Source organism: Pseudomonas sp. FME51 (genome assembly GCF_014897305.1).
In genome coordinates this window covers 57672-114526 of the sequence record NZ_JABUYN010000011.1, presented here as the reverse complement: position 1 = coordinate 114526, position 56855 = coordinate 57672, and the positions used below count along the sequence as shown (strand labels likewise).

The 56855-nt window shown below is 60.1% G+C and carries 54 protein-coding genes, 1 tRNA gene, 1 pseudogene and 1 riboswitch (2 of these 57 cut by a window edge); of the genes and pseudogenes, 14 read left to right on the top strand and 42 right to left on the bottom strand.

All coding sequences use genetic code 11. From position 1 onward, the window contains the following. The 10 genes from INT39_RS17705 to INT39_RS17660 form a co-directional block, all read right to left on the bottom strand. A protein-coding gene (locus INT39_RS17705) for an efflux RND transporter permease subunit (protein WP_193075329.1) crosses the window boundary here: on the bottom strand, positions 1 to 1513 show its 5' portion. The gene continues 866 nt to the left of window position 1, outside the view; the window shows 1513 of its 2379 coding nt (coding positions 1-1513); the start codon lies at positions 1511 to 1513; the stop codon falls past the left edge of the window. A 26-nt stretch (positions 1514 to 1539) separates the two neighbouring features. Continuing rightward, a complete protein-coding gene (locus tag INT39_RS17700; RefSeq protein WP_193075328.1) occupies positions 1540 to 1764 on the bottom strand; it encodes a hypothetical protein in 225 nt (74 codons plus the stop codon). A 192-nt stretch (positions 1765 to 1956) separates the two neighbouring features. Beyond that, positions 1957 to 4608: an aminopeptidase N gene (gene pepN, locus INT39_RS17695; RefSeq protein WP_193075326.1), complete on the bottom strand. Its 2652-nt coding sequence runs from the start codon at positions 4606 to 4608 to the stop codon at positions 1957 to 1959. Between the two features lie 10 nt (positions 4609 to 4618). Continuing rightward, positions 4619 to 5452 (bottom strand): DUF2797 domain-containing protein, encoded by an 834-nt coding sequence (locus INT39_RS17690; protein ID WP_193075325.1) that lies wholly within the window; start codon positions 5450 to 5452, stop codon positions 4619 to 4621. Then, on the bottom strand, positions 5452 to 5724 hold the full coding sequence (locus tag INT39_RS17685; protein WP_193075323.1) for a YeaC family protein: 273 nt from the start codon (positions 5722 to 5724) through the stop codon (positions 5452 to 5454). Before INT39_RS17685 ends, INT39_RS17690 begins: the two co-directional genes overlap by 1 nt. A gap of 49 nt (positions 5725 to 5773) precedes the next feature. Continuing rightward, positions 5774 to 6616, bottom strand: a complete 843-nt coding sequence (locus tag INT39_RS17680) for a rhomboid family intramembrane serine protease (RefSeq protein WP_193075322.1) — start codon at positions 6614 to 6616, stop codon at positions 5774 to 5776. After that, the gene (locus tag INT39_RS17675; RefSeq protein ID WP_193075321.1) at positions 6613 to 7569 is read right to left on the bottom strand and encodes a metallophosphoesterase; all 957 of its coding nucleotides are present in this window, start codon (positions 7567 to 7569) and stop codon (positions 6613 to 6615) included. The genes INT39_RS17680 and INT39_RS17675 overlap by 4 nt, the downstream gene beginning before the upstream one ends. Before the next feature lie 2 nt (positions 7570 to 7571). Then, positions 7572 to 8456, bottom strand: coding sequence for an NAD(+) kinase (locus tag INT39_RS17670; RefSeq protein ID WP_193075320.1), 885 nt, complete (start codon positions 8454 to 8456; stop codon positions 7572 to 7574). Between the two features lie 117 nt (positions 8457 to 8573). Beyond that, a complete protein-coding gene (locus tag INT39_RS17665) occupies positions 8574 to 9428 on the bottom strand; it encodes a hypothetical protein (protein WP_193075319.1) in 855 nt (284 codons plus the stop codon). Between the two features lie 115 nt (positions 9429 to 9543). Beyond that, on the bottom strand, positions 9544 to 11574 hold the full coding sequence (locus INT39_RS17660; protein WP_193075318.1) for an NADPH-dependent 2,4-dienoyl-CoA reductase: 2031 nt from the start codon (positions 11572 to 11574) through the stop codon (positions 9544 to 9546). A 156-nt stretch (positions 11575 to 11730) separates the two neighbouring features. On the opposite strand from INT39_RS17660, the gene INT39_RS17655 reads away from it, so the two are divergent. Beyond that, entirely contained in the window at positions 11731 to 12747 is a 1017-nt protein-coding gene (locus INT39_RS17655) for an AraC family transcriptional regulator (protein ID WP_193075317.1), read from the top strand. Positions 12748 to 13010: 263 nt separating this feature from the next. Here INT39_RS17655 and INT39_RS17650 read toward each other — a convergent pair whose 3' ends face one another. The 13 genes from INT39_RS17650 to INT39_RS17590 form a co-directional block, all read right to left on the bottom strand. Next, positions 13011 to 13736 (bottom strand): adenosylcobinamide-GDP ribazoletransferase, encoded by a 726-nt coding sequence (locus INT39_RS17650; RefSeq protein WP_193075316.1) that lies wholly within the window; start codon positions 13734 to 13736, stop codon positions 13011 to 13013. Continuing rightward, entirely contained in the window at positions 13724 to 14299 is a 576-nt protein-coding gene (gene cobC, locus INT39_RS17645; RefSeq protein WP_193075315.1) for an alpha-ribazole phosphatase family protein, read from the bottom strand. Before cobC ends, INT39_RS17650 begins: the two co-directional genes overlap by 13 nt. Beyond that, entirely contained in the window at positions 14293 to 15354 is a 1062-nt protein-coding gene (cobT, locus tag INT39_RS17640) for a nicotinate-nucleotide--dimethylbenzimidazole phosphoribosyltransferase (protein WP_193075314.1), read from the bottom strand. The genes cobC and cobT overlap by 7 nt, the downstream gene beginning before the upstream one ends. Then, the gene (cobU, locus tag INT39_RS17635; protein WP_193075313.1) at positions 15351 to 15911 is read right to left on the bottom strand and encodes a bifunctional adenosylcobinamide kinase/adenosylcobinamide-phosphate guanylyltransferase; all 561 of its coding nucleotides are present in this window, start codon (positions 15909 to 15911) and stop codon (positions 15351 to 15353) included. Before cobU ends, cobT begins: the two co-directional genes overlap by 4 nt. Then, positions 15908 to 17365 (bottom strand): cobyric acid synthase, encoded by a 1458-nt coding sequence (locus tag INT39_RS17630; protein WP_193075312.1) that lies wholly within the window; start codon positions 17363 to 17365, stop codon positions 15908 to 15910. Before INT39_RS17630 ends, cobU begins: the two co-directional genes overlap by 4 nt. Next, positions 17362 to 18384, bottom strand: a complete 1023-nt coding sequence (cobD, locus tag INT39_RS17625; RefSeq protein WP_193075311.1) for a threonine-phosphate decarboxylase CobD — start codon at positions 18382 to 18384, stop codon at positions 17362 to 17364. The genes INT39_RS17630 and cobD overlap by 4 nt, the downstream gene beginning before the upstream one ends. Further along, positions 18377 to 19291, bottom strand: coding sequence for an adenosylcobinamide-phosphate synthase CbiB (cbiB, locus tag INT39_RS17620; RefSeq protein WP_193075310.1), 915 nt, complete (start codon positions 19289 to 19291; stop codon positions 18377 to 18379). The genes cobD and cbiB overlap by 8 nt, the downstream gene beginning before the upstream one ends. Before the next feature lie 19 nt (positions 19292 to 19310). After that, positions 19311 to 19958, bottom strand: coding sequence for a 5,6-dimethylbenzimidazole synthase (gene bluB, locus INT39_RS17615; RefSeq protein ID WP_193075309.1), 648 nt, complete (start codon positions 19956 to 19958; stop codon positions 19311 to 19313). Next, positions 19955 to 21244, bottom strand: coding sequence for a cobyrinate a,c-diamide synthase (locus tag INT39_RS17610; RefSeq protein ID WP_413468944.1), 1290 nt, complete (start codon positions 21242 to 21244; stop codon positions 19955 to 19957). Before INT39_RS17610 ends, bluB begins: the two co-directional genes overlap by 4 nt. After that, a complete protein-coding gene (cobO, locus tag INT39_RS17605; protein WP_193075308.1) occupies positions 21244 to 21855 on the bottom strand; it encodes a cob(I)yrinic acid a,c-diamide adenosyltransferase in 612 nt (203 codons plus the stop codon). The genes INT39_RS17610 and cobO overlap by 1 nt, the downstream gene beginning before the upstream one ends. After that, positions 21852 to 22427 carry a hypothetical protein gene (locus INT39_RS17600; protein ID WP_193075307.1) on the bottom strand — a complete coding sequence of 192 codons (576 nt, stop codon included), beginning with the start codon at positions 22425 to 22427 and terminating at the stop codon, positions 21852 to 21854. The genes cobO and INT39_RS17600 overlap by 4 nt, the downstream gene beginning before the upstream one ends. Positions 22428 to 22459: 32 nt before the next feature. Further along, on the bottom strand, positions 22460 to 24274 hold the full coding sequence (btuB, locus tag INT39_RS17595) for a TonB-dependent vitamin B12 receptor (RefSeq protein WP_193075306.1): 1815 nt from the start codon (positions 24272 to 24274) through the stop codon (positions 22460 to 22462). A gap of 118 nt (positions 24275 to 24392) precedes the next feature. Further along, positions 24393 to 24634: riboswitch (cobalamin riboswitch) on the bottom strand. Between the two features lie 95 nt (positions 24635 to 24729). Further along, a complete protein-coding gene (locus tag INT39_RS17590) occupies positions 24730 to 27087 on the bottom strand; it encodes a membrane-bound PQQ-dependent dehydrogenase, glucose/quinate/shikimate family (protein WP_319021384.1) in 2358 nt (785 codons plus the stop codon). A gap of 151 nt (positions 27088 to 27238) precedes the next feature. Here INT39_RS17590 and INT39_RS17585 point away from each other — a divergent pair, with 151 nt between their 5' ends. Together INT39_RS17585 and INT39_RS17580 are read left to right on the top strand one after the other, a co-directional pair. After that, complete coding sequence (locus tag INT39_RS17585) at positions 27239 to 27484, top strand: heavy-metal-associated domain-containing protein (protein ID WP_193075305.1); 246 nt, start codon at positions 27239 to 27241, stop codon at positions 27482 to 27484. Between the two features lie 29 nt (positions 27485 to 27513). Continuing rightward, positions 27514 to 27960 carry a DUF411 domain-containing protein gene (locus INT39_RS17580; protein ID WP_193075304.1) on the top strand — a complete coding sequence of 149 codons (447 nt, stop codon included), beginning with the start codon at positions 27514 to 27516 and terminating at the stop codon, positions 27958 to 27960. Between the two features lie 106 nt (positions 27961 to 28066). Here INT39_RS17580 and INT39_RS17575 read toward each other — a convergent pair. The 3 genes from INT39_RS17575 to INT39_RS17565 form a co-directional block, all read right to left on the bottom strand. Continuing rightward, a tRNA-Asp gene (locus INT39_RS17575) sits at positions 28067 to 28143 on the bottom strand. A gap of 64 nt (positions 28144 to 28207) precedes the next feature. Beyond that, positions 28208 to 28393: a hypothetical protein gene (locus INT39_RS17570; protein WP_193075303.1), complete on the bottom strand. Its 186-nt coding sequence runs from the start codon at positions 28391 to 28393 to the stop codon at positions 28208 to 28210. Further along, positions 28393 to 28746, bottom strand: coding sequence for a helix-turn-helix domain-containing protein (locus INT39_RS17565; protein ID WP_193075302.1), 354 nt, complete (start codon positions 28744 to 28746; stop codon positions 28393 to 28395). Before INT39_RS17565 ends, INT39_RS17570 begins: the two co-directional genes overlap by 1 nt. 257 nt (positions 28747 to 29003) lie before the next feature. On the opposite strand from INT39_RS17565, the gene INT39_RS17560 reads away from it, so the two are divergent. The 3 genes from INT39_RS17560 to chrA are packed head-to-tail and all read left to right on the top strand — an operon-like array spanning position 29004 to position 30984. Further along, entirely contained in the window at positions 29004 to 29180 is a 177-nt protein-coding gene (locus INT39_RS17560) for a DUF2897 family protein (RefSeq protein WP_193075301.1), read from the top strand. A 53-nt stretch (positions 29181 to 29233) separates the two neighbouring features. Next, the gene (locus INT39_RS17555) at positions 29234 to 29764 is read left to right on the top strand and encodes a DUF2058 domain-containing protein (protein ID WP_193075300.1); all 531 of its coding nucleotides are present in this window, start codon (positions 29234 to 29236) and stop codon (positions 29762 to 29764) included. Positions 29765 to 29793: 29 nt separating this feature from the next. Beyond that, on the top strand, positions 29794 to 30984 hold the full coding sequence (chrA, locus tag INT39_RS17550; RefSeq protein WP_193075299.1) for a chromate efflux transporter: 1191 nt from the start codon (positions 29794 to 29796) through the stop codon (positions 30982 to 30984). A gap of 16 nt (positions 30985 to 31000) precedes the next feature. Here the strand turns inward: chrA and INT39_RS17545 are convergent, their stop codons facing one another. Then, positions 31001 to 31702, bottom strand: a complete 702-nt coding sequence (locus INT39_RS17545; RefSeq protein ID WP_226944871.1) for an ATP-dependent zinc protease — start codon at positions 31700 to 31702, stop codon at positions 31001 to 31003. 298 nt (positions 31703 to 32000) lie between these two features. Between INT39_RS17545 and INT39_RS23045 the strand changes: the two are divergent. The 3 genes and pseudogenes from INT39_RS23045 to INT39_RS17535 all read left to right on the top strand — a co-directional run. Further along, a pseudogene (locus tag INT39_RS23045) lies at positions 32001 to 32789 on the top strand (cache domain-containing protein); the annotation flags it as partial. Between the two features lie 48 nt (positions 32790 to 32837). After that, the gene (locus INT39_RS23040; protein ID WP_413468945.1) at positions 32838 to 33647 is read left to right on the top strand and encodes a methyl-accepting chemotaxis protein; all 810 of its coding nucleotides are present in this window, start codon (positions 32838 to 32840) and stop codon (positions 33645 to 33647) included. A gap of 134 nt (positions 33648 to 33781) precedes the next feature. Next, complete coding sequence (locus tag INT39_RS17535) at positions 33782 to 35104, top strand: Na+/H+ antiporter family protein (protein ID WP_193075297.1); 1323 nt, start codon at positions 33782 to 33784, stop codon at positions 35102 to 35104. Between the two features lie 34 nt (positions 35105 to 35138). Here INT39_RS17535 and INT39_RS17530 read toward each other — a convergent pair whose 3' ends face one another. Genes INT39_RS17530 through INT39_RS17510 form a run of 5 tightly spaced genes read right to left on the bottom strand, consistent with a single transcriptional unit; the run spans position 35139 to position 38040 of the window. Further along, a complete protein-coding gene (locus INT39_RS17530; protein ID WP_193075296.1) occupies positions 35139 to 35402 on the bottom strand; it encodes a hypothetical protein in 264 nt (87 codons plus the stop codon). Between the two features lie 32 nt (positions 35403 to 35434). Further along, entirely contained in the window at positions 35435 to 36742 is a 1308-nt protein-coding gene (locus INT39_RS22860) for a sensor histidine kinase (RefSeq protein WP_193075295.1), read from the bottom strand. Continuing rightward, positions 36739 to 37410: a response regulator transcription factor gene (locus tag INT39_RS17520; RefSeq protein WP_193075294.1), complete on the bottom strand. Its 672-nt coding sequence runs from the start codon at positions 37408 to 37410 to the stop codon at positions 36739 to 36741. Before INT39_RS17520 ends, INT39_RS22860 begins: the two co-directional genes overlap by 4 nt. Further along, a complete protein-coding gene (locus INT39_RS17515; protein ID WP_226944870.1) occupies positions 37410 to 37739 on the bottom strand; it encodes a PepSY domain-containing protein in 330 nt (109 codons plus the stop codon). Before INT39_RS17515 ends, INT39_RS17520 begins: the two co-directional genes overlap by 1 nt. Further along, on the bottom strand, positions 37732 to 38040 hold the full coding sequence (locus INT39_RS17510; protein ID WP_090272424.1) for a PepSY domain-containing protein: 309 nt from the start codon (positions 38038 to 38040) through the stop codon (positions 37732 to 37734). The genes INT39_RS17515 and INT39_RS17510 overlap by 8 nt, the downstream gene beginning before the upstream one ends. 103 nt (positions 38041 to 38143) lie before the next feature. Between INT39_RS17510 and INT39_RS17505 the strand changes: the two genes are divergently transcribed. Continuing rightward, positions 38144 to 39223 carry a patatin-like phospholipase family protein gene (locus INT39_RS17505; RefSeq protein WP_193075293.1) on the top strand — a complete coding sequence of 360 codons (1080 nt, stop codon included), beginning with the start codon at positions 38144 to 38146 and terminating at the stop codon, positions 39221 to 39223. A gap of 131 nt (positions 39224 to 39354) precedes the next feature. Here INT39_RS17505 and INT39_RS17500 read toward each other — a convergent pair whose 3' ends face one another. The 5 genes from INT39_RS17500 to INT39_RS17480 form a co-directional block, all read right to left on the bottom strand. Further along, on the bottom strand, positions 39355 to 39570 hold the full coding sequence (locus tag INT39_RS17500; RefSeq protein WP_193075292.1) for a hypothetical protein: 216 nt from the start codon (positions 39568 to 39570) through the stop codon (positions 39355 to 39357). A gap of 6 nt (positions 39571 to 39576) precedes the next feature. Beyond that, positions 39577 to 40080: a C40 family peptidase gene (locus INT39_RS17495; RefSeq protein ID WP_193075291.1), complete on the bottom strand. Its 504-nt coding sequence runs from the start codon at positions 40078 to 40080 to the stop codon at positions 39577 to 39579. A 91-nt stretch (positions 40081 to 40171) separates the two neighbouring features. After that, positions 40172 to 40846 carry a DNA-3-methyladenine glycosylase I gene (locus INT39_RS17490; RefSeq protein ID WP_193075290.1) on the bottom strand — a complete coding sequence of 225 codons (675 nt, stop codon included), beginning with the start codon at positions 40844 to 40846 and terminating at the stop codon, positions 40172 to 40174. Between the two features lie 12 nt (positions 40847 to 40858). Then, positions 40859 to 41683, bottom strand: a complete 825-nt coding sequence (gene ttcA, locus INT39_RS17485; RefSeq protein WP_193075289.1) for a tRNA 2-thiocytidine(32) synthetase TtcA — start codon at positions 41681 to 41683, stop codon at positions 40859 to 40861. A 441-nt stretch (positions 41684 to 42124) separates the two neighbouring features. Next, positions 42125 to 42724, bottom strand: a complete 600-nt coding sequence (locus tag INT39_RS17480; RefSeq protein WP_193075288.1) for a Yip1 family protein — start codon at positions 42722 to 42724, stop codon at positions 42125 to 42127. Between the two features lie 352 nt (positions 42725 to 43076). Between INT39_RS17480 and INT39_RS17475 the strand changes: the two genes are divergently transcribed. Beyond that, positions 43077 to 44981: a choice-of-anchor I family protein gene (locus tag INT39_RS17475; RefSeq protein ID WP_193075287.1), complete on the top strand. Its 1905-nt coding sequence runs from the start codon at positions 43077 to 43079 to the stop codon at positions 44979 to 44981. Between the two features lie 6 nt (positions 44982 to 44987). Here INT39_RS17475 and INT39_RS17470 read toward each other — a convergent pair whose 3' ends face one another. Further along, positions 44988 to 46268: an MFS transporter gene (locus INT39_RS17470; protein ID WP_193075286.1), complete on the bottom strand. Its 1281-nt coding sequence runs from the start codon at positions 46266 to 46268 to the stop codon at positions 44988 to 44990. Between the two features lie 136 nt (positions 46269 to 46404). Between INT39_RS17470 and INT39_RS17465 the strand changes: the two genes are divergently transcribed. Continuing rightward, positions 46405 to 46872: a flavodoxin family protein gene (locus tag INT39_RS17465; RefSeq protein WP_193075285.1), complete on the top strand. Its 468-nt coding sequence runs from the start codon at positions 46405 to 46407 to the stop codon at positions 46870 to 46872. A gap of 687 nt (positions 46873 to 47559) precedes the next feature. Then, the gene (locus INT39_RS17460; RefSeq protein ID WP_193075284.1) at positions 47560 to 48051 is read left to right on the top strand and encodes a SprT family zinc-dependent metalloprotease; all 492 of its coding nucleotides are present in this window, start codon (positions 47560 to 47562) and stop codon (positions 48049 to 48051) included. Positions 48052 to 48054: 3 nt separating this feature from the next. Here the strand turns inward: INT39_RS17460 and INT39_RS17455 are convergent, their stop codons facing one another. Continuing rightward, positions 48055 to 48837, bottom strand: a complete 783-nt coding sequence (locus tag INT39_RS17455) for a methyltransferase domain-containing protein (protein ID WP_193075283.1) — start codon at positions 48835 to 48837, stop codon at positions 48055 to 48057. A gap of 266 nt (positions 48838 to 49103) precedes the next feature. Between INT39_RS17455 and INT39_RS17450 the strand changes: the two genes are divergently transcribed. Then, positions 49104 to 50936, top strand: a complete 1833-nt coding sequence (locus INT39_RS17450; protein ID WP_193075282.1) for an ABC transporter ATP-binding protein — start codon at positions 49104 to 49106, stop codon at positions 50934 to 50936. Positions 50937 to 51172: 236 nt separating this feature from the next. Here INT39_RS17450 and acnA read toward each other — a convergent pair whose 3' ends face one another. From acnA to INT39_RS17435, 3 genes are all read right to left on the bottom strand, one after another. After that, entirely contained in the window at positions 51173 to 53911 is a 2739-nt protein-coding gene (gene acnA / locus INT39_RS17445) for an aconitate hydratase AcnA (RefSeq protein ID WP_193075281.1), read from the bottom strand. Between the two features lie 243 nt (positions 53912 to 54154). Beyond that, on the bottom strand, positions 54155 to 55525 hold the full coding sequence (locus INT39_RS17440; RefSeq protein WP_193075280.1) for a DUF1329 domain-containing protein: 1371 nt from the start codon (positions 55523 to 55525) through the stop codon (positions 54155 to 54157). Between the two features lie 25 nt (positions 55526 to 55550). Beyond that, positions 55551 to 56855, bottom strand: partial view of a DUF1302 domain-containing protein gene (locus INT39_RS17435; RefSeq protein ID WP_193075279.1) — the 3' portion only. It continues 537 nt past the right edge of the window; only the last 1305 of its 1842 coding nucleotides appear in the window; its start codon lies off the right edge, out of view; it ends in the stop codon at positions 55551 to 55553.

The window sequence follows — 56855 nt, the reverse complement described above, 5'->3', positions numbered from 1 at the left end:
GCTGATCGATGGCTTCCATCGTTTCGTAGGATGAACACATCTCCATCGGGGTTTCCACCATCACCACCAGAATGTCCGAACTGGTGGAGTAGTTGCTGATGATGAAATCGTTATCCAGGTTGTAGCGCGAATCCGCGCGCAGCTCCGGCGCGCCCGGGTCCAGGTCGCCGATTTGCAGATTGGCCTTCTGGTAAAGAAAACTGCCGACACCGGCAATCAGCGCTACAACCACAATCACCGGCGCCAACCGCGGGTGCGCAACGTTCGACAACACACGCCAGAAGCCATGCTCACGCACCGCATCACGCTTACTGCGCTCTATTGCGCGCTTGCTGATGCCCATGTAGGAAATGGCCACCGGCAACATGATCAGGTTGGTGAAGACAATTACCGCAACGCCAAGCGAGGCGCCAATGGCCAGCTCATGGATAACGCCGATATCCAGAATCAGCAGCGCAATAAAGCCGACCGCATCAGCCAGAATCGCAATCATGCCCGGCAGGAACAATTGCCGGAAAGTGCGGCGCGCCGCCATCAATGCGTTGTCGGCACCACCGGACTGCAGGGCAATCCCATTGATCTTCTGCACGCCATGGGAAATACCGATGGCAAAAATGAGGAACGGCACCAGCATTGAATAGGGATCAAGCCCGAAACCGACCAGATGGATCAGACCCAGCTGCCAGATCACTGCAATCAAGGTAGTGACCAGTACCGAGATGGTGCTGCGGATACACCAGGTAAACCAGTACAGGAGCACGAAGGTGATGGCCACCGCCACCGCGAAGAACAGCGTCACCGCCATCAGACCATCAATCAGATCACCGACCTTCTTGGCGAAACCAATGATGTGAATCTGAATGTTCGGGTTTTCACCCTGAAACTCGTTACGGATCTTCTTTTCCAGCATGTCCGAGAACTGACCGTAATCCAGGCGAATGAGCTCGGACTGGTTTTCCGGGTTGGGATAGTATTCCTGCAGCGGGACTTCAATGATGCTGGACTTGAAGTTATTCGCCACCAGGCGACCTATTTCACCGGATTTGAGCACGTTGACCCGCAGCTCATTGAGATCATCCTCGGTCTCATAGGCTGGCTGGCTGGCTACCGGCCCACCGTCGAAACCATACTCGGTGACCTCGGTCCAGCGCACGTTAGGCGTCCACAATGAGCGCAGGCCCGCTCGGTTCACACCCGGCAGAAAGAAGACTTCATCATTGATTCGCTTCAGCGTCTCCATGTATTCGCTGGAGAAGATGTCGCCTTCCTTGATGGAAACCGCGATACGGATGGAGTTACCCAGGGTGGCAAGATCATCCTGATGCTCGATCATATTGACGATGTAGGGATGTTCGAGCGGAATCATCTTCTCAAAACTGGTATCGGGCCTGACCTTGCTGGCCTGATAACCGAGAAAGAGGGTCACCAGTGCGAACAGTACTACGACCGTCAACCGGTGATTGAAAACCAGACGCTCCATGAAGGTAGCTTCTTCCTGATCATTCTGAGACATCCAGATACTCCTGGGCGTTGTAATTGTTATTTATTGAGCAGGGAAACGGCATAGGAAAAAACGCCCGACCAACCGGTGGCAAGCTGGATCAGACAGGCACAGAAACACAGGAACGCCGCATACAGCGCAGCACTCAGCCTATGGATACAGAATGAATAAATACTCGAAGGGAAACCAGCCCCACTGGAGTGATATCTATCACTGTCGCGGAACAGCGCGGCGCAAACCTGATCCATCAGGAAATGACGCATTCAAGACCCCTTGTTGTTATTGGTCACCCAGGATCGTCGGGTGATTTATATTAGGGCGAATCAGGTGCATCACCAATGCCTGATCAGTAATCTTTTGTAATCAGCACAGCATAATCAACAAAACAGGATTTTGTCTTATTCTGCCACACGGTGGACCGCCAGGCGACGGCTCATCGTGCAGCAGAATCGGCATCATGCCAACGACTTGCTCACCACCTCATATACATCGGTGGACAGATCTTCGCAGGCGAGAATGCGCGCCAACTCGGCCTTCATCAAGCCTTGGCGCGATTCGTCGAACTTACGCCAGCGCGTCAGCGGCGTGAGCATCCGCGAAGCAATCTGCGGATTGAGACGGTTCAGCTCAATGATCTGGTCCGCCACGAAGCGGTAACCTTCCCCATCGGCACGATGAAAGTTGGCCAGGTTCTGATTGGCAAAGGCACCGATCACCGCCCGCACCTTGTTCGGGTTGCGGATATTGAATGCTGGATGCGCCATCAATGCATGCACCCGCTCCAGGCCACCCGGCAACGGACTGCCAGCCTGAATACCGAACCACTGATCCATGACCAGCGGATAATCGCTCCAGCGCTGGGCGAAGTCTTCCAGAGCAGCCTGCTTCTGCTGCTCATGGGGCGAATTGACCAGCGCCACCAACGCCGCCTGACGGTCGGTCATGTTGCCGGCTTCGACAAACTGCTGCACACAGGCAGAGAGCGACTCCGGCGACTCAGTCAGCATCAGATAGCCGAGCAGTGTGTTGCGCAGACTGCGCCGCGCCATGGACGCAGCATCAGCGCTGTAGCTGCCGCCGCCATCGCCCAGCTGGCGGAATCGCGACCACATGACATCGGCCAACGCCGTCGCCAGCTCCCTGCGCACCCATTCGCGCACGTGATGGATGGCGTCCACATCAGCCACCTCAGCCAGCTCGATAAGATAGGCCTCGGATGGCAGGCGCAGTATCTCGGCTACCATCGCCGAATCCAACGCAGTATCTTCCAGAACCGCACGGTGCACATCCAGCAGACGCTGATCCAGCATCAACGGGCGACCGGCCTGATGAATCTCGATCAACCCCTGCAGCACGTCCACCGCCAACGACTGTGCGGCTTCCCAACGGTTGAAACCATCCGGATCGTGCATCGCCAGGAATACCCGATCATCCCGCGAGTAGGGGTAGATCAGTTTCACTGGCGCCGAAAAATCGCGCAGCAGCGACGGCAGCGGCTCCTCGGTCAGGTTTTCAAAAACGAACAGCTGCTCAGCCTCAGTCACCGCCAATACGGTTTCAGTGCCTCTGCCCTGCTCTTCACCGGCCAGCTGCAGCGGCATTTCCCGACCCTCGGCATCCAGAAGTGCCATGCGCAGCGGAATCACGAAGGGCTGTTTTTCCGACTGTCCGGGGGTTGTCGGGCAGCTCTGCCGGCACAGCAGATGGAAGGTAGAGGTCGCGGCATCATAGCGGCTGTCGACCTGCAGCACCGGCGTACCGGCCTGACTGTACCAACGTTTGAACTGGCTGAAGTCCACGCCATTGGCATCTTCCAGCGCAGCGATAAAGTCATCGCAGGTCACTGCCTGGCCGTCGTGGCGATCGAAATACAGATCCGTACCCTTGCGAAAGCCTTCAGCGCCCAGCAGAGTGTGCAGCATGCGCACCACTTCGGCACCCTTCTCATAGATAGTCAGGGTGTAGAAGTTGGAGATTTCGATGAAGGAGTCAGGCCGCACCGGGTGCGCCATGGGGCCAGCGTCTTCGGCAAACTGGTTGGCACGCAGGAAGGTCACATCTTCAATACGTTTGACCGTGCGTGAATTCATGTCGGCGCTGAACTCGGCATCCCGGAATACCGTCAAGCCCTCCTTCAACGACAGCTGAAACCAATCGCGGCAGGTGACGCGGTTGCCGGACCAGTTGTGAAAATACTCGTGCGCCACCACCGCTTCCACTCGCTGGAAGGCCATGTCAGTGGCGGTATTCGGATGGGCCAGCACACAGCTGGAGTTGAAGATATTCAACCCCTTGTTTTCCATGGCGCCCATATTGAAGTCGTTCACCGCGACGATCATGAAGATGTCCAGATCGTATTCACGGCCATAGACTTCCTCATCCCAGCGCATGGAACGCTTGAGGCTGTCCATGGCATGCGCACATTGCTCGCGGTTCTCGGGCTCGACGTAGATACGCAGCTCGACTTCCCGGCCACTCATGGTGGTGAAACTGTCATCGATGCGGTACAGATCGCCGGCCACCAGCGCGAACAGGTAGGCCGGTTTGGGGAAGGGGTCTTCCCAGGTAGCCCAGTGCCGGCCGCCTTCGTGCTCGCCGCTGGCAATCAGGTTGCCATTGGACAAGAGCACCGGGTAGGCCCCGCGCTCCGCCATCACCGTGGTGGTGAAACGGCTCATGACATCCGGGCGGTCCAGGTAGTAGGTGATCTTGCGAAAGCCTTCGGCTTCGCACTGAGTGCAAAACATGCCGCCGGACTTGTACAGCCCCTCCAGCGCGGTATTGTTCTGCGGCTCGATACGCGTGGTGATCGCCAGCTCGAATTCGCGCGCCAGCGGCTGCAGGGTCAGACTGTTGTCATCCACCTGATAGGCGTCCGCCGCCAGGCTCTCATCATCCAGCGCCACGCTCTGCAGCGTCAGCTCCTGACCGTGCAACATCAGCGGTGGCAGTACGCCCTCCCCCTCAGCATTGACGCGCATCGCCAGGCGACTGTGCACCAGGGCATGATCCTCGAATAACTCGAAGGTCAGGTGGGTTTCATCAATCAGGTAATCGGGCTGCTTGTAGTCCGTGAGGTGGATGGCCGTGGGTTGTTCTGTACGCATGAAGGACTCCTCAGGACACACTGAAAGCCAGAGTGTAGGACGTGTATTTGCGAATATTGATGACAGCGGTATCCAGCAACAGATATTGACCTTTGATCCCCAGCAAGGTGCCTTCCAGAACCGGCTCCTTGTCGAGGTTGGCCGACTGCGGCTTGGCACTGTATTCCAGCACCGGGTAGCGGATATCCTGCACTTGAGCATCCGGCAGCGGCTGAATGGCCTGCAGCCCGAAACGCGCCTGCAACGCCTCAAGGCCGTCGCGGGCCCCGCCCAGCAGACGGTCGCGCTCGGCCAGCAGGTCGATCGGCTCCGGCTCACCGCGCAACAGCGCACGCCAGTTGGTCTTGTCAGCCACATTCTGGCGCAGCAGGTCTTCCACGAGCCCCGATTGTTGACGGGTCGCTACCCGTAGAATCGGCAGCGCCTGGCTCGCACCCTGGTCTATCCAGCGCGTGGGAATCTGCGTGGCACGGGTGATACCGACCTTCAGGCCCGAAGAGTTGGCCAGATAGACGATATGGTCAGTCATGCAGAACTGTTCACCCCAGGCTGGCTCACGGCAGGTATTCAGCTCGTAATGGCAGCGCTCTGGGCTGACGATGCAGATATCACAGCTCGCCAACTTGGTCATGCAGGGATAGCAGTGGCCCTGACTGTAGCTTTTCTTGGTACGGCGGCCGCAGTGCAGGCAATGGATTTCGCCCAGCGCCTGCAAGCGTATCGTGCGACCCAGCAGTTCGTTCAGAGGGATCTGCTGCTCGCCCAATGGCAAGCTGTAATTGACCGGTTCATCCAGGGCCCCGAGCAGCTTGCGGATGCTGCCTTCACCACTGATGAACGCCATCAGTGCAGGGTGCCTTTGGCCGGCTCAAACAAGGAGGCATCCAGATTGGCGGGGGCCTTCGCCTGAGACTTGCAGGTCTGGCCGATATAACCGGTGCGCTGCTCTTCCGGCAGGTTTTCCATTTCCCAGGTAATGATCGCCTGCATGCACAGCTCCTTCTGCTCCGGTGTCAGCTTGCGGCCATCCGACCACTTGCCCAGCTCTATGGCCTGCTTGAGGCTCTCGTACACCTCGGGCGAGATATTGCGCAGCATGTCGATAAAGGTATTCATGACTTCTCCGGAAAACAGATTCGATAAACAGCTGGGTATTGTACCCTGATCAACGTGTGCGCTGCAGAGCACCAGCGGCCGCTCCACACAGGCAGCCGATCAGCAGACCGCCGACATGGGCGGCATTAGCGATAGCGCCAAAGCCCAGCAGCGTGACGACGCCGGACAGACACAGCACCAGCCACCCGAGCATCATCGCCACTACCCCTTTGGGCAGGTCAAAATGTACATTGGGCGCGAGCAGCTGATACAGCCAGCAATAGCCCAGCAACCCGTACAGCACACCGGACAGGCCGCCAAACAGAACCGGGCCACTGAACAGCCATTGCGCCGTATTGGACACCAGCGCAAACAGCAATGTCAGGCCCAGCAACCAGCCACCACCGGAGCGCAATTCGATACGGCGCCCCAGCTCCCAATACCACAGCGCATTGAACGCCAGATGCATCCAACCGAAATGCAGAAACATCGGGGCTATCAGCCGCCACCATTGGGTCATATCCGGCGCGGGCGCGATGTAACCCGCGGGGGTGACCGGCGTAAAGGTGAACAGAGCAATGGTGGGTATCCTGGTGCCAAGCCCGGTTATCAAAGCCACTACTGCGGTAATCAGCAATACTGCCAAGGTCACTGGCATCAGCCGCAGCATCTGTTGCCAGGCCAGTTGTGAGCGCACACCGCGCCTGGGCGGCCTCTGCGGGGCTGTCGGCGCCGGCACACCCTGGGCGTAGATGCCCCGGACGATTTCCCCGTCTACTTCATCCCGGGTCCAGATCACCTGCCGGTCGCGCTCTTCAGTGATCCTGTGCGGCACACCTTGCTGGCGCAGGAAGTGCGTCAACGGGCCCAGATCCTCATCCAACCGGCAGTGCATCGCGCGGTGCATACTCATAGTACATCCACCCAGACAAAGTTTTCCCGCCGCACCCGCTGCTCACCGCTCCAGCGGTAGCTCACCAGCCGGCCATATTTCACCGCGCTGTAGTCCAGGCAAGCCAGGTTCGGACGTATCGCCTGGGGTACGCCCTGCTGCCAGTAATGGCCGACAAAGAGCAAGGGTTCATCGGCACCGTACACCAGCAATTCACGCTTCTGCCGATAGGTCAGCGGACGGATGGCAATGTGGTCGGGCAGATCATCGGGCTGGAAGACCAGATCGCCGTAGGTCTCCGCCTCTTCTTCCCAGAATTTGGTGCGGAACATCCCCCTGGTCACACCGTCGCCCCCCTTCATCGTGAGCCCGTGGGGCAAATTCATGCCGATACCGCGCAGCAGACGGTCGAAGACCTGATCGGCAAAACCATCGCGCTCCACCGACGCCTGCACGAACTCGACATCCGGACAGGCATCAGGAAACTGCGCTGCAAATGACTGGATCAGTTCATCATCCCAACAGGCATGTACCAGCCGGAACGCCCCCTCATCCAGAAACAGCGGCAGCGTCCAGAACCAGTCAAGAAACTCAGTCCACTCGCCAGTGTGGTTGGCAAACTGCTCCAGCGTGGCCTGAATCTGACGCAGGTTACGCTTGGTGTGCTCGCGAACGTATTGCCGGCCACTGCCGGGCGGCGCCGGTGTCACCCAGCCCAGCGCATTGAATTCGTGATTACCCATAATGCAGCGGGCCGCGCCCGCCTCGACCATGTCACGCACCAGATGCAGCGCCTCACGAATGCGCGGACCGCGATCGATGATATCGCCGAGAAACAAGGCCTGGCGCTGAGGATGTCGCCATACGCCACCCGTCTTGGCATAGCCCAGGCGCTCCAACAGCGCCTCCAGCGTTCTCGCGCATCCGTGAATATCGCCGATGATGTCGTAGCCCTGCCACTGTTCCGCCGCCATGATCATCGCTCCGTCAGGCGACTGCTCCAGCCCAACTTGCTGCGGCAGATGGCATAGAAATTATGGTTCAGCGGATGAATCAAGCGCAGTTTCTGCGGTTTCTTGCGGATGACCAGGGTGTCGCCCGGGGCACAGGCGATATGCACCTGACCATCACAACTGACCTGAGGGTAGATACCGTTCTGTTTGGAAATACGCACCCGCAACTCGCTGTTACCATCCACTACGATGGGCCGGCTGGACAAGGTGTGCGGGAACATGGGCACCAGAACCACGGCATCCAGTTTGGGATGCATGATCGGACCGCCTGCAGAGAGCGAGTAGGCGGTGGAGCCGGTGGGTGTGGCCACGATCAGGCCATCGGACTTCTGACTGTAGACGAACTGACCATCGACATGCAGCTCGAACTCGATCATCCGCGCCGATTTCCCCGGATGCAGCACCACATCATTCAGTGCTTCACTGCTACCCAACTGCTCATCGTCACGGCGAACAAAGGCATCGAGCAGGAAACGCGACTCGACCGTGTACTGGCCGGCGAGCACTTCGCCGACCCGCTGCTCAAGTTCGTCAGGGGAAATATCAGTAAGAAAACCGAGCCCACCACGGTTGACGCCGAGCACCGGCACATCGTAACGACACAGCGCACGCGCCGCCCCCAGCAGACTACCGTCGCCACCAACGACGATGACCAGATCACAGATCTCGCCCATCATCTTGCGGGTACAGACCTGTTGTTGATGCCCTGGGAGCAGATCAGCCACGGCATCCTCGAGAATCACCGTATAGCCGCTATCCAGCAGGAATCGCTTGAGCCGTCTCAGCGTATCCACGACTTTGCCACTGCCCAGGCGCCCGATCAGCCCAATATTGCGGAAATTCTCCATGCACCACTCTCATATGTTGGCTTCAGAAATTCCGCACAAAACCTTTGCCGCACGGATAAGCTCGATTATCCGCAGCCGCTGGGGCTCTGGCAAATGCAGAGAGCGGATCCGCCCGACTTACTCGGTGTCTGCCGAGGTCCGATTCTGCAGACAACTGACCTCACGGCGCAGCAGCGCATTGAGTTTCTGCTGTTCGGCCAGTTCCTGTTTGATGTCCAGTAATTCGCCCTGCGCCACCGCCTGCTGATCGCGATATTGCACCCGCAGATTGCTCATCTCCTGGCGATGAATCTGCTCCTGAACATTGAGCCGGCTCTGCAGCTCGGTGACCTGTCGCAGGTATTCAGCCACCTCGCCGGCATGGGTCTTCTGCAGCGTTGCCAACTCGGCGGCATGCGCCGGCTCAGGCTTGCGCTGGGCGTCAGCGCCCAATACCGGACTATTGCCGTACCAGGTATCCTCGGCTGCCACCTGCAGATTGTCACCGGCCAGGATGGCCCGCGCCTCTTCATCATCGCCGAGAATGCCCAGTGCATTACGGGTCACCGCCGACTTGATCAGCGTCAGATCAGCTTTGCCACCGCGTTGCCGGGGTTTCCACATATTGGCCTGGTATTGGCTGCTGCCGAACCCGAGGCAAGCCAGCCGAATCGGCCCACCCCCCATGTCCGGACCACGACTGGCCTTCTCCGCCAGCTGGCGCAACGGCAGGTTCCACAGCCGGTTAACATAGCCGTCCAGGTCGAAATCAATGGTGATGAACACCGCCGCGCGAACATGCAAGCGATGGTTGATCTGCAGAAACACCGCCTCGATGGTCTCATCAGCGCACTCGGGTGCGGCCACCAGACCATCGAGCAATGCCTCGAATTCGGGAAACAGCATTTCCCGCGAGATGCCATGCTCAGAAAAAAACATTACCGCTTCAGTCAGCAACGGCTTCTGTATTCTGACCACATCTCTTGCGTCCATCGTTTCATCCCTTTTTATTGAGCCCCTAACTTTGCACTTTTTCCGAGGCGATTGCATCCGCCTCGGTGCAGTTGAGAAAGAGCCTACGTCAGGTCTGTGACGGATTTGGCAGAGATTACAGAGCAGCCGCCAATCTTGAGCCCTGATCGATGGCGCGCTTGGCGTCCAGCTCACTGGCAACATCAGCGCCGCCGATCAGATGCACCGGCTTGCCGGCGGCTTCCAGGTCGGCCTGCAACTCGCGCAACGGATCCTGCCCGGCACAAACAATGATGGTGTCGACCGGCAACACACTGGTCTGCTCACCCACCCGGATATGCAGCCCCTGATCGTCGACCTGCAGATATTCAACACCGTTGAGCATCTGCACCTGCTTGGTTTTCAGGCCTGCCCGATGAATCCAACCTGTGGTCTTGCCCAACCCGGCACCGACCTTGCTGGCCTTGCGTTGCAGCAGATAGACCTCACGTGCTGGCGGCTCCGGCAGCGGCTGAACCCCTTCGATACCGCCACGCGCCTGCAGCTGGGTATCAATTCCCCACTCCTTCCAGAACTGCTCGGTATTCAGGCTGGCGCTGTCACCACTGTGAGTGATGAACTCACTCACGTCGAAACCTATCCCGCCAGCACCGATCACGGCCACTTTGCGGCCTACCGGCTTACGCTGCAGGATGGCATCCAGATAACCCATCACCATCGGATGATCGATACCCGGAATCTCCGGCGTGCGCGGCGCGATGCCCGTAGCCAGAATCACCTCATCAAAGGCAGCCAGATCGGCCGGCACCACACGGTTATTGAGTTTGAGCTTCACGCCGGTAGTTTCGATACGCTTGCCGAAATAGCGCAGGGTTTCATAGAACTCTTCCTTGCCGGGAATCAGCTTGGCGATATTGAACTGACCGCCGATTTGCGCTGCCGCGTCAAACAGCGTGACATCATGCCCGCGCTCAGCTGCAACGGTCGCCGCAGCCAGACCCGCCGGCCCCGCTCCCACAACGGCAATTTTTCGGCTCTCGCGTACCGGAATATAATTGAGTTCGGTTTCATGACAGGCCCGAGGGTTGACCAGACAACTGGTCAATCGACCGCTGAAGGTATGGTCCAGGCAGGCCTGGTTGCAGCCGATGCAGGTATTGATTTCGTCGGCGCGTCCGGCTGCCGCCTTGTTGACAAACTCCGAGTCGGCCAGGAAAGGTCGCGCCATGGAAACCATGTCGCCGTCACCCTCGGCCAGCACCTGCTCGGCTACCTCTGGCGTGTTGATCCGGTTGGTGGTGATCAGCGGGATAGACACTTCGCCCTTGAGCCGCGCGGTGACCTTGGTAAAGGCCGCACGCGGCACCTTGGTGGCGATGGTCGGAATGCGCGCCTCATGCCAGCCGATGCCGGTATTGATGATGGTCGCACCGGCCTTCTCGATTTCCTTGGCCAGCAGCACCACCTCATCCCAGCTGCTGCCACCCTCCACCAGGTCAAGCATCGACAGGCGATAGATGATGATGAACTCGCGCCCTACCGCCTCGCGCACCCGGCGCACAATCTCCAGCGGCAGACGCATGCGGTTCTCATAGCTGCCGCCCCAACGGTCGGTGCGCTGGTTGACCCGCTGCACCAGGAATTGGTTAATAAAGTAGCCTTCCGAGCCCATGATTTCGACGCCGTCATAGCCAGCGCTCTGCGCCAACGCAGCACAATTGACGAAATCACTGATCTGCTTCTCGATGCCCGCTTCGTCCAACTCCTTCGGTGTGAAGGGGTTGATCGGCGAACGCACCGCACTGGCCGACACCTGCTCGGGTGTGTAGGCATAACGCCCCGCGTGCAGGATCTGCATGCAGATCTTGCCACCCGCCTCATGCACCGCCTGGGTCACCACCTTGTGCTGTTCAGCTTCCTCTGGGGTACTCAGCTTGGCGGCACCCTTGCCAACGCTACCTTCGGTATTCGGGCCGAAACCACCGGTAACGATCAGCCCGACGCCGCCACGCGCGCGCTCAGCGAAGAAGGCCGCCATACGCTCGAAACCCTGGGGACGCTCTTCCAGCCCGGTATGCATTGAGCCCATCAACACGCGGTTACGCAATGTGGTGAAACCCAGATCCAGCGGGGCCAGCAGTGTGGGATAGAGGATTTGTCCGGTCATGTTCATGCTCCAAAGATCATCATCAGGCCGCCGGCTCATCGTCCGGCTTTGGTATGGGGCTGACAATAGGCTGAGCATCGGCAACGCTCAATCACTTCAAATGACATTTTCATAACCCTGGGTTACATTCTGTTTTCCATTGCAAGGTGAGAAACCATGAAACTGGGTGACCTGTCGGTCGGATACCTCTACAGCCTGCAGGCCGCTTTGCGCAGCCTCGGCCATAGCTCCGAGGCGCTGCTGCGCCGCTATCGAATCAGCGCAGAGTTGCTCGACCAACCCCAGGCGCGTATCAGCATTCCGCGCTTCATGCGCCTGGGGCACGCTGCCATCCAACTCAGTGGGCGAGCCGACATCGGCCTGCTCATGGGCCTGCACAGCCAACCCTCGCATTTTGGCTTACCGGGCATAGCTGCCCAATGCGCCCCGACCCTGGCCCAGGCGTTTGAAACCCTGGTGCGTTTCGAGCGTCTGGCCAGCCAGAACTACCGCGGTCACTCCAGCTTTGAGACGCCGGCGTCGCGCTTCTACTCCATCAGCCCGTACAACGCCTTCAATCTGTTTGTGGTGGATTCCGCACTGGCGTCGCGCATGCAGCTGGCCCGCCAGTTGACGCGCGGGGCAGCCCGTCTGCGCGAAGTGCATATCGAATTTCCCGCCCCGCCTTACAGCGCACGCTATGAAGCATTGTTCGGCTGCCCGGTGCTGTTCGAACAACAGCATAACCAGCTGCTCTGGGAGCCAGCCAGTCTCGCATTGCAACCCGAGCAAAGCGCGGCCACCACCTACCGCCAACTGATCGAGTTGTGTCAGGCCCAGCTGACCGAGCTGACCCGGCATCGGCGTCTGCGCGAGCGCGTGGAAGAAATTCTTTCACCGCAACTGCACAGTCAGCTACCCACTCTGGATGAAGTGGCCGCGCAACTGGGCCTGCCGGGATGGACGCTGCGCCGCCGCCTCAAGACCGAAGACAACACGCGGTTTCAGGACATCATTGATGAAATCAGGCGGGAGCTGGCAGTGACCTATATCCGCGATACGGAAATGGCCTTGGGAGAAGTGTCGTTTCTACTTGGGTTTTCATCGCCAGCGGCATTTCAGCGGGCATTCAAGCGCTGGACCGGCGTGGCGCCGGGGCAATATCGCCGGCACACCCGACTGGTTTTATTGTAGAAGGCCCGACCCGGGGCGACGCTGGCCACAAGGCCAGCCATAAAGCCAGCCGGCAAATCCGGGCGAGGCGAGCCTCCTCCAATCCTTTACATTTCCTGAGCGTCTTCCGCTTCGTAATCCCAATCCTGAGCACGCTGCTCCAATATTTCTTCTTCGTATTCATTCATCTTGTTTTCCTCCGTTTCCCTGTTACAGGGGTGACGTTGACACACATCACCTTATGGCCCCTGTATTACAGTCTGATGTACCGGAGCAGCAAAAGTTCAGAGCACAGCACAGCCCACCAGCACAGACACCTCAACCAGTTCGACCAGTGCACCGGCGGTATCACCTGTGGTGCCGCCCAGGCGCTCACAGAGGTAATGACGAACAATCAGCAGCACCGCCAGCGCGATGACCAGCGCCAACAACCCCGCCCAACCGAACAGCAGCATCACCAGCCCGTGTACCAGCAGCAACATCGGCAGACTGCGGCGCGGCATATATTCAACCAACACCTGTCCAAGGCCACCGGGCCGCACATAGGGCGTGCTGTACAGCAGCAGCGGCAGCACCCAGCGCCCCAGCCAGGGCGCCAGCAACAGGACGCCCCACTGACCGACCTGCAGCAAGGCCACCAAGGCGGCGAACTTCAACAACAGCAGCAGAACCAGACTGATGACACCAATGGGTCCGCAGGTCGGGTCTTTCATGATCGCCAGAGTGCGTTCACGATCACCATAGCCACCGACCCAGGCATCGGCGGTATCCGCCAGCCCATCCAGATGCAGCCCGCCACTGAACCACACCCACAGCGCCAGCAACAGCGCTGCCTGAAGCAATGGCGACACATCAACCAACAGCCATTGGGCCACCAACAGCGCAGCTCCCAGCAGCAGCCCCACCAAGGGGTACCAGAGCAGCGAGCGACCGTTTTCCTCCGCGCTGGGCAGCCTCACCAGACGGATCGGCAAGCGGGTCAGAAACTGCAGCGCGATCAGCAACGGCATTCGCTCAACCTCCCCGCACTCTCGACCTGAATGCGCAGTCGCTGGCCATGGCCAACGTCCACCTGCAACAGCTCCTCGCGTGCCAACCCGCGAGCCCGGGCCAACAGCAGGCGCATCACACCGCCATGCGTAACCAGTAATAGATGTTCGCCGGCGCGGCGCTGGTACAGCTCCTCGATTACCCGCAACACGCGCTGTTCGAACAACGCCAACCGCTCACCACCCGGCGGCGTGAAGCCATAGGGATCGGACCAGAAACGCCCCAGATCATCAGCATGGTCAACCATCAGCTCGCTGGCATGGCGCCCTTCCCACTCACCGAAATGCAGTTCGCGCAGATCATCCTGCACCACCAGCGGCGTCCGACACTGCTGCGCCAGCTCGAAGGCAAAATCGGCACAACGACGCAACGGCGAGCTGACGATGGCATCCCATTGCGACGGTTGCACCGTGGCCTCACGCATCTGTTGCCAACCCCGCGGGGTCAGCAGATCATCCAGGCTGCCACGAAAGCCGCCGCCGAGCTCGGTTTCCCCATGGCGCAACAGATCCAGCGTCAGCATGGAAGCGGCTCCGCCGCGACCGCCGCCTCGGCAAAGGTCGCCATATCATTGTGCAATGCGCAGGCCATGCGCAGCAGCGGCACCGCAGCTGCCGCACCCGTCCCTTCACCCAGTCGCATACCAAGATCCAGCAAGGGATCAGCCTGCAATGCAGCCAGCACCGCAGCGTGACCCGGTTCGGCGCTGCGATGACCAAACAGCATCCATTCACGACAGTCGGGATTCAGGCGTGTCGCGCACAGGGCAGCGATGGAACAGATATAACCATCCACCAGCATCGGGATACCAAGCTGCGCCGCCGCCACATAAGCGCCAGTGATAGCGGCAATTTCCAGCCCACCGAGGCGACTCAACACATCCAGTGCCGTATGGCAGTGGGGACGATGCAACTGCAGCGCTGCCTCGATAACCTGCGTCTTGTGATGCAGACCGTCAGCGTTCAAGCCGGTGCCCGGCCCCACCAGCACGACGACCGGCTGCTCCAGCAACAGACTGGCCATGGCGCAGGCCGGCGTGGTGTTGCCGATGCCCATTTCCCCGGCAATGAACAGCTGTGCGCCCTGCTCGACCGCATCCAGCACCGCCTGACGCCCAGTTTGCAGGGCTTGCTGACACAGCGCGGCAGTCAGCGCCGGCTCGTGCAGCAGGTTGGCGCTACCTCGCGCCAGATTCAAATGATGCACACCGGCCAGCGGCTCGATCGGGACCGCCAATCCCAGGTCACGCAGGTCCAGTGTCGCTCCCAGCTGCCGGGCCATGACGCTGATCGCCGCGCCACCGGCGGCAAAATTGCGCAGCATCTGCCCGGTTACCGCCTGCGGCACCGTCGATACGCCCTCCGCGGCAACGCCATGATCACCGGCAAACACACTGATCCATACCCGCTCCATCTGGGGCATGGCCTGGCCCTGCCAACCGGCCAATTGGATAGCCAGCTGCTCAAGCCGTCCCAGCGCGCCCTGCGGCTTGGTCAGTTGAGTCTGGCGTTGGGTTGCCTGCGCCAATGCTGGGCCATGCACCTGCGCCACTGAGTTACGCCACCAATCTGTGTTCATAGATTCCCCGATGATTTCAAGACATTTGTCCCCGCGCCGTCCTTGGTGCCCTTGAGCAGCATTGGCAGTCCGGCGATACAAAACTGTACGCGATCACAGCGGCTGGCCAGCGCCTGATGAAGCCAGCCGGCCTCATCCACATAGCGGCGACTCAGCTCGCCCAGGGGCACCACGCCCATTCCGGTTTCATTACTGACCAGAATCACTCTCCCCGGCAGCTCATCGAGCACATCCAGCAGCGCCTGGCGCTCCCGCTGCAAACGTCCGGCATCCTCATGCAACAGCAGATTGGTCAGCCACAACGTCAGACAATCGACCAGCAGGCAGCGCTGCGCATCAGCCTGCTCGCGCAGCACCTGAGCCAGTGCCAGAGGCTCTTCGACCAACTGCCAGTGAGCCGGCCGGCGCTGGCGGTGGTGGGCGATACGCAGCCGCATTTCCTCATCCAGCGGTTGGCTGGTGGCGATGTAGGTGACGGCCAGCCCCGAGTCCATGGCGATGCTTTCTGCAAGACGGCTTTTGCCGGATCTTGCGCCGCCTAATATCAATTCAATCAATTAGTTAATCCACATAGCTGTAGTAATTTATCAGTATCCAGACAAGCCATCACCTGGTCCGCCAGGCGCTCCATATCCGCCTCGCGCAAGGCCGCCAGATCCAGCGTATCGGCACTGTCCAGCCCAGCCCAGCGCAACAGCGCGGCGCAGGCTTGCTGCGTCTCGAACAGACCATGGAGGTAGGTACCTGCCACCTGACCGTCGATGCTGAGCGCACCGTCAGTCTGACCATCAGCAAGATGGATCAGGGGGCGCGCCAGCGCAGCTCCACTGCTCGATCCGGCATGGATCTGATAGCCACGCACCCGGGCATCATCCCATGCCAGAACGCCTTCGCTGTGGCTGAGCTCCTTGTCTGCACGCAGCCTGGTTTCCAGCTCCAGCAGCTCCAATCCGGCGAGACTCCCGGGCGGCCCTTCCAGCCCTTGAGGATCGTCAATCCGCAATCCCAGCATCTGAAAGCCACCGCAGATACCTAACACTTTTCCACCGTAGCGCAGGTGCCGGAATATTGCTGTATCCCATTGCTGATCACGCAGAAATTGCAGGTCCGCACGACTGTTTTTCGAGCCTGGCAGAATGATCAGATCAGCGGCTGGCAGCGGCTGTCCTGGCCTGACGAACTGCAGGTCAACCTGCGGATGCCAGCGCAGCGGGTCGAAGTCGGTGTGATTGCTGATGCGCGGCAGGCCGAGCACCACCACCCGCAACAGCGGATCCACCCCAATTGACTGACGCAGGTCGATGGCATCTTCCGCTTCCAGATGCAGCTGCTGCAGATACGGCAGCACCCCCAACACCGGTTTGCCGGTGCGCTGTTCCAGCCAATCCAGCCCCGGCTGCAACAAGGCGATATCACCGCGGAAGCGGTTTATCACAAAACCCGCCACCCGCGCCTGCTCGCTTGGCGACAGCAGTTCAAGGGTGCCTACCAAATGTGCGAACACCCCGCCCCGGTCAATATCGGCAATCAGAATCACTGGGCAGTCCACCGCCTCGGCAAAGCCCATATTGGCGATATCGCCCTGGCGCAAGTTGATCTCTGCCGGCGACCCAGCGCCCTCGACCAGGACCACCTGATACGCCTCCACCAACCGCCGGTGTGACTGCAGTACCGCCTGCATGGCCTGCGGCTTGTAGGCATGGTAATCGACCGCGTTCATGTTGCCGATAGCATGCCCATGGATGATCACCTGAGCGCCAATATCAGTATTGGGCTTAAGCAGTACCGGATTCATATCAGTATGCGGCGCCAGCCCCGCAGCCGCCGCCTGCACGGCCTGGGCCCGGCCAATTTCACCGCCATCGGCGGTAACGGCCGCATTCAACGCCATGTTCTGTGGTTTGAACGGCACCACCCGCACGCCACGACGGGCCAGCCAACGGCACAGCGCCGTCACCAGAGTGCTCTTGCCCGCATCCGATGTGGTGCCCTGAATCATCAAGGTGTTCATGCCCTGCTCTCCTTTGTCACCTGTACGACATCGGTAAGCGCCTGCTCCAAGCGCAACCACTGCTCTTCAGTGGCCGGCAGACCGATGCGCAGTCCCCGTGGCTGACGATAAAGACGCAGCAGGATGCCTCGCTCAGCCAGCCTGCCGTGCAACTGGGCTACATCGGCATCCGTCACCCACTGAAACAATGCACAACCGCCGGACGGCGTCAGACCACAACGCCTCAACAGTTCATACAAACGCCGTCCATCCTGCAGCAGGCGCTGTCGCCACACCTGCTGCATGGTGGTATCGGCCAGCAGTGAGCGGCCCACCACTCGCGCCGGACCGCTCACTGCCCAGGGGCCAAGCCAGCTCTCCAGCAAGCGCAGCAGCTGTGGCTCGGCCAGTACAAAGCCCAGCCGCAACCCGGCCAGACCGAAGAACTTACCCACCGAACGCAACACGATCAGCCCTTCACGGTCGCTGCAATCGGCCAGACTGCAGGCCGGCTGTGCATCGGCAAATGCCTCGTCTACCACCAACCATCCGCCATGGGCCGACAGTTGCCCATGCCATTCAAGCAGGCGGTTTCGATCAACAACCCGGCCTGTCGGGTTGTCCGGATTGACCAGCACCAGTACATCAAAAGAGGGCGAGCCAAACCCGACATTCAGCAGCGCCTCGCATTGCTGCATATCGAGCAATTGCACCTGATGACCATGTTGCTCCCAGGCCCGCTGATGCTCGGCATAACAGGGGCCCAGAATCGCCACCCGGCACGGTGCGCGCAGTTGCGGCAAAGCCTGAATCGCAGCCTGCGAGCCGGCGACTGGCAACGCCGCAGAGGCGCCGTAATATGCGCAAGCGGCCAGTTCCAGACCGTCATTGGGCTCCGGCAGGCGCATCCAGGCAGCACTGGGAATATCCGGCAGCGGCCAAGCCCAAGGGGCCAGCCCAGTGGACAGATCCAGCCACTGATCAGGTGCAATACCGAACTCGGCAGCAGCCTCAAGTAGTCGCCCGCCGTGTTCAAGCATTCGCGAGCACTCCAATCACTCCGATCAACACGGCCGCCGCCAACCACAGCCAGACGCCGTGTTGCACCATCTGCAGCGCCCGTTCGACATCACCCGACTGCGCTGGCCGGCCGGCCCCCAGTTGCGGGCGATCATGCACTTCACCCTGATAGACAGCTGCGCCACCCAACTGCACATTCAGCGCCCCCGCTCCAGCCGCCATCACCGGGCCGGCATTCGGGCTGTCCCACTGCGACGCCTGTCGTTGCCAGCAGACCAGCGCCCGGCGTGTATTGCCGCACAGGGCATAGGTCAGCGCCACCAGTCGCGCAGGCAGCCAATTGAGCAAATCATCCAGGCGCGCAGCCGCCCAACCGAACTCGCCGAAACGCACATTCCGGTAGCCCCACATGGCATCCAGGGTATTGGCCAGCCGGTACAGCACCGCACCGGGCGCGCCCAGCACAGCGAACCAGAACAACGCGGCGAACACCGCGTCACTGCCATTTTCCAGCACCGACTCAGTGGCCGCACGGCATACACCAGCCTCATCCAGCTCGTCGGTCTGACGGCTAACCATATAGCCCACCCGCTGACGCGCCAGCGCCAGATCGCCGGCCCGCAGCGCGGCAGCGACCGGGCGTGCATGCTCGGCCAGACTCCGCAGACCGAGACACAGATACAGCAGCACCAGCGACAGCAACCAACCGATCCCCGGCGATGTGCTCAGCCCCCAGGCCAGCAACGTGAGCGGCAATACCGCCAGTATCCAGGCCAGCAGCCCACGAGCGCGCGACTGCCCGACATTCAAGCGCTGCTCCAGCCAGCTAGCCAGCCGGCCGAAAGCCACCAGAGGGTGGGCCCTGCGTGGTTCACCCAGCAACCGGTCCAGCAGCACCCCAGCCAACAGCAACAGCGCGGTCAGCATCGACAGGCACCGTCAGCCATCACCGCTGCTCCCAGCCATCGGTAAACAGCAACTCACTCAGCGGTCGTTCGGTTGCCCAGCCCTGCTCCACCAGCATCGGCCGCTCATAGAAAGCCTGCACTGGCCCGAGACACAGAATGGCCACCGCACGCGCGTCGCTCGGCAGCCCGAGCAGTTGACCCAAGGCTTGCGGATCAAACAGCGAGACCCAGCCCATGCCCAGGCCTTCGGCACGGGCTGCCAACCACAGGTTCTGGATAGCGCAGGAGAGTGATGCCAGGTCCATCTCCGGCAAGGTACGGCGGCCAAATACATGCTGTTCGCGACCCTCCGGCAACGCGGCCACCAGCAATTCGGCGCACTCGCGAATGCCTTCCACCTTGAGCTCCATAAACTGCGCTCCACGCTCACCCAACGCCTCGGCAGTCCGTTGACGCTCCTGCTCAACAAGTTCAGCAATCCGTTCGCGCAGCTCAGCCTTCTGGATGCGAATAAAACGCCAGGGCTGCATCAAGCCGACATTCGGCGCCTGATGTGCCGCCTGCAGCAGGCGCTCCAGCAATTCCGGCTCGACTACACCACCAGAGAAATGCCGCATATCCCGGCGCTCGCGAATTACCCGGTAAACGGCATCCCGTTCTGCCGGGGAGAAAGCGAGGTCAGTCATGGTCGAAACAACGCCGCAGCAGCTGCCGGATTGCTCGGCAGATAGAAGTGCATACATGAAGCTGTCAGGCGGCCACTGCGCCAGACTGGCTCGGCAGTACGACGATAGTTTGGGCACTCACCACGTATCAACGGCTCGTCAGCATGCTCAATGCTTGCATGATGAAATGCGTGACCACGCAAGGTGCCCTCCGGCAGCGCCACCTCCTGCATCGCCAGCGCGGTAAAGCAGGGGTGCATTTGCGCCTTGGCAGGCAGCAGCCCAGCCAGGCTCGCACTCAGCTTATCGACCCCCGTCAGCGATTCGCACAAATACAGCACCCCACCACCCTCGGCATGAATAGGCTTGCCGGCGTCGTGGTGCGCGCGGATCGCCGTCAACATGCAGGTATTGCCCTCAAGCTGCGCCAAATGCAGTTCGGGGTAACCGCCTGGAAAATACAGCGCATCCACCTCCGGCAATTGCCGGTCGGCCAGCGGGGAAAAGAACGTGAGGTCCGCGCCAAGTCGGCGTAACAGGTCCAGATTCGCCGGGTAGAGAAAAGCAAAAGCACTGTCCCGGGCGATGCCGATCCGCACGCCCTGCAACAGCGGCTCAAAGACTTGCTCGGTGACCGCGGCAAACGCCAGCGGCGCTGGCAGGCGAGTATCCGAACTCTGTTCCAACGCATCCGCTGCAGCGTCCAGGCGGCTATCCAGATCCGTCAGTTCCTCCGCCTGCACCAAGCCCAGATGGCGGCTCGGCAAGGTCATTTTCGCATCCCGTGGCAAGGCGCCAAACCAGGTCATACCCGGCGGCAGACTGTCGCGCAGAATCTCGCCATGCCGGAGACTGCCGGTACGGTTGGCAAGCACGCCGGCGAACGGCAGATCCGCCTGAAAGGTAGCCAGCCCATGAGCCATGGCACCGAAGGTCTGGGCCATGCCGGAGCCATCGATAACCGCCATGATCGGCACGCCGAAGCGACGCGCCAGATCGGCGGCCGATGGTGTACCGTCAAATAATCCCATTACCCCTTCGATCAGGATCAGGTCGGCGTCGGCTGCCGCCTCGGCCAATAACCGGCGGCTCTCGGCCTCACCGACCATCCACAGGTCAATCTGATGAACCGGGTTACCGCTGGCACGCTGCAGGATCATCGGGTCTAGATAATCGGGGCCGCACTTGAACACCCGCACCTTCCGCCCCTGGCGACTGTGCAGCCGTGCCAGCGCAGCGGTTATGGTGGTTTTCCCCTGGCCCGAGGCCGGGGCGGCAATCAGCAACGCGGGGCATTGGATGGTCATCAGAACTCAACTCCCTTCTGCGCCTTGACTCCAGCTTTGAATGCGTGCTTCACCGCGCCCATCTCGGTCACTGTATCCGCCGCGTCGATCAGTGCCGGAGGCGCACCACGCCCGGTCACCACAACATGCTGGTGAGCCGGACGCGCCGCAATATCCGCCAATACCTGATCCAGTTGCACATAGCCGTACTTGAGGGCGATATTCAGTTCATCAAGAACTACCAGCGCCACACTGTCATCACGCATCAACTCAACCGCCACAGCCCAGGCAGCCTGGGCCTTCGCGATATCATCCTGACGATCCTGGGTTTCCCAGGTAAACCCGGCACCCATCACGTGATAACGCACCTGTTCCGGAAAACGCCGGAAGAAATGCTCTTCACCGGTACTCGCCGCACCCTTGATAAACTGCACTATACCGATCTGCATATCATGGCCGAGCGCGCGCGCCGCCATACCGAAAGCCGAACTGCTCTTGCCCTTGCCGTTGCCGGTCAATACCAGCAGCAGGCCACGCTCTTCGCGGGCCTGGGCAATCTTTTCATCGACCACCGCCTTCTTGCGCTGCATGCGCCGAAGGTGACGTTCGTCCCGCTCGATGGATTCACTCATGCCTCACGGCCTTCTGCAACCCGCTGGCGTGCCAGCAGTTGCCAACCAACATACAGCACTACCGCGATAGCCACGTAGAAAGCCAGCGCGCCAAGGGACTTGGGATAATAGATCGCCAGACGCTCGATGGTGCCGATCACCGTCGGATCGGGATAGCGCCCAGAGAACCAGTAGAAGCCGCCGCTGGAGAATATCTGGCAGACCAACGCGCTGACTGCCATGCTCGCCGTCAGTACCAGCAGGCTGGCCGGATGCTCACGGTGCCAGTCAGCATACAAACGACCGCCCAGCCACAAGGAAGCATAACCGGGCAACAACGCCCAGTAAGCCACCGTCATGCAATGGTGGCCGGCACTGTCCCAGCCCACAGTCATCACATCCATGAATACCGCCTGCAGAAACAGCAACGGGAAGGCCCAACGCGGACGCAGCAATACGCCCGCCAGAAAGAACACGGCCCATGAGGCGCCCAGCAAATTCACGGTGCTGAAATGGCTGCCCCGAGTAATGGCCATCATCAGAACCAGTACAATACCGACAGCCACCTGGCTGCGTTTGGATAATGCCAACATGATTCATCCTCCTGCGGATGTTTTCGGGTTTGTTACAAGGGTTGATAACGAACGGTCAGATACCCGGCCCGGCCCGGTTGCTGATAGCTGGCAGCCGTCTCGTAGTCGGTATCGAATAGATTGCTGATACGCGCCTGCAGGCGCCAGGCGTGGCTGAACCAGTACTCGGCGCGCAGGTCGACGGTGTTGTAGCCATGCAGGTCGGTGGTATTACTGGCGTTGTCCCAACGCCGGCCTTCGGCATGCACATTGGCACCGACGCCGACACGCCCGAAGCGGCGATCAACATCCAGATTGAACATCTGCTCGGCACGCCGACGCAGCAGGTCACCCTGACCGGCGCGCGCGCTGCGGTTGGCAGGATCCTGCAAGGTGAGGTTGCTGCGCCAATCCCAGCCCAGCCAATGGCTGGCGATCTCGAACTCGACCCCCTTGATCACTGCTTTGTCCACGTTCTCTGACAGATAAATACCGCCACCCAGGTTCACGCTGGAAATGAGGTCATCCACCTCATTGCGAAACAGGTTGACCGACCAGTTACCCCAGTCATGCTCGCCACGCAGGCCAGTTTCGATATTGCGCGAGGTTTCTTCCTTGATAGCCGGGTTGCCGAAACCGGGGTAGTACAGCTGATTGAAGGTCGGCGCCTTGAACGCAGTGCCGTAGCTGGCGACCCATTGCAGGCTGTCAGTAACACTCAGGCCGTAGGCGATATTGCCGGTGTTGTAGCGCCCGAACTGTTCATTGTCATCATGGCGCAGACTCAGCTGCCATTCATGAACACCCTGCTGTCCCAGGTACTGTGCGTAGTAACCGTTATTAATACGGCGATCCTCGCTGTACGAGGTACTACTGCTGACCTCATCGGTCAGATGGTCGAAGCCCAGGGTCAGCAGATGGTCAGTACCCAGTTCGATATCATTCTGCCAACCCAGGCTGTCGCGCCGGGTATCGAAACGGCTGTTGAAGACGCTGCCATTGAAGGTGTCGTTCTTGTCCTCGCTGCGTGCTGCCTGCAACGTCACCCGCCAGGGTTCAAGGGGTGAGAAGCGCGCATTGAGGCTGTGGGTCTTCAGCTTCGAGTCGTTATTGGCCTCGTAGCCCGAGTCGAAGTCGTTATGTGAATGGGATTCCAGCACATGGCCTTCCAGCTCCAGGCCATTGTCGAAGCGATAACCGGCGCGCAGATTACCGGAGAGCTCGCGGTAACCATCGTTATCCGGGTCACCACGGCCTGGCCGGGCGTCGATGCCCCGAGTGGACAGGCTGGTCACCGCCGCGCTGTACCAGCCCCGACCGATTCCGCCGGATATGCCGGCACTGCCCTCATGGTGGTTACGGCTGCCGGCCGTGAGCGACATCCAGGGCTTGGGATCACCCCCGGTACCGCGCTTGGTGAAAATCTGGATCACCCCACCGATGGCTTCGGAGCCATACAGGCTGGAACGTGGCCCGCGCACGATCTCGATGCGTTCGATCTGCTCGATGGGCAAGTTGTGCAGCGCCGCGCTACCGCTGGTAACCGAGCCAATGCGAACACCGTCAATCAATACCAGCACATGATCACTGCTGCTACCGCGGATGCCAACCGTGCTGGATTTGCCCGCTCCACCATTGTTGACAATGCTCAGCGACGGAGTGCGCCGTAGCAGGTCCAGTATGTCGGTCGGCTGCAGGCGCTGGATGGCACGCTGATCCAATCGCGTCACCGCGCCCAGATTGGCCCCCAGCGATTGCCCGGTGCGGGTCGCAGTAACGGTCTGGTTATCCAGGGAAAGGGGTTCGGCATGGGAAAAACAGGCAGAGGCCATCAGGGCCGCCGCCAGGGAGGTGCGTACAAACTTCATCTGTGCTCCGTCGCCGTACTCACCCGTACGGCATGGCTGGTTATGCAGTCGGCGAACGGAGTTGGGGAGACGATTTCAGACACATCATGAAAACGCTACACCCGCAGAGCCCGCCGCACTGCCGTGACATGCGACAGGCCGGTCTCCGGGCTCATGAGTGGACTGGTATCCGATGATTCGACCTTCCCGTGCAGAGCACAGTGGTCATACTGAATCATCCACCAGCACATGGCTTTCGCGATGCTGGCACTCATTTACCGTTGCGGGGGCAGCGCCGGAATAGTCTGTAGAAGACGCACCGGCTTCCCAGTTTCACCTGCCGGACAATATCGGGCAGGAACCTGAAGCGGGTGGAAGACTAAGAGGTTTTCACAGGTAAGTAAAGACGCTCCCGCCAGCGTCCGATATTCACGCGCTAGCGGGAGAGCCAACTTATGGGGCCGTGAAGGTCCCATTCATTCAGTAGAAGGCAGAGCGTAGGCGATCACGTAATCGCCGCGATCCGGCGACACCCGTGCGCCACCGGCGCTGATGACAATGTACTGCTTGCCGGTATCCGGCGAGATATAAGTCATCGGACCGCTCTGGCTGCCCACCGGCAGGCGGGATTTCCAGATTTCCTTGCCGGTGTAGCTGTCGAACGCCCGCAGATAGTAGTCTTGGGTTCCCGCGAAGAACAACAGGCCGGTCTCGGTCGCCAGCGACGGGCCCAGCGTCGGCATGCCGACCGGAATCGGCAGACGCATCTTGATCCCCATCGGGCCGGTGTCGCGCACGGTGCCCACCGGCACCTGCCAGATCAGCTCACCCGTCTTCAAATCGATGGCGGACATCGTACCGAATGGCGGCTTCTGGCAGGGAATGCCGAACGGCGACAGGAAACGCTCGCGCATGGCGCCGTAGGGCGTGCCTTCCATCGGCACGATACCCATTTCGATACCGCTGGCCTCCTCCGGGATCGCTTCTCTGGGCAACATATAGTTGGCCAGACCCAGACGCATGTCATTGACGAACATGTAACTGGTGGTCGGGTCCACGGAGACACTGCCCCAGTTCATGCCGCCCAGCGAACCGGGATATTGCAACGAGCGATCCAGCCCCGGTGGCGTATACACACCTTCATGACGCATGTCGGCGAACTGGATCCGGCAGAGCAGCTGATCCAGCAGGGTCGCGCCCCACATGTCGGATTCCACCAGGGTCTCATTACCGATCGATGGCATGCCCACGGAAAACGGCTGGGTTGGGGCATAGCGCTCGCCTTCCAGATTACCGGCGGGAACAGGCCGCTCCTCCACCTCGGCAATCGGCTCACCGGTCACCCGATTGAGCATGAATATCTCGCCCTGCTTGGTCACCTGCACCACCGCCGGCACGCTGCCTCCCTGCCCGTCGGGAACGTCATACAACAATGGCTGCGCCGGCAGGTCGAAGTCCCAGATATCGTGGTGGGTCATCTGGAAATGCCAGCGTACCTGCCCGGTCTGCGCCTCGACGGCGACCAGCGAGGAGCTGTATCTGTCATCCAGCTCGGTGCGCTGGCCGGCCCAGAAGTCCGGCGTGGTATTGCCGGTGGGCAGATAGATCAGGCCCAGTTCGGCGTCGTAGGACATCGCCGACCAGACGTTGGGCGTACCCAGGGTATAGGTCTCCCCGGCTGGCGGGCGACGGGTCGTCTGCGGGTTGCCCGGATCCCAGGCCCAGATCAGGTCGCCGCTGCGCGCATCGAAGGCTCGAACCACCCCGGGCGGCTCGCCCACATGGAAGTTGTCCGCCACACGGCCACCGATGACCACCAGCTCATCCGCCACTAGCGGCGTGGAGGTCTGCTGGTAGAAGCCGTCCTTCACCTCGCCCATGTCCACCTTCAGATCCACCGTGCCGTTATCGCCGAAGTCGTCGCAGAGTTCGCCGGTCTGGGCGTTGATAGCCAGCAGACGGGCATCCCCGGTGGGCAGAAACAGGCGGCGCTGACAGCTGGCTGCGGCTGCGTCATCCGCCGACGCATCAGTGCTTACCGGTGCCCCCTCCTCGGCAAAATAGCCGAGGCCACGGCAGCGCTGCCACACCGGCGCATGCCCTTCGGGATCGAACATCCAACGCTGCTCGCCGGAGTCCACGTCCAGGGCGAACACCTTACCGTAGGCGTTGCAATAATAGAGGGTGTCGCCAATCTGCAGTGGGGTATTCTGATCCTCGGCGCCGGAGCCGGTACTCTCGGGCAGCTCGCCGGTACGAAATGTCCAGGCCACTTCGAGCTGATCGATATTGTCCGGGGTTATTTGATCCAGCGCGGCGAAGCGATCGCCATGGGTGGTGTTACCCCAGTGCATCCAGTCGCCCTGGGCATAGTTTTCCGGCAACGGAGTCCGCTCTGGCGCGCGTTCGGCCAGTTGCGAGTTCATGGGTACGAACATCGCGGCAAAGGTAGCCACAACACCGACCAGCATCACGACCGAGACTACCGTTGCGCCCCGCCCCGGGACCACCCCGGTACGGCGGACCATCGCCGGATAAATAAAGGCGATGACCATGCCCATCACCGCCAGCATGAACAGTCGCGACACCAGCGGCCAGAATTCCAGGCCCGCATCCCATATCGCCCAGACCGCTGACAACAACAAGGTCAGGGCAAACAGCAAGGCTCCGGCGGGCCGCCCCTTGGCAATCAGTAAGCCGGCGACCACTATCGCCAATCCCGCCGGCAGGTAATACCAGCTCCCGCCCAGCACCGCCAGGTAGCCGCCACCCAGGGCCAGCGCCAGGCCAATCAAGGCACAGACTACCCCGACCAATATTGTGAATATCCTCACGTTGCTACCCCTCGTTCACTGGCGAAAGAATGGAGACGATGCCCCGCCGCAATGCCCATTATAGACAGTCAATAAAAAGGGGAGGCCTGGGTTGACCTTGCCATGGTGTCAGGGTTGAAAATGCGCATATCACGCAAACAGGAGCGCCACCATGAGTTCCATCCAGTTGAATGTTCAGCAAATGACCTGCAACACCTGCGTCAAACATGTCACCGAAGCGCTGATCGCCGTTGCCGGTGTGACTGACGTCAAGGTCAACCTCGAGGACGGCAAGGTCACGGTCGCCGGAAGCGCCGACAGCGCAGCGCTGATTACGGCACTGGACGCAGCGGGCTATCCTGCTGCGGCGGCGGGCGCGCATGATGGTCATACTACCTGCTGCGGCGGCTGCAGCTGAATACCGATAATTGCAAAGAGGAATATCGCATGCGCACCAGACTACGTCTCGTAGCCCTTACCGCCCTGCTGTTCGGCGGCTTAACCCAGGCGGCCGACAGCCTGACCATTGATGTGCACCGTGATGCCAATTGCGGCTGCTGCAAGGACTGGATCAAACACATGGAAAGCAATGGCTTCGAGGTCAATGACCATGTTGAAGCCAACATGGCGACCGTGAAACAGGAGCTGGGTGTACCACCGCGCCTGGGTTCCTGCCACACCGCCGTGATCAACGGGCAGTTCATCGAAGGCCATGTACCGGCTGAACAGGTCATGGCCCTGCAAGCGCGCCCCGATCTGCTGGGCTTAGCCGTCCCCGGCATGCCCATGGGCTCGCCCGGCATGGAATACGGTGACCGCCAGGATCCCTATCAGGTCGTAGGCTTGACCAAAAAAGGTGAGCTGGAAGTCATCGCCGAGTATCCCGGCAACTGAGCATCCCAACCTGCGTTCCCACCCGGGAGCGCAGGAACGATCGGGGTGTAAAGGTAGCAGAAACAAAAAAGCCTTCGACCAGCAACTGGTCAAAGGCTTTGGGATATGGCGCAGTGGACGGGACTCGAACCCGCGACCCCCGGCGTGACAGGCCGGTATTCTAACCAACTGAACTACCACTGCGCATCTGATCAACAAGGATACAGGCGTATCCATCATCGAAGCAGGCGCGCATTCTAAGCTTTCGTCAGATTAAGTCAAGCCTCAGCTGCCCGCGAATCTGCTCCATCCACCGCTCCGCGACACCGGCCTGCGCAGCAAACTCCGGCCAACGGCTGACGGCTTCACAGACCTGACCAACCTCATCGTTTTCGGTCAGAGATACCGCACCGATTGTCCGTCCCCAGAGGCGTACTTCGGCCAGTGTCGTCATCAATCATCGCCCCACTGCCATTCGGCGTCAGGCTCCTGTATACGGACCTCAACGGGGTGACGTACACGCTGAGGCGCCCGTCCCTTGCCGCGCAACAGCGCCATGGGTGCCGGCCCTTCTGCAGGCAGAAGCTGATCCAGCCCCTGGATCAATTCCAGCACACGCAGAATACGGATGAAACTGGTCAATTGCGTGGATGCTCCTGCCTCCAGCCGCTCCAGCGTGCGCTTGGAGATACCAGCCTGCTCAGCCAGCATGGCCTGTGTCAGCCCCTGATCCAGCCGCTGGCGTGCCATGCGGGCACCCAATTCCCTCAGAACCATCTCATCAGACAGCGTTTCGTGTATTTTCATATCGTCAATATAGTCGAATAATAAATATTTACCATATTAATCCGTCATTTATGACGAGATAAAACAAAGATCGTTGAGACAAATGAAAACCCGTACTGCTATTCGTCTAATATGGCGAATAATCACCTAAATTATTACTAATTCGCAACTTAAGACGAGTAATATAAATGGATAAAACTCAACATCTGCCCCCTCATTTGCCATACGCTGATGGAGCAACCATCCTGTAGGTACAGGTTTCAGGCAGGAGTACCAATATGTCCGGCATCGGCTGGGTTTTTATCGTCATCATTCTCGCAACTGTCATCGGCGGCCTGTATATGTTGCGCAAGACCGCCAACAAGATGCCCATCGGCGACGAGCAGATGAAGCGCATCAAGGAACGACAAGCCGAACTGGAAGCACAGGAAAGGCGGGAGAAGCAACAGGACTGATGGTGCTAGAATGCCCGTCACATTTTCAGCCGCGTAACAGGTAGTTCCACAGCATGGTCAATTCACTGCAAGCCCAGTTGCTCAAATCCGGACTGGTCGATGAAAAGAAACTCAAGCAGGCCCAGCGTGCCAAGAAGAAAGCGGCCAAGAATGCCCCGGAGAAAGTGCATGACTCCGCCGCAGCGGTAGAAAAGGCGCGTAACGAGAAGGTCGAGCGCGATCGTCAGTTGAACCTGCAACGCCAGGAAGAAGCCGCTCGTCGCGAGCGTGAAGCCCAGGCCAAACAGCTGATCGCCCAGGCCAAACTGGACCGCAGCGGTGGCGAGACGGCCTATCAGTTCGTTACCAAGAACAAGATCAAGAAAATCTACGTGACCGAGGAGCAGTTCGACATGCTCAGCCGCGGCAAGCTGGGTATCGTACGACTGTCCGGCCACTTCGAGGTCATTCCTCTGGAGGTTGCCGAAAAAGTCGCAGAGCGGGCACCACATTGGCCCGTTGTCATCGCCAAGGTCGAAGCCGAGCTGCCAGCAGAAGATGATCCCTATGCCGACTTCAAGGTACCCGACGACCTGATGTGGTAACCCCAGACGAGGATCAGACAAGCACTCCCATGCCCCCCACCGATAACCGAAGCCCCTGGTCGGTCTTCCTGATCTTCCTGCGGCTGGGCCTGACCTCCTTCGGCGGGCCGATCGCGCACCTGGGCTATTTTCGCGATGAGTTCGTGGTGCGCCGGCGCTGGCTGTCCGAACGCAGTTATGCCGACCTCGTTGCCCTGTGCCAGTTTCTACCCGGGCCGGCCAGCAGCCAGGTCGGCCTGGCGTTGGGACTCTCCCGTGCCGGTTACGGCGGCGCACTGGCCGCCTGGATAGGCTTCACCCTGCCCTCGGCACTGGCGCTGATGCTGTTTGCCAGCTCCCTGTCGCATTACGGCAACCTGGACTCGGGCGTACTTCAGGGTCTGAAGGTCGTCGCTGTGGCCGTCGTTGCCCAGGCCGTCTGGGGCATGGCACGCACCCTCTGCCCCGATCGCCTGCGCGTCACCCTTATGGGCATCAGCGCGGCGGTGGTGTTGATGCTGCCCTTTATCTGGAGCCAACCCCTGGTTTTGCTGATGGCCGGCTTGGTCGGCGTATTACTGATCAAACCGGTCATTGATGAACAGCCGGACGACCTGCCCACTAACGTCAGCCGCCGCACCGGCAGCTGGGTACTGACAATTTTCTTCGCTTTACTGATCGGCTTGCCGCTGTTGACCGCACTGATCCCCAGCCAGATGCTGGCTCTGGTGGACAGTTTCTATCGGGTGGGTTCACTGGTTTTTGGTGGCGGACATGTAGTGTTGCCGTTATTGCAGGCCGAGACGGTCCAGACGGGATTACTGGATACCCACACCTTTCTCGCCGGCTATGGAGCAACCCAAGCCGTACCGGGTCCGCTGTTCACCTTTGCGGCTTTCCTGGGAACCGCCATGGAGACCGCCGCGCCGGCCTGGATCACCGGCCTGATCTGCCTGATAGCGATCTTTCTGCCGTCCTTCCTGCTGGTCATCGGCGCTCTGCCATTCTGGGCACAACTGCGTCACAACGCTCGGACCCGAGCGGCACTGGCCGGAGTCAATGCCGCCGTGGTCGGCATCCTGCTGGCAGCGCTGTATCAGCCGGTCTGGACCAGCGCCATCAACCGCCCGCAGGACTTCGTCCTGGGCCTGGCTGCGCTCATTGCATTGGTATTCTGGAAGCTGCCACCGTGGCTGGTGGTCATCGCCACGGCGGCATTCGGCTGGCTGCTGTCAGGCTGACCGCAGCGCGGCAGTGTCACTCACTGCGTTCCTCTTCACGATCCTCACGGTCTTCCTCTTCAGGCTCCGAGGGCTTATCGATCTGACTGTCGTCCACCAGGCTGGCATCCTCTTTCATCAGCTGCTGTCTGCTGCGCTCATCTTCGCTGGCGGCATCCGGGCAATCCAGCGGCAGCATGAAAGTATCAGACACATCGATCAGACCGATGTGCTCGATGGTACGCCGACCCAGCAATACCGGATACGTCATGTCGCTGCGATCACGCAGGGAAAACTGCTCCTCATAGATCCGGTTACCCACGCACATACGCATCTTCACCACGGGTCGATAATCCTCACCACCGGCGCCACGCACGGTCATCTGACGAAATACCGGACGCTCGAAGTGCAGGGTCACCCGATGACCGGTATCGGCATCGACCACCGGCACGTCATAACGTACCCACTTCTTGCCCTTGCGGGTAAAGCGCTCCAGATTGACCGCATGCATGGATGAGGTCAGCGCGCCGGAATCCACCTTGATCTTCACCGCAGTCTCTTCCGGCAGAATCAAACCCTTTTCGATCCAACCCACCACCACCTTGCCGGCAATATCTTCTGTCAGAACCGCATTATCTGGCGGTTCAATGGCACCTTTTGCCTCGGCCATGACGGCAGTAGAAACCACTGCCGCGCTCAGCAGCGCCGTCAGGGACAGGCTCTTGATAGATAACTGCATAAAATATCCTTTGAGAAACAAACAGATAGACCGAGGTGGCGGGTAAAAGTGCCATCCGTATCGAATAGCGCGGCAATTTAGCATGCCAGAGGCTGCGTCGAAAGATCCCCCAGAGCCGGCGATACCCGTAAAACGAACGGATACAGGTCGAGAGATTCATCACGCCAATAATAGCCCTTGGACACTAGCCTCCACACAAAAAACACTTCAGTATCCCCGCAGCTGACCGATAACAGTCAAAGTCAGGCTGAAACAGCCAAGCCGCCGTTACCTCGGAAGATGTCGGAGATTATAAAAAATGGACCTGTTGCGAAGAATAAAAATCAGCCAGCGGATATGGCTCATCCTCATAGTGTCACTCGCCAGCCTGCTGGTGCTCACCTTCATTTCCCTGGACCACTTGCGCAAGGAAATCCATACCGCCGAGATCACCAAGGCCACCCACTTGGTTGAAACCGCGCACACCCTGCTGGCCTCCTACCATGCCAAGGAACTCAGCGGCGAACTGAGTCCGGAACAGGCCCGCCATCAGGCACTGGAAACCCTGCGCGGCTTGCGCTACGGCGGTAATGAATATTTCTGGGTCAATGACATGAACTATGTCATGCGCATGCACCCTTTCGCGCCTGAGACAGAAGGCGTCGACCTGAGCACCCTCGGTGAAGATAAAGGGCCCAATGTGATCAAGGAGATGGTCGATGTTGCTCGCACCCAGGGCACGGGTCATTATGAATATCTCTGGGTCAAACCCGGTGGTGTGGTCGGTGCAGGCGATGCCGTTCGGCGTCTGGCTGCCTTCACCCACTTCAAGCCATGGGACTACATGATCGGCACCGGCATTTTTCTCACTGACATGGAAAGCCGATTCCACAGCCAGGTCATCTGGGCACTGTCAGTGGTGGCGGTAATCCTGCTGTTGATGGTGATCAGCCTGTATATCATCGGCCGCAGTATCACCCGACCGCTGAATCAGGTGGTTCAGGCCATGGGTGACATAGCCAACGGCGAAGGCGACCTGACGCGCACCCTGGACAGCGACGCCCGCGATGAACTGTCACTGCTCGCCCGACACTTCAATACCTTCACCGGCAACCTGCGCAAGCTGATCGGTCAGTTAAGTGATGGCGCCAACCAGATGATCAGTGCCAGCCAGCAACTGGATCAGATCAGCAATGCCAGTCTCTCCGGCATGACCCGCCAATCCGAACGCATGGAACTCATGGCCACAGCGGTCAATGAAATCACCTATGGCGTGCAGGACGTGGCGCAGAACGCCAATGCGGCAGCCCTGGAAGTGGAGAGCGCCAACGAGGGTGCCGACTTTGGCCGGGTACAGGTCGGGAAAACCATCGAGCAGATCGGTCACCTGTCCGGCAGCGTGAGCACTGCGGTCGCGCACATGGAAACCCTATCCGCCGATGCCAGAGAAATCGCCACCGTTCTGGATGTGATCCGCGCCATTGCCGAGCAGACCAATCTGTTGGCGCTGAACGCCGCCATCGAGGCAGCCCGCGCTGGTGAAATGGGCCGTGGCTTTGCCGTGGTGGCCGATGAGGTCCGCAATCTGGCCCAGCGCACGCAGAAGTCCACCGAGGAGATTCACGGCATGATCACCCGACTGCAGACCAACACTCAATCGGCCGTCACCGTGATCAATGAGAGCAGCCGCTATTCCGAGCTCAGTGTCGAGCAGGTCAATGCGGCCGGGCAGGCGTTGGAGCAGATCGCCACATCCATGCAACACCTGGTCAGCCTGAACGCCTCGATTGCCAGCGCCACCACGCAACAGTCCACCGTAGTGGAAGACGTGAATCGCAACGTCACCGAAGCCGCCGAACTGGCCCGAGAAACTACCGACGGCGCGCAACAGACGGCCCAGGCCAGCGAGCATCTCGCCCGTATCGGACAGCAGATCAGCAACTTGCTCGGGCGGTTCAAAATATAACGCTGGATATTCGCCCGGTCTGCTGATGTTGAGGCAGCCGGCGATTTCGTCCGTATCTTTTGACAGCATCCCGGTCATCCGGCAGAGTACGCGCCCTGCCCTTTGCACGTTATTTTTTCACACAGGACGTAACCATGAACGCAGTGGTCGTTGCAGTTGCAGTAATGCTGATTCTGAGTCTGTGCCGAGTGCACGTCGTTGTCGCACTGATCATCGGCGCCGTCACCGGCGGCCTGCTCGGTGGCCTGAGCCTGGACGCCACCCTTGAGGCCTTCCAGAATGGCCTGGGTAAAGGTGCCAACGTCGCATTGAGCTACGCTCTGCTCGGCGCCTTTGCTGTCGCCATCGCCAAATCAGGCACCGCTCAAGCATTGGCTGACCGGGCGCTGAACATGATCAACGGTCAGCGTGGGGGTGGTACCGGCAAACTGCGCGTCATCCTGCTGTTCATGCTGCTGGCAGTGGCCATGGCCTCGCAGAACATCCTGCCGATCCATATCGCCTTCATTCCGTTGCTGGTGCCGCCGCTGCTGTTCGTCATGGGCAAGCTGAGGTTGGACCGCCGTCTGGTTGCCTGCGTCCTCACCTTCGGCCTGATCACGCCCTACATGTTTCTGCCGGTGGGTTTCGGTGGCATCTTCCTCAACGACATCCTGCTGGCCAACGTGCAGGACGGTGGTCTGGATATCACCGGCCTTAACGTCATGCATGCCATGGCGCTTCCGGCGCTGGGCATGCTGTTTGGTCTGGCAGTGGCCTGCTTCAGCTACCGCAAACCCCGTGATTACGCCGCTGCAGCGGTGGGCAGCACCGGCGAGCCGGCTGAAAAAACCGGCTACTCACCCAAGACGCTGCTGGTAGCCCTGATCGCCGTGATCGCTGCCTTCTCCATCCAGCTGTGGCTGGACTCGATGATCATGGGCGCGCTGGCGGGCTTCATCGTGTTCTCCGTGTCAGGTGTAGTGCGCTGGGGCGAGGCCGATAACCTGTTCACCGAAGGTATGAAGATGATGGCCATGATCGGCTTCATCATGATTGCCGCCAACGGCTTTGCTTCGGTAATGCAAGCCACCGGCCACATCGAGAGCATGGTCACCAGCTCCGCTGCCGCCATCGGTGATAACAAGGCGCTGGCCGCCTTGCTGATGCTGATAGTGGGACTGCTGATCACCCTGGGGATCGGCTCATCCTTCTCGACCATTCCAATCATCGCCGCCATCTATGTACCGCTGGCCATGCAGCTCGGCTTCAGCCCGCTGGCGATTATCTCTCTGGTCGGCACCGCTGCCGCACTGGGCGACGCCGGCTCACCGGCTTCCGATTCCACACTCGGGCCAACTGCGGGCCTGAATGTCGACGGTCAACACAGCCATATCTGGGACACCGTGGTACCCACCTTCCTGCACTACAACCTGCCGCTGATCGCCTTCGGTTGGCTAGCCGCAATGGTGCTCTGACGAGCCCCGCTCCACGTCCCAGCGGCCCCGACTATCAGATGGTTCCCACGCTCCAGCGTGGGAACCGCGCCCTGGACGCTCCTGCGTCCGGACCAGCCGCCTGCACAGCGCCAGAACCGGGACGCAGAACACCCTCCAACCGATGGTCCCCACGCTCCAGCGTGGGAACCGCGCCCTGGACGCTCCCGCGTCCGAGCCTGCCCCCTTGCACAATGCCAAAAAGCGGGACGCAGAGCATCCCGGCATGCATTCCCACGCTGGAGCGTGGGAACGACCTGAGCAGTGGACCAGCACTCACTTCCGGTAGCTCCCATCAGGCACGTAGCATAACTACCTGCGCGACACCGGCAGTCTCACCCGCACGGCCAGACCACCCAACTCGCTGTCCTGCAGTTCCAGCTCTCCGCCGTACACCTCGACCAGATCACCGACGATCGCCAGGCCGAGCCCATGCCCGCTGACCCTCTCGTCCAAGCGGGTACCGCGGCGCAACACCTTGTCTCTATCCTCGCCATGAATTCCAGGGCCGTCATCCTCTACCTGCAATTCCAGCGCCTGACTGCTCAACTGCCAATCCACACGTACACAACTGCGCGCCCATTTGCAGGCGTTATCAAGCAGATTACCCAACAGCTCCAGCATGTCTTCGCGCTCGAAAGGCCAGTCTGCACCTGCATGATCCGGCACACGGATAGCTACCCGCTCACCATGAATCTGCCGCAGCGAATCGATCAACCAGTGTAAATCCTGCCCCGGACTGAAGCGTGTGCCCGCCTGACTCTCCGGCGCCAGGCGCGAGCGTTGTAATGCGCGCTCCAATTGCCGACGGATATCCTCCAGCTGCGCGGTGATGGCAGACTTTGCCTCGGCATCCAGCTCGGCCTGGCGCACCAAGCTCTCGGTCACCGCCAGTGGCGTCTTCAGCGCATGCCCGAGATCACCAACCCCCTTGCGCGAACGCTGGATGATCTGATCCACCTGCGCGCCCAGGTGATTGATTTCGCCCACCAACGACAGCAGTTCCTGCGGCACGTCATCACTGAGTACCAGTCGCTGCCCAGTGTGCCATTCCGACAACTCACGGCGGGCCCGATGCAAGGGTCGCAGCGCACGGCGCAGCAGCCCCTGCTGAATCAGCAGACTGATAACCACCGCCAGCCCCCCAAGACCCCAGATCCACAATCTGGCACGGGAAAAAGCCTGCAGCAGCGGCTCGTAATCCATCGCCACACTGATGCTCACCGACTCGCCCATCTTGCTGAAACGCCCTGAATGCACCAGCAAGCGCTGCCCGGCGGGACCGGGAATCAAGGTGTTCTCCAGCCCCTTGGCATCCAGCGGCAGGCGCTGATCCCACAAGGAGCGTGAACGCCAGCGCTCAGTGGTCTGCAACACGAAATAACGCCCGGAAAAGGGCCGTTGGTAATCGGGACTGACCCGCTGCAGATCCAGATACAAACCATCCGTACCCGGCATCAGTGCCGCCAGCAGCGCATCCGTTTCCCGCTGCAGATCATTACTCAGATAGTCCCGCAACGCCCGGTCGAACAGCCAGACGCTACCCTGCCCCACCAGCATCACGGTCAGCAGTAATACCAGCAGCAATCCACCACCCAGCTGGCGACCGATGGACTTCACGAATCCAGGCCCACCAGAATGTAGCCTTGACCGCGCCGGGTTTCGATCGCCTGTTTGCCCAGCTTGCGCCGCAGATGATTGATCTGCACCTCGATCACGTTCGAGTCCCGCTCAGCCTCATAGTCATACAGATGTTCCGCCAGCTTTGCCTTGGATACCAGCTTCCCCGCCTGCAGCATGAAACAGCGCAACAGCCGAAACTCACTGGCCGACAACTGCACTGAATCGAGTCCGGGGCCGGAGACCTGCTGACTCTCTTCGTCGAGGGTCAGGCCCACCGCGCGCAGTTGGTTCTGCGGCTCACGACCATGACTGCGGCGTAACAACCCCTGAATACGCAGCAACAGCTCTTCCGGGTGAAAAGGTTTGGTCAGATAGTCATCGGCGCCGGCACGCAGCCCTTCAACCCGTTCGGTCCAGCTGCCTCGTGCGGTGAGTACCAGCACCGGCAAGGCGATGCCCTGCTCGCGCCAGGCCTGCAACACCTCAATACCGCCTCGCCCGGGCAGGCCGAGATCGAGAACACACAGATCATAGGGCTCCTGTTCGCCGAGCAGCTGCACATCGCGGCCATCGGCACGCCAATCCACCGCATAACCGGCCTGCTTCAGGCTGGCACTGAGCGTATCAGCCAAGGCAATATTGTCTTCGGCAAGCAGCAACCGCATCAGTCATCCTCATCCACATCAAGCAACTCACCGCTTACGGCGTCGTATTCAAGATCCAGCACCTTCCGGTCGCGGGTGACTATTTCAAGCTCGTAGATATAGCGACCGTCGTCATATTCAAGCTCAGCTTCAAGAAAGCGGCCTGGATAGCGCCCCAACGCATCGGCAATCAGCGATTGCAGAGGCAGGATCACTCCACGCTCCGCCAGCTCCAGCGCCTCATCATGATCAACCTCATCAGCCGACACCTGGGGTACCCCCACCATCAAGCCAAAACAAAGCCAGCCGCACAAGGCGGCTGGCTTCAGTACAGAACGCAAATCAGTCATCTTGTTCTGTTTTGAGAACTTCACCGGTGCTGGCATCGATGTCGATGTCCCAATCAGTACCGTCGGCAGCGCGGACATCCAGCTTGTAGATGTAGCGGCCATATTCGTGCTCCAGGTCACGGTCGGTGATCTCACCGGCCTTGACTGACAGGGCCTTTTCTTCCAGGCTTTCCAGCGTTTGGATCTTGCCTTCTTCAGCCAGTTTTGCCGCTTCAGCGGAACTGACATCATCATCAGCAAAAACGGCAGCCGAACCCAGACCCAAGAAAGCTGCGCAAGACAGTGCAATAAGTTTTTTCATATCATGTCGCTCCGTTGTTTGAATACAACTGAATAATAGACCGGCAAACTGAATTGAACCTTAAAATAGCGTGAGCCAATCTCGGGCCCGTGCATGGAACCGCATGACCGCCATCCATATTACCCAACCTGCCCTCACGCTGCGCGCTGGTCAACGAGCGCTTGAGCATATCCGTACTCACGGCTTGCAGCCAGCCGATGTGCACCTCATTCCCGGTGCAGCCGGAGGCCCCAAGGCACTGGGAATTCAAGGCCTGGATATGGCCCTCTTTGGTGACTGGCTGCCTCGCGCACCGCAACCGCGCAGCCTCATCGGCGCCTCGATTGGCAGCTGGAGATTCGCCAGCGCCTGCCTGCCGGACCCGGTGGAAGGCTTGCGCCGACTGGGCGAGCTGTATACCGCCCAGCGTTTTCCCAAGGGTATCAAGGTAGCGGAGATCAGCCGCCGTTGTGGCCGGATGCTCGATGAGTTGCTGGATGGCCACGACCAGAGCATCCTGACCAACCCGGCGTATCACCTGAGCGTCGTGGCGGTAAAAAGCCTGCGGATGTTGCAGCACGACCACCCCTCGCGTCTGGGGCTTGGCCTCGGTGGCGTCATCGGAGCCAACCTGCTCGGTCGCCGCCATCTCAAACGCTATTTCGAGCGAATCATTCTGCATGACCCGCGGCTTCGCCCGCCCGTGGCCGAGCTGCAGGACTTTGTCACCAGCTACGTGCCATTGAGCACCGACAACCTGCGATTCGCGCTGCTGGCCTCCGGCTCCATCCCCATGGTCATGGAAGCAGTACGGGATATTCCCGGCGCCAGCCAGGGCGTCTACCGCGACGGTGGACTGCTCGACTATCATCTTGACCTGCCCTGGCGCGCGCCCGGCGTCGTGCTGTATCCGCACTTTCTCGGTCGCGTGGTGCCGGGCTGGTTCGACAAGGCTCTGCCCTGGCGCAAGGCCAATGTCGGTCAGATCGGCGATGTAATGCTGGCCGCGCCTTCCCCGTCCTACCTGGCCAGTCTGCCCTACGGCAAGCTGCCGGACCGCCGGGATTATCATCGCTTTGTTGGTGATGATGCCGGCCGAGAGGCGTATTGGCGCAGCGCCATGGCCGAAAGCCAACGTCTGGGGGATGAGTTTCTTGAACTGGTGGAAAAGGACAGATTGATCGACCGGCTGCAGCCGCTGTAATCAGAAGAGGGCACCTCGCCGGGGCGCGCTTTGCACGCCGTCGCCCCGAGTCGGGCCTCCTACAAAAAGCCCGGAGTCTTATGTAGGAGGGGCGCCTCGCCGGGGCGCGCTTTGCACACCGTCGCCCCGAGTCAGGCCTCCTGCAGAAAGCGCGGAGTCTTATGCAGGAGGGGCGCCTCGCCGGGGTGCGCTTTGCACGCCGTCGCCCCGAGTCGGGCCTCCTGCAGAAAGCACGGAGTCTTATGTAGGAGGGGCGCCTCGCCGCGACGCTGGCCGCCAGGCCAGCCATGACCAGCGGGCACCATGTCTGCCAGCAAACCCCGAAAATCCTGCAAACGCCACCACATCCAGGGTCAGTCCAACACCCGACGCGCACTGGCGTAGGCACGTTGCCAATAGTTGGCCTGAAGATCATCCACCCGCACCCTGCCCCCGGTACTCGGTGCATGCAAGAAACGGCCATCGCCGACATAAATGCCGGCATGATCAACGCGCTTGCCGCCCGTGGAAAACAACACCAGATCTCCCGGCATCAGCGAGCGTACCGGAGTAGTGCCCGGCAAAGCGCTCAACCCGGCGGTCGTGCGCGGCAGAGCCACGCCTGCGGCCTCGCGGTATACATAATTGATCAGGCCGCTGCAGTCAAAACCCGTGTCGGGCGAACTGCCACCGTAACGGTATGGCGTGCCCACCAGACTGAAGGCATGAAACAGCAACTCGTCGTGGCTGGCAGCGGCGCTGGCGGTCGGGGCTGGTGGTGGCGTACTCGGAATGGGCGGCGTGACGGTTTTCGGCGCGCTGGCGCACCCGCCTAAAACAGCTAATGACAACACCAGCAGCAGATGAATAGCGCGCATGCAAAAACCTCGACCCGAATACCCGACAACCTTGCCCTGACAAGGACTTAACGTCAAGTTTCCAGACTCAGGTTCAGACTTCGCCTGTAACTCAATGATTCACTGTGAAAGCCAGCATTGCGGACAACTGGCTCAACGGACGACCGCTGTCGCTGGCCAGACGGTTGAAAGCCTCCTGCACCAAGGCCAGGTCCCGCTGGCTGGTGGCCTTGGCCTGATCCAGCACACCCATGCCCTTAAGCGCGGCCAGCACATCGTCGGTGGTAACAAAAGTATCCTTGCCGACCATGCGTAAAAAACGCGGCACCGACAGGCCACCGAGTTGATTGCCACGCTTGGCCAGCAACCGCCACAGGCCGACAATATTATCGGTCGGCCAATCCGCGACTAGATTACCCATGCTGCCGTGCTCATGACTCAGGTCCAGCACCATCTGCGCATTCCGCGGCACACTGCGCAGCTTGGCAAGATGGCGAATCAGTCGTTTGTCCTGCATCAACCGCTCGATGTGCTCGCTGCTCATCAGCACCACTTTCTGCGGATCGAAGCCGAAGAACACGTCCTCGAAGGCCGGCCAGCGCGCATCCACCACGCTGTGCTTGAGGCCCGCACGAAACACCCGCAAGGCAATGTTCGACAGATAGCGATCATCACTCAGCGCGCGCAAATGCTCGGAGGACCGCGGTACCGGCAACCGTGCTTCCAGCGCCTCCCGTGAACCGAAGCGGTTCAGGCAATACTCTTCAAGCCAACGATAATTGCGCATGGGCATCTCGGATCAGAGGTTCATCACATCGACAAAGCGTGGCGCAGCGCTGGTATCGATCGTCAGGCTGGCGAAGTCGAACAGCTTGGCATCGGCCAGCTGTGAGGGCTGTACATGGCGCAGCGAGCGGAAGATGTTTTCCACCCGGCCCGGTGTCTCCCGGTCCCAGCTCTGCAGCATATCCTTGACCACCTGACGCTGCAGGTTCTCCTGGGAGCCACAGAGATTGCACGGGATGATCGGGAATTCGCGCAGCTGGGAATAGGCTTCGATATCCTTTTCGTTGCAATAGGCCAGCGGGCGGATCACCACATTGCGACCGTCGTCGGAACGCAGTTTTGGCGGCATGGCCTTGAGATTGCCACCGTAGAACATATTCAGAAAGAAGGTTTCGACGATATCGTCGCGATGGTGCCCCAGCGCCATCTTGGTCGCACCGATCTCATCAGCAAAGGTATACAGATTGCCCCGACGCAGACGCGAACACAGCGAGCAGGTGGTCTTGCCCTCCGGCACTTTTTCCATGACCACCGAGTAAGTGTCCCGCTCGAGGATATGGTAGGCAATGCCCAGTTCCTTCAGATAGGCGGGCAGTACCTCTTCGGGAAAGCCGGGCTGCTTCTGATCCAGATTCACCGCGACCAGCTCAAAATTGATCGGCGCGACCTTCTGCAGATGCAACAGCATATCCAGCATGGTGTAACTGTCCTTGCCACCCGACAGGCACACCATGATCTTGTCGCCTTCCTCAATCATGTTGTAATCGGTGACCGCTTCGGCAGTCAAACGCCGCAGACGCTTCTGCAACTTGCTCTGGTTGACACTCAGACTGGACATAGCTGGGACCTGGAATCTCGAAACCCAGCATTTTACCTTGAAACCGGGGGCAGGCAATGTAAAAAGGCCGAAGCTGGTGGAGGGATTGGGATACGGAGCTAACCCAAACCGATGGCTCCCACGCTGGAGCGTGGGAACGATCGGGGTCTGTTCAGATGGCTCCCGTGCTCTATGTGAGAACGAGCTGGTGCTGCAGAGTCGAAAGTGGCTGGAGTCGCGGGTAGACGCGGAGCTAACCCCAACCGATGGCTCCCACGCTCCTGCGTGGGAGCCGCGCCCTGGACGCTCCTGCGTCCGAACTGGCAACGTGCAGAGCGGTGGGATTGGGACGCTGAGCGTCCCGGCAGGCGTTCCCACGCTGGAGCGTGGGAACGATCAGATTGATGAGCGTGACGCAGTACTTCAGCTGGTTCCCATACTTTGTGTGGGAACGATCAATGCTCAGCGCAGATAAATCGGTCCTATGCCCAGTCCCCAGAAAATCACCGCGGTGGCCATCATGCCCACCAGCACTACCAGGCCTACTGCCAGAATCGAACTGGAGAACAGAAACCCCTCCTCCTGTGAAATCCCCATGAATATCGGAATGCCCTGGTACAACAGATATGCCGTATAGCAGATAGCTGCAGTTCCGACGATCATCGCCAGCCACAGATTCGGATAAAGTGCAGCCAGACCTGCCACGAACAATGGGGTTGCCGTGTAGGCTGCAAAAACGACGCAGTCACTCAGCGTTGGGCTGGAGTCATAAGTGCGCGACATCCAATGGATGAATGCGCCCATCACCGCTACACCAGCAAGCATCGCCAGCCAGGTGAGAACAGTCATCTGCAATGCGCTGGCCTGGGTAAGCTTGACGGGTTCCAGGGTACCTATGGTCCAGCCGATCTGGGTGGTGCCGATATAAGCAGAGACAGCGGGGATGGCAGCGAGCGCTAATACGTGGACCAGGTAGAGAGGCCCGATAACGGTCTCCTCGCCCTTGATGGTCCGCCAGGCCCGGTCAGGATTGGTGAAAAGCCCTACGACGTTCTGGATCATGGTCTGACCTCCATATTATTATTGTCCCGCAGCGCCAGCATCTGCGACGTCTGCGACAGATGGCTGCGACATCCTGTCGCAGCCATCTTGCCCTTGACTATAGTCAACTTCCCGGCAAATAGAACCCACCTCATTAGAGTGATTGGCAGCTTCACGCCAAGCTGTAATAGCGATTCAGAATTAAGTAGGCCAAACACCTCCCTGGCCCACATCACTTCCCGCTCGGCTGTTGGCTTGGCCATCCCGCGAGCGCAGCCATCCCACGAGACATTAAAAAGCCATCCAAACGCCATGGGAATGCAATAACCACCGCGTACAACTATGGGGCCAATTTCTTCTCGGGAACCGAATAATGAACAGATGGACTTTGACCGCACTCGCTGCCGCCATCGCGGTGAGCCTCACTGGCTGCCTGGACAGTGATAGCGATAATGACCGCAACCAAGGTGGCGGCGACAGTACGCCGATCAGCATTGAACTGAGCAAACTGGGTAGCTACTCCACCGGCGAATATGTGCAGAGCGCTGCGGAAATCCCGGCCTTTGATCCAGACAACCAGCGGATATTCATGGTCAACGCCCTGTCCGGCGCGGTCGATGTACTCAATGCAGCCGACCCGGCCAATCCCGAATACATGACCTCGCTGGTTGCAGCCGCACCTGACGCCACCGTCAACAGCGTAGCCTGGCATAACGGCCTGCTCGCCGTGGCCGTCGAAGCGGCGGTGAAGACCGACCTGGGCTCCGTGGAACTGTATGACGCCACCACACTGGAGCTGCTGGACAGCGCACCAGTCGGCGCCCTGCCCGACATGGTCACTTTCACGCCGGATGGCAAATACGTACTGGTCGCCAATGAAGGCGAACCGAATGACGACTATTCAATCGACCCTGAAGGCTCGATCAGCGTCATCGAAATCCAGGCGGATGCCGACCGCTTCGGCGCCGTTCGCACGGCTGGTTTCCAGAGTTTCAACGACAAAAGGCAGGAACTGCTCGACGCAGGCGTGCGCATCTACGGGCCGGCCGATAACGCACAGACCTACGGCCCGGACAACATCGCCAGCGTCGCCCGAGACGTAGAGCCGGAATACATCACCGTATCCGCCGACAGCAGCACCGCCTGGGTTTCCCTGCAGGAAAACAACGCCTTCGCCAAGCTGGATATCGCCAACGCGACCGTCACCGATATCCTGCCACTGGGCTTCAAGGACTACGGCCAGGAAGGCAATGGCATCGACGCCAGCGATGATGAAGGCAATCTGATCCGCATTGAGCCACGGCCCGGCGTAGTCGGCATGTACCACCCTGACGCCATCAGCAGCTACAACGTCGACGGCAAGACCTACATCGTCTCGGCCAACGAAGGCGACGCCCGCGCCTGGGGCGAAGACGATGATGCCTACTGGGCAGGTGATGCCAGCAAGGGCTTCGTCGAAGAATTCCGCGTCAAGCACCTGGTGCACACCGGCGGCTTCGGTCGCCGCGCCAATGACGACCTGCCACCGCAACTGGCCGCACTTGCTGACGGCGCCCTGCTCAACCCCGAGACCTTCAGCTACTGTGGCGCCACCGCCGCCGACCCCGGCGACTGCCGCGAGGATGAGGAACTGGGCCGGCTGAACATCAGCTGGGTGAATGGCTATCGCCAGAATGCCGATGGCAGCCCCATGCTGTTCGACGCCAGCGGCACGGCCAACCCTGCCGGTAATCTGCTGATGTACGACCAGCTGTATTCCTATGGCGCCCGCTCCTTCTCCATCTGGGATGAGGACGGCGAGCAGGTGTGGGATTCCGGAGACTTCTTCGAGCAGTTCCTGGCCAACCAGACCGAGCATGATTGCCAGCTGCGCGCCGCCCGGGATATCCCCTGCGACCTGTACTTCAACACCGGTCACGATGAAGTCGGCACCCTCGACAGCCGCAGCGATGCCAAGGGTCCCGAGCCGGAGGGCATCACCTTGGGCCGCATCGGCGAGCAAACCTTCGCCTTTATCGGCCTGGAGCGCATGGGTGGCGTGATGGTATTCGACATCACCGATCCCTCCGCACCGCAATTCCAGGACTATCTGAATACTCGCGAAGACTGGGAAGTCGATCTGGAGGAGTCGCCCGAACTGCTGGAGCAGGTCGGTGATCTTGGCCCCGAAGGCCTGGTATTCGTCTCCGCCGAGCAGTCGCCCAACGGCGAACCGCTGCTGATCGTCGGCAACGAAGTCAGTGGCACCACAGCGATCTTTCAGGTCAACCGCAAGTAAGCGCCATCAGCGGGCGATATCCCCATCGCCCGCTTCACCCACCTCCTCCACCGGCGTTTCGTCCGGCTTCTGCTCGTCCACCACCATTTCCAGTGCCTCTGGCGAGGTGCCCACCATGCTGATCTGGTGAGCAGGCTCCTCGACAACCCGATCGTCGTTATCACGCCAGCGCAGCAGACTGAACAGCGCACTGGCAGCAAACATCACCGCGAAATACAGCGGCAGCATCAGCGTTGAAGTGATGCCCATCAACCAACCAGCCAGGGCCGGGCCAATTGCCGAGCCGACGCCCTGCAGCATCAGCAGTGCGGCATTACCGGACAACACTTCCTCCTTGCGCAGATGGTCGATCAGATGCGCCACCACCGTCGGGTAGACCGAAAACGAGCCCGCCCCAAATATCGCCGCGCCGACCAACAACCAGGTACCGGAGCTGCCCAGCAACGCCATCAGCAGGCCACCTACGGCGGCAACACCGGCAACGATCACCAACGCCAGACGCCGATCAATCCGATCCGATAGAACGCCCATCGGCCACTGAAACAACGCCCCGGCCACAATCACCAGCGACATGAAACTGGCGATCTGCCCGGTATTCATACCCACACGGCCAGCATAAAGCGCGCCCAGCCCCCAGAAACCACCCATCGCCAGCCCGGACAACATGGCACCGGCGCAGGCCGCTGGTGCCGCACGCCACAGCGCCTTGAGCGACAGCGTGGTGGTCTCGACAATTTCCGGCTGCGGTAACCGTGTCGCCACCACCGGCATGATCGCGATGATGACGAAGAAAGCCGCGATACCGAACATCAGGTTGGCCAGCGGGTTATCCATCTGCAGCAGTTGCTGGGACAGCGCCAGCGCACCGAGGTTGACCGCCATATAGACCGCGAACACCCGTGCCCGCCGCTCCTTGGGCGCCCCGGTGTTCAGCCAGCTTTCAATCGAGGTATACACGCCGACCAGCATCGTCCCGGTGACCAGCCGCAGCAGCAGCCAGAACCACATGTCGACATGGATCACATGCAGGATGATGCACCCCGCCGTGGCCGAGGCGAAGAAGGCGAAAGCGCGAATATGCCCCATGCGCCGGATCAGCTTGGGGCACAACCAGGTACCCAGCATGAAGCCGGCAAAATAGGCGGACCCCAACAGGCCCAGGGTTTGATCGGAAAACCCCTCGGTCGCGCCACGCAGCGGCACCAGGGTATTGAGCAAGCCGGAGCCCATCAGCAGCAGGGCGATACCGGCCAACAGCGCACTGATGGTTGTCACAATCCGCAGCATGCAAGCCTCTGATCTGGTTGGAACTCAAGTAACCTCCTAACCAACCTATATCAGGATCGCGCATCTCGCCAATCATCGGCCCAAGCGTCTACACTGGGTCACCGGGTCCGGTTAACTCTGCCAGAGGAGCACTATCATGTCGAAAAAACGCCTGCTGGTCGTCGCCCACGCACCCTCGGATAACACCCGCAAATTGGTGGACGCCCTGCTGCGCGGGGCCGCCAACCCCGACATCGAGAATGTCGATACCCGCTGGGTAGCACCGCTGCAGGCCACCCCGGAAGATGTGCTGCAAGCCGACGGAATCATCCTCGGCACCACGGAAAACCTCGGCTACATGAGCGGCGCACTGAAGGACTTCTTCGACCGCTGTTACTACCCGGTGCTGGAAGAAAAGCAGGGGCTGCCCTGCGCCCTCTACATCCGCGCCGGCATGGACGGCACCGGCACCCGCCGCGCAGTGGAAAGCATCATCACCGGCCTGCGCTGGACCTGGGCGCGAGATCCGCTGGTCCTGCGCGGAGAGTGGCAAGACAGCTTTATCGAAGACGCCGAAGAACTGGGCCTATACATGGCCGCCGGACTGGATAGCGGGATATTCTGAGCCCCACACAAACCCGGACGCTGGAGCGTCCACGGCGCGGCTCCCACGCTGGAGCATGGGAACCATCGGTTGGGGCGAGCTCCGCGCCCGCCTGCCACTCCGAGCACGCCCCACCCCACAGCAGCCGCCACCCACCCACCCACGACCCACCCCGCAACACCTGCTCGCTCCCACGCTCCAGCGTGGGAGCGCATGCCGGGATGCTCTGCGTCCCGGTTTTAGCGCCGTGAAGGCAGATGGCTCGGGCGCTGGAGCGTCCACGGCGCGGTTACCACTGGAGCGTGGGAGCCATCGGTTGGGGCAAGCTACGCGCCCACCTGCCACTCCGACCATTACCCACCCCGCCGCACTAGATCGTTCCCACGCTCCAGCGTGGGAATGCATGCCGGGATGCTCTGCGTCCCGGTTTTAGCGCCGTGCAGGCGGATGGCTCAGACGCTGGAGCGTCCACGGCGCGGTTACCACGCTGGAGCGTGGGAACCATCGGTTGGGGCGAGCTCCGCGCCCGCCTGCCACTCCGATCACGCCCCAGCCCACAGCACCCGCGACCCACCCCGGCGCACTCGATCGTTCCCACGCTCCAGCGTGGGAATGCATGCCGGGATGCTCTGCGTCCCGGTCTCACCGCAACACACACTGCCAGTCCGACGCCCTACCAGCCCGCCGCAAGTGCCCTTATAATGCCGCATGGATCAGATAATGCACCGCCTGGAACACTGCTACCAACTGGCCGAACAACGTTTTGCCAGACGCTTCGAGCGCCCTCAGGTCAGTCTGGCTCTGCGTGGTCAGAAAGCCGGCGTCGCCTATCTGCATCGCAACCTGCTGCGCTTCAATGCCCGGATGTATCAGGAAAACCGCGACGACTTTCTCCGGCAAACCGTACCTCATGAAGCCGCACACCTGATCGCGCATGCGCTGTATGGCGAGCGCATCCGCGCCCATGGCCGCGAGTGGCAGGCGCTGATGACGGGGCTGTTCGACCTGCCCGCCAACCGCTGCCATGATTACCCCGTCCCGCAACGGCGCACGACTCGCTATCTATACCGCTGCGGTTGCCCCGACGGCATCCCCTTCACAGCGCAGCGGCACGCGCTGGTCCGCCGGGGACGCCAATATCAGTGCCGGCGTTGCACAAACCTGCTGCACTTCACCGGACAGCAACTCACCACAGACTGAGTTTCAAAGAGGGCCGGGGTTGTCTCCGGCACGGCATAAGTCGTTGATATAAGGCTTGAGCGAATAGCCCAGCACTGGCTCCAACGCCGCCGCCCAGGCGGTCATTGCCGGCAGGCCCAACGTCAGCGGCGGATCACCGATGGCAGGGATAAACAGAATAATGTTGCCCTCCTCGACCTGTACCTGCAGGTAATCTCCCCCAAACAGATCACGCAGCAATGCCGCGCCGTAGGGCAGCCCGGTATCGCCCATCTGCCATTGATTGATCACCAACACACCACCCGGACGCAATGCCCTCTGGCAGTGCCGGAAGAATTCCGCCTGCAACTGCAGTCGCGACAGACCACCCTCCATATACAGATCGACAAACAGCAGATCGCAACTGGCCGGCGCGGCGGCAATATGCTTCTCAGCGCAGCCAACATTCACCTGAAAGCGCGGGTCCGTCGACAAACCAAGCCACTCTTGCGCCATCGCCAGCACTTCACCGCGCAACTCGACCGCAGTCACCTTGCGCGGGGCAAAATGCGTTACCAGACAGTTGGCCAACGCACCGCCACCCAGACCCAGCAGGGTCATATCAGCGTCGCGACCACACCAGAACGTACCCAGTAACATTGCCCGGGTGTAGTCATATTCCAGCCAGGAGGGGTCAGCCATGAAGACACAGCTCTGCTCAGTCTGTTCGCCAAAATAAAGGAAGCGATAACCTTCCCCGTTCTCAGTGATGCGCAGCGTCCCATAATCGTCGCGGCGCTTTTCCACCAGGGTTTCACGATCAGTCATCAATACCTTTCTCAACAGCCTTTTCCACCAGGTCATGGATCACCTATGCCCTGCATCATTCACATCATTGTGGAGCACAGCCCCGCGAAAGTCTCCCGGCCAGCCGCAAACCAGAGCCTCAAGCCTTCAGAAAAAACGAAAACCGGTAGGAGGGCCGACTCGGCGCGACGGCGTCCGCAGGACGCCCAAATGGCCACCGCACTTGAGCCACCCTCCCCTCAGCGCGCATAATGCGCAGCCTTTGCTGTTTCTCACAGGCTGCCTCCATGTTCCGCTGGTTTGAACGACGTCTTGACCCTTTCCCCGCCCAAGAACCCTCCGAGCCACCCGGTACCCTGCTGGCATTCTGTCTGCATTACACCAAGGGTTCCTGGCCGTTCCTGATCATCGCTGCGCTGCTCATGGCCAGCATCGCGATCACCGAAGTCTGGCTGTTCAGCTTCCTCGGCAATATCGTCGACTGGTTGTCAAACCAGGACCGCAGCACCTTCCTGCAGAACGAAGGCTGGAAGCTGACCGGTATGTTCCTGGTGGTAATGGGCCTGCTGCCACTGCTGATCCTGGTCAACTCGCTGTTCAGCTTTCAGACGCTGATGGGCAACTACCCGATGCGCATCCGCTGGCTGGTGCACCGTTATCTGCTCAAGCAGTCGATGGCCTTCTATCAGGATGAGTTTGCCGGCCGTATCGCCACCAAAATGATGCAGACCGCCCTCGCGGTGCGTGAATGCGTGATCAAGCTGATCGACGTGCTCAACTACGTGGTGGTGTACTTTCTCGGCACGTTGCTGGTGGTGGGTCTGGCTGACTGGCGATTGATGGGTCCCCTGCTGGTCTGGCTGGCAGGCTACGTGCTGATGATGCGCTATTTCATCCCGCAGCTCGGCAAGGTCGCCGAAGCCCAGGCCGACGCCCGCTCGATAATGACCGGCAGCGTGGTCGACAGCTACACCAACATTCAGACGGTAAAACTGTTCTCCCATGCCCGTCGCGAAGCCACCCATGCCCGAGAAGGCATGACCGGCTTCATGGACACCGTCTATCGTCAGATGCGACTGGTCACCCTGGTCAACGTCTCGCTCTATGTACTCAATGGCATGTTGCTGGCGAGCGCTACCGGGCTGGCTATCTGGCTGTGGCTGCAAGGCAGCATCAGTGTGGGTGCCGTGGCCGTCGCCGTAGGTCTGGTCCTGCGGCTGTGGGGCATGTCACAGTGGATCATGTGGGAGATATCGGCGCTGTTCGAAAACATCGGCACCGTACAGGACGGCATCAACTCCATCTCCCGCCCGCAACTGGTCAAAGATCTGCCCGACGCGCGTCGACTGGAGGTCGCCCGGGGCGAGATCCGCTTCGACCATGTGCGCTTTCATTACGGCAAGGGTCAAGGCGTGATGGACGATCTGCACCTGCACATCCGTCCCGGCGAGAAAATCGGTCTGGTCGGCCGCTCCGGTGCTGGCAAGTCCACCCTGGTGAATCTGCTGCTGCGCTTCTATGACGCCGAGGGCGGGCAGATTCTCATTGATGGGCAGAACATCGCCGAGGTCAGTCAGGATTCCCTGCGCGAGCATATCGGCATGGTGACTCAGGATACCTCGCTGTTGCATCGCTCGGTGCGCGACAACATTCTCTATGGTCGTCCAGACGCGACTGAAGAAATGATGGAACAGGCTGCTCGCGATGCTCACTCCGACAGTTTCATTCCCGGTCTCAGCGATGCCAAGGGTCGCCGCGGCTATGATGCCCACGTCGGCGAACGCGGCGTGAAGCTCTCCGGCGGACAGCGCCAACGCATCGCCATTGCCCGCGTGATGCTCAAGGATGCGCCCATCCTGATTCTGGATGAAGCCACCTCGGCGCTGGACTCCGAGGTCGAAGCGGCGATTCAGGAGAACCTGAACACCCTGATGCAAGGCAAAACCGTCATCGCCATCGCCCACCGCCTGTCCACCATCGCCGAAATGGACCGACTGATCGTCATGGATCAGGGCCGCATCGTCGAAGATGGCAGCCACGCGGAGCTGGTCAGCCGGGGTGGCCTGTACGCCCAGCTATGGGCCAGGCAGTCTGGTGGGTTTATCGGGGAGGAGTGCTGAGAAAGCCCGGGCCCCGATCACGTCCACCTGCCACCCCGGTCACGACCCACGCCGCCCCCCCCCCGCGACCCGGTTTTAACGCCGTGCAGGTGGGTGGCTCGGACGCTGGAGCGTCCACGGCGCGGTTACCACGCCCCACCCCGTCGATCGTTCCCACGCTCCAGCGTGGGAACGCATGTGGGACGCTCTGCGTCCCGGTTTTAACGCCGCGCAGGCGGGTCGCTTGGGCGCTTTTGCTACTTCTCCTCCCCCAGCAACTCCCGCAACACATAATGCAGAATCCCTCCGGCCTTGAAATAATCCACTTCATTGCTGGTATCGATCCGGCACACCACTTCGAACTCGATCTGCTGTCCGTTGCTACGGGTCGCTTTGACTTTGAGTATCTGCCCGGGTCGCAGGTTGTCGTCGATGCCGGAAATATCCAGCACCTCGTGTCCGTCCAGCTGCAAGGTCGGGGCGCTCTGGCCATTCACGAACTGCAGCGGCAGCACGCCCATGCCGACCAGGTTGGAACGGTGAATGCGCTCGAAGCTCTCAGCGATCACCGCTTTGACACCCAACAGATTGGTGCCTTTGGCTGCCCAATCGCGGCTTGAGCCGGTCCCGTACTCCTTGCCCGCCAGCACCACCAGCGGCGTGCCTTCTTGCTGATAACGCATGGCCGCATCATAGATCGCCATCCGCTCACCGCTGGGCGTATGAACGGTCAACCCCCCCTCTTCACCGCCCAGCATGCGGTTACGGATACGAATATTGGCAAACGTCCCGCGCATCATCACTTCATGGTTGCCACGCCGCGAACCATAGGAGTTGAAGTCCTCCGGCTTCACACCCAGCCGCTGCAGGTACTCACCCGCCGGCGAACTGGACTTGATATTACCCGCCGGAGAAATGTGGTCGGTAGTGATCGAATCACCGAACACCGCCAACACCCGCGCCTGATGAATCGGCTGCAAGGGCTCTATCGGCTGGTCAATCCGCTCGAAATAAGGCGGGTTCTGCACATAGGTCGACTGGCCGTCCCAATTATAGGTGTCGCCACCACTCACCTCGATCGACTGCCAGTGCTCGTCACCGGTAAATACATCGGCATAACGACTGCGGAACATGCTGTCTTCCACCAGCGCCACCGCCTCGGCAATTTCAGCGTTGGTCGGCCACAGGTCGCGCAGGTATACCGGCTTGTTGTTGCGGTCCAGCCCCAGCGGCTCTTCCTGCAGATTGAGCCGGCTGTCACCGGCCAACGCATAAGCCACCACCAGCGGCGGCGAGGCCAGCCAGTTGGCCTTGACCTGCTGATGCACCCGCCCTTCAAAGTTGCGGTTACCCGACAACACCGCCGACACCACCAGATCATGCTCGCTGACCGCATGGCTGATCGGTTCAGGCAGCGGGCCGGAGTTGCCGATACAGGTAGTGCAACCGTAACCAACCAGGTTGAAACCCAGCTGATCCAGATAAGGAGTCAGTCCGGCACGCTCAAGATAATCAGTCACCACCTTGGAGCCCGGCGCCAAAGACGACTTCACCCAGGGTTTGCGCTGCACGCCAAGCTCGACAGCCTTCTTGGCCAGCAGCCCGGCCGCCATCATCACGCTGGGGTTGGAAGTGTTGGTGCAGGAAGTAATCGCCGCGATCACCACAGCGCCGTTCTTCAGCACATGCTCCTCGCCATCCAGGGTCACACAGACTTCACCACTCGGACTGCCTACCGCGGTTCCTCCACCGCCTTCCCCTTCCAGCCGCTCCACATCATCGGTAATGCTCGCGGTCTGCAGCGCCAGCAGCTCTGCGAACGCCTGCGGCACCTGGCCCAGCGGCACGCGGTCCTGGGGCCGGCGCGGCCCGGCCAGACTCGGCTCCACCTCATTCATGTCCAGATGCAGAGTGTCAGTGAACACCGGTTCATGTCCCGGTTCACGCCACATTCCCTGCGCCTTGCTGTAAGCCTCCACCCGTTCAACCACTTCCGTAGGCCGCCCGGTCAGGCGCAGATAACCAAGCGTAATGTCATCGATCGGGAAGAAACCACAGGTAGCCCCGTATTCCGGCGCCATATTGGCAATGGTCGCGCGGTCAGCCAATGGCAGATCGGCCAGCCCATCACCGTAGAATTCAACAAACTTGCCCACCACGCCGTGCTTGCGCAGCATCTGTGTCACGGTCAGCACCAGATCCGTGGCGGTCATGCCCTCACGCAACTTGCCGGTCAGCTTGAAACCCACCACTTCTGGAATCAGCATAGACACCGGCTGCCCGAGCATCGCCGCCTCGGCCTCGATACCGCCGACGCCCCAGCCCAGCACACCCAGACCATTGATCATGGTGGTGTGCGAATCAGTGCCCACCAGAGTGTCCGGATAAGCCCAGCTCTGGCCATCGATTTCCGCCGCCCAGACACTCTGCGCCAGGTATTCCAGGTTCACCTGGTGACAGATACCGGTACCCGGCGGCACCACACGAAAGTTATTGAAGGCCTTCTGTCCCCAGCGCAGAAAGGCATAACGCTCACCGTTACGCTGGATCTCCATCGCCACGTTGCCGTGGAACGCCGCAGCATCGCCGAAATGATCCACCATCACCGAGTGGTCGATCACCAGATCCACCGGGGACAGCGGATTGATACGCTGTGGATCGCCACCAGCTCGCGCCACCGCATCGCGCATCGCGGCAAGATCAACCACGGCTGGCACGCCGGTGAAGTCCTGCATCAACACCCGCGCCGGCCGGTACTGGATCTCTCGATCAGAATGCCGATTGATCAGCCAGTCTGCCATCGCCTGGATGTCCTCACGGGTGACAGTATCGTTGTCCTCATGACGCAGCAGATTCTCCAGCAACACCTTCAAGGACACCGGTAACCTGTTGATTTCACCCAACAACTCACTGGCCTTTGGCAAGGAATGATACTGATAGGTTTTGTCGCCTACCTGTAGACTGCTCAGAGTCTGCAAACTGTCGATCGATGACATCAGGTGCCTCCTCTTGGAAATACTCTATACCGGCGAGTCATTCAAGAACCCGACGGTCTGGCTGATAGCCTTGAGAATAGCCCAGATAAAAGAACAGTTCCGAACTGTCTGTCCAAAGCAGGCTTTCAGGAAGCTTGCATTCGCAAAGAGCGTGATGACCTACTGCAACAACGATCGGCGTTTCCACAAAAAAAGGGGCACCCGAAGATGCCCCTTAAACCCAAACGTACAGCTACAAACGGATCAACGCACGCCTGACGCCCTCAGCGCTGCTGGAGTGAATTGATTGTAGGTTGGTGGAGTGCCGCCGTACTGCGGTGCGGAGGCTTCTTCGGTGTACATACCCAGTGCGATGTACCGGCCGGCCATCAGGTCATACAGCGTTTCCAGGGTATAACCCGGAATCTTGTGTTTGTAGTTGAAGGCAATATGGCCTTCGCCTACACGCCACAAGGTTCCGCGACCATCGTAGTGATCCGCCAGCCCGATCTGCCAGGAATCCTCATCAACGAAGAAGTTACGCTGCGCATAGATATGCCGTTGCCCTTGCTTCACGTTGCCCTGCACTTCCCAGACACGGTGCAGCTCGAAACGGGTGTGCTCTGGATTTACGTGGCCAGCGTGCAACACATCCTCATACTTCAGGCCAGGTGTGGAAAGCTTGCCAGAGTTGTACGGCAGGTAGATTTCCTTCTTGCCGATCAGCTTCCAGTCATAACGGTCAGGTGCACCGTTATACATGGAGAAGTTGTCCGAGGTACGCATGCCATCAGAAGCGGTACCCGGACCGTCGTAGGCAACCTGCGGTGCGCGGCGTACACGACGCTGACCAGCGTTGTATACCCAGGCCATACGCGGTTCTTTCAATTGGTCGAGGCTGTCGTGCACCAGCAGCACGTTACCGGCCAATCGAGAAGGCGCGTTCACTCGCTGCTTGAAGAACAGCAGCGTGTTAGGCATGGTCGATGCGTCGATATCGGGCATCAGGTTCGGGTAACCCACTTCCTCTTCCAGCTTGATAAGAGTGAAGGAGCCATTGGTTTGCGGCATGGCCTGCATGTACCAGCGGTGCACGTTCATGCGATGGCGGGTCATGTGGTTCCAGATGACTTCCGCCCCTGACTTCGGAATCGGGAAGGCGAAGGAAGCGCCAGCAGCAACGTTTTCGATACCATCGCCGCCATTGACCAACCTAGCCTGACCGGCAGTCGCCTTGACCTGATCGTAGACCTCTTGTGGGTAACCAATCGAACGCTGAGTCTGATACACCGGCATCCGGAAGGTTTCCGGATAGCGTTCGAACATCGCCGCCTGGCCCGGGGTCAGCTTGTCCTTGTACTGCTCATAGTTCTGGGCAGTGATGACAAACTCCGGCTGGGCACCCGCATAGGGGTTTTCCAGAAAGTTGTTGTCCAAAGACTTGCCAGCGTCGGTCGGCAAGCCACCAGTCCACTCCGGAATAGTGCCCTCGGCGTTCCCCGCTTTCTCTGCGCCAATCGGCGTCAAGTTGTTGCCCAACTGGTCGATTTCGGACTGAGTGAGGCTTTGTGCTGCAATACCGGTCGCGATCATGCTGAGTGCAAGACCGCAGGCACCGATTATTATTTTCTGCATATGCATGTTGTTCTCCATAGCCTGCTTAGAAACTTACGCCGACGCTGACGGCGGCAAAATCACGATCAACCAGCGTGTTGTACTTGCCATCAAAGAAGTTGGTGTAGCTCAGGCTAGCGTTGTACTTGTTGGCGTAGTCGGCATTCACCCCGACGCTGACCGACTTGGCGTTCTCGGTGAAGTTGGGGCTGTAACCTTCAACGTCATGTGAGAAAGCCATGTTCGGCGTCAGGTTGATGCCAGCGATGACGTTGCTGTAATCCAGGGACGCGCGCAGGCGGTAGCCCCAGGAGAAGTCGGTGTAGAAGCCATCGTTTTCACACCAGCTGCCGGCGTGAGGAGATTCCCCGGCAGCACCCAGGTTGGAAGAGCAAACTCCATTGGCATCAGGGCTTTGTCCGAACAGCGAGTCGCGGCCATATTTGGTTGTACCGTTGCCGGTGCCAATGCCACTGATGTAGTTGGCACCCACTTCACCAATCAAAGCAAGGCGACTGGCACCCAGAATACGATCAACAAAGTGAACCGCACTCATCGAGGCCTGCCAGAACTCCTTACGGTCGTAGCCCTGGATATAGGAGAGTGCGTCAGCACCTTCATAGCCTCGATAGGTGTTATCGAAGTTTCCGTCACCTTTGACCGCGTTTGACAGCGCTGTACGACTCATATCGCCACTGTTCACCTGCAGCGGCATATTGGGCCGATAACTGAGCTCCCCTGCTACAGAAGTGCCGCCGATATCAGTACCGAAGCTAATACCATACAAACGAATATCTTCAGGATGTTCGAAGAAGTAACCAGCAGAACCTCGTGCTCCATCAATGCCAATGACATGTCCAGCCGGATCCGCCGGATTGTTACCGCCTTTGATGTTGGAATATATCGGGTTACGGCTATGGTAGTTCATCGCATAGAAGCCGAACTCGGTATTGTTCAACTCAGGCACAAACCAACGGAATGCCACGCCGAACTGGCCACTGTCACTCGCTTCTTTATCTTTTCTCGAACGCACAATGTAGGGAGCGGTCCCCAGAGGACTGGCGCCGGCTACGTCACCTTGGGGGTAATCTTCTCCCACCCAAACCAATCGATCATTACACCCACGCCCCACCACATCAGACGATGAGAAGAATGTACCGCAGTTATCCGCGATCGTTCCATGCCACTTGAGCTGATAGAAAGCCTCCATGGTCAGGTTTTCGCTGAGGCCCTGGGAGAAATACAGCATCTCGACAGGCAGCAGACCTTCCTTCAGCTCGGCACCCGGCCGACGAAATGCAGACGCATCGATAGGGTTGATCGAGTTAATGCCGTTCTGGATGAAGACGCC

Excerpts from the sequence above, each read along its gene's own strand:
- INT39_RS17585 (WP_193075305.1), top strand. The coding sequence starts at position 27,239 with ATGAGTTCCATCCAGTTGAATGTTCAGCAAATGACCTGCAACACCTGC.
- INT39_RS17515 (WP_226944870.1), bottom strand. The coding sequence starts at position 37,739 with ATGACTGATTTGCGTTCTGTACTGAAGCCAGCCGCCTTGTGCGGCTGG.
- pepN (WP_193075326.1), bottom strand. The coding sequence starts at position 4,608 with ATGCGTACAGAACAACCCACGGCCATCCACCTCACGGACTACAAGCAG.
- INT39_RS17555 (WP_193075300.1), top strand. The coding sequence starts at position 29,234 with ATGGTCAATTCACTGCAAGCCCAGTTGCTCAAATCCGGACTGGTCGAT.
- INT39_RS17700 (WP_193075328.1), bottom strand. The coding sequence starts at position 1,764 with ATGCGTCATTTCCTGATGGATCAGGTTTGCGCCGCGCTGTTCCGCGAC.
- ttcA (WP_193075289.1), bottom strand. The coding sequence starts at position 41,683 with ATGTCCAGTCTGAGTGTCAACCAGAGCAAGTTGCAGAAGCGTCTGCGG.
- cobC (WP_193075315.1), bottom strand. The coding sequence starts at position 14,299 with ATGCTGACGCTGGATCTGTTGCGCCATGGGGAAACCGAGCTCGGCGGC.
- INT39_RS17560 (WP_193075301.1), top strand. The coding sequence starts at position 29,004 with ATGTCCGGCATCGGCTGGGTTTTTATCGTCATCATTCTCGCAACTGTC.
- INT39_RS17650 (WP_193075316.1), bottom strand. The coding sequence starts at position 13,736 with ATGCCGTTGCTGATCGCGCTGCAGTTTCTGACCCGCTTGCCGATCCGT.
- btuB (WP_193075306.1), bottom strand. The coding sequence starts at position 24,274 with ATGAAGTTTGTACGCACCTCCCTGGCGGCGGCCCTGATGGCCTCTGCC.
- cobD (WP_193075311.1), bottom strand. The coding sequence starts at position 18,384 with ATGCTTGAACACGGCGGGCGACTACTTGAGGCTGCTGCCGAGTTCGGT.
- INT39_RS17655 (WP_193075317.1), top strand. The coding sequence starts at position 11,731 with ATGAAACTGGGTGACCTGTCGGTCGGATACCTCTACAGCCTGCAGGCC.
- INT39_RS17665 (WP_193075319.1), bottom strand. The coding sequence starts at position 9,428 with ATGGACGCAAGAGATGTGGTCAGAATACAGAAGCCGTTGCTGACTGAA.
- INT39_RS17690 (WP_193075325.1), bottom strand. The coding sequence starts at position 5,452 with ATGGCGTTCATCAGTGGTGAAGGCAGCATCCGCAAGCTGCTCGGGGCC.
- cbiB (WP_193075310.1), bottom strand. The coding sequence starts at position 19,291 with ATGCTGACCGCGCTGTTGCTGTTGGCTGGGGTGCTGCTGGACCGGTTG.
- INT39_RS17680 (WP_193075322.1), bottom strand. The coding sequence starts at position 6,616 with ATGAGTATGCACCGCGCGATGCACTGCCGGTTGGATGAGGATCTGGGC.
- INT39_RS17670 (WP_193075320.1), bottom strand. The coding sequence starts at position 8,456 with ATGGAGAATTTCCGCAATATTGGGCTGATCGGGCGCCTGGGCAGTGGC.
- bluB (WP_193075309.1), bottom strand. The coding sequence starts at position 19,958 with ATGACTGACCTCGCTTTCTCCCCGGCAGAACGGGATGCCGTTTACCGG.
- INT39_RS17610 (WP_413468944.1), bottom strand. The coding sequence starts at position 21,244 with ATGACCATCCAATGCCCCGCGTTGCTGATTGCCGCCCCGGCCTCGGGC.
- INT39_RS17565 (WP_193075302.1), bottom strand. The coding sequence starts at position 28,746 with ATGAAAATACACGAAACGCTGTCTGATGAGATGGTTCTGAGGGAATTG.
- INT39_RS17660 (WP_193075318.1), bottom strand. The coding sequence starts at position 11,574 with ATGACCGGACAAATCCTCTATCCCACACTGCTGGCCCCGCTGGATCTG.
- INT39_RS23040 (WP_413468945.1), top strand. The coding sequence starts at position 32,838 with ATGATCAGTGCCAGCCAGCAACTGGATCAGATCAGCAATGCCAGTCTC.
- INT39_RS17460 (WP_193075284.1), top strand. The coding sequence starts at position 47,560 with ATGGATCAGATAATGCACCGCCTGGAACACTGCTACCAACTGGCCGAA.
- INT39_RS17505 (WP_193075293.1), top strand. The coding sequence starts at position 38,144 with ATGACCGCCATCCATATTACCCAACCTGCCCTCACGCTGCGCGCTGGT.
- INT39_RS17465 (WP_193075285.1), top strand. The coding sequence starts at position 46,405 with ATGTCGAAAAAACGCCTGCTGGTCGTCGCCCACGCACCCTCGGATAAC.
- INT39_RS17675 (WP_193075321.1), bottom strand. The coding sequence starts at position 7,569 with ATGGCGGCGGAACAGTGGCAGGGCTACGACATCATCGGCGATATTCAC.
- INT39_RS17535 (WP_193075297.1), top strand. The coding sequence starts at position 33,782 with ATGAACGCAGTGGTCGTTGCAGTTGCAGTAATGCTGATTCTGAGTCTG.
- INT39_RS17475 (WP_193075287.1), top strand. The coding sequence starts at position 43,077 with ATGAACAGATGGACTTTGACCGCACTCGCTGCCGCCATCGCGGTGAGC.
- INT39_RS17490 (WP_193075290.1), bottom strand. The coding sequence starts at position 40,846 with ATGCGCAATTATCGTTGGCTTGAAGAGTATTGCCTGAACCGCTTCGGT.
- INT39_RS17630 (WP_193075312.1), bottom strand. The coding sequence starts at position 17,365 with ATGAACACCTTGATGATTCAGGGCACCACATCGGATGCGGGCAAGAGC.
- INT39_RS17570 (WP_193075303.1), bottom strand. The coding sequence starts at position 28,393 with ATGACGACACTGGCCGAAGTACGCCTCTGGGGACGGACAATCGGTGCG.
- INT39_RS17480 (WP_193075288.1), bottom strand. The coding sequence starts at position 42,724 with ATGATCCAGAACGTCGTAGGGCTTTTCACCAATCCTGACCGGGCCTGG.
- INT39_RS17470 (WP_193075286.1), bottom strand. The coding sequence starts at position 46,268 with ATGCTGCGGATTGTGACAACCATCAGTGCGCTGTTGGCCGGTATCGCC.
- chrA (WP_193075299.1), top strand. The coding sequence starts at position 29,794 with ATGCCCCCCACCGATAACCGAAGCCCCTGGTCGGTCTTCCTGATCTTC.
- acnA (WP_193075281.1), bottom strand. The coding sequence starts at position 53,911 with ATGTCATCGATCGACAGTTTGCAGACTCTGAGCAGTCTACAGGTAGGC.
- INT39_RS17495 (WP_193075291.1), bottom strand. The coding sequence starts at position 40,080 with ATGCGCGCTATTCATCTGCTGCTGGTGTTGTCATTAGCTGTTTTAGGC.
- cobT (WP_193075314.1), bottom strand. The coding sequence starts at position 15,354 with ATGAACACAGATTGGTGGCGTAACTCAGTGGCGCAGGTGCATGGCCCA.
- INT39_RS17440 (WP_193075280.1), bottom strand. The coding sequence starts at position 55,525 with ATGCAGAAAATAATAATCGGTGCCTGCGGTCTTGCACTCAGCATGATC.
- INT39_RS17450 (WP_193075282.1), top strand. The coding sequence starts at position 49,104 with ATGTTCCGCTGGTTTGAACGACGTCTTGACCCTTTCCCCGCCCAAGAA.
- INT39_RS17500 (WP_193075292.1), bottom strand. The coding sequence starts at position 39,570 with ATGTGGTGGCGTTTGCAGGATTTTCGGGGTTTGCTGGCAGACATGGTG.
- cobO (WP_193075308.1), bottom strand. The coding sequence starts at position 21,855 with ATGAGTGAATCCATCGAGCGGGACGAACGTCACCTTCGGCGCATGCAG.
- INT39_RS17580 (WP_193075304.1), top strand. The coding sequence starts at position 27,514 with ATGCGCACCAGACTACGTCTCGTAGCCCTTACCGCCCTGCTGTTCGGC.
- INT39_RS17685 (WP_193075323.1), bottom strand. The coding sequence starts at position 5,724 with ATGAATACCTTTATCGACATGCTGCGCAATATCTCGCCCGAGGTGTAC.
- INT39_RS17520 (WP_193075294.1), bottom strand. The coding sequence starts at position 37,410 with ATGCGGTTGCTGCTTGCCGAAGACAATATTGCCTTGGCTGATACGCTC.
- INT39_RS17455 (WP_193075283.1), bottom strand. The coding sequence starts at position 48,837 with ATGACTGATCGTGAAACCCTGGTGGAAAAGCGCCGCGACGATTATGGG.
- INT39_RS17510 (WP_090272424.1), bottom strand. The coding sequence starts at position 38,040 with ATGAAAAAACTTATTGCACTGTCTTGCGCAGCTTTCTTGGGTCTGGGT.
- INT39_RS17600 (WP_193075307.1), bottom strand. The coding sequence starts at position 22,427 with ATGTTGGCATTATCCAAACGCAGCCAGGTGGCTGTCGGTATTGTACTG.
- INT39_RS17545 (WP_226944871.1), bottom strand. The coding sequence starts at position 31,702 with ATGCAGTTATCTATCAAGAGCCTGTCCCTGACGGCGCTGCTGAGCGCG.